We start from the raw sequence: 57,671 nt of genomic DNA, 5'->3' as shown, positions 1-57,671 counted from the left end.
TTCATTCCTTTCAAAACTATGTACATATGTTATCATACTAATGATTTGCTTATTTGTACAATACTTGAACCAAAAAATTTTCCACTTTTACAGTTTTTGTGTGCCTTATTAAAAATATACAAAAAACTAGAGGGAACATTCCCTCTAGTTTTACTAGAACGTCTTAGTGAAGACGCTTCTTTTTACTCTCTTTTAACTTCTTAGGCGTAACATCTTTACCTTCTTCGTCCACAACTTTAATCGTATGAAGGTGATTTGTCATAGATTGTCGGAAAACTTTTAAATATTCCTGACGTAGCTCTTGCTGTTCTTTCGCTTCAGATTCTGTCAGACCTTCAGCCTTTGCCTTTTTTGAAAGAGCATTAATACGAGCAAGTTTATCTTTTGATAGCATATAAAACCTATCTCCTTATAATCAATAATTAAAATTACCGAACCGTTCCGGCAACATGTAGTCATCTTACTAAATCTCTTTCGTTTTATCAAGAGATTGAGCACTCTCTTGGTATTCTTGATAGCGGCGATGTACCGTCGCTTTTGAAATATTATAGCCAAAACCTTTTAGCGTAACTGAAATTTCAGCAAAGGTTAAGCCGTTATGACGAAGGCGGACAATTTCTTCAATTGGCGCTTCTTTTTTTTCTCTTCCCGAGTTAACTCCTTGATTTTTTAAATTTTGCTGCGGACGATAACCGTTTTCTACAGCTCTTTTCATTCCTCTTTTAATTTTAGCATTATGTAATTTCCGCTGATGCTCTTCCACTAAGCTAATAATATCTAACACCATTGAATCAGATTCTGAAAGCTGAAGCTGGCCTTGATGACTAATCGTATAGATGGTAGCATTTTCTTTATGAAAAGCATGAAGCAGCGCAATTCGGGCATTTCCTCTGCCTAATCGTGTTTCATCTTGAATAAGCAACACAGATATTTTTTCTTCTTTCATTGTATGAAGAACATCCAAAATACCCTCTCTGTCTACTTCATATCCGCTTGCTTTTTCCATTACGACTTTTTTTACGTCTAGATGGTGAAGATCAGCAAGCTTTTTTAATTCTTCTTGCTGGCGCTGTAAAGATGTTTCTTGGGTTTTTTTATCCGTACTGACACGGCAATAAATAATGGCATCCACTTTTATCACGACCTTTTCGGCTTCTAACAATATTCAGGAACGACCGTTACACACTACTGTTCAATTGCCACTTGATTATGTAACTCTTTTTTTAAAACAGGAATATATAATTTATCTCCAGGAGATAAAGACTGGACAGTGTCTGAGTTTAAGTCATTGACGTCTTCAACCCATTTGACAAATTCATTGGTGGTCAAATGATGGTGATTATGATACTTGTTGGACAATTCCCAAAGCGTATCTCCTTTTGTGATAGTAACCGTTGAATATTTGTCTAAATCTACTTTATCCGCTCCTAAAACCAGCGTCAATACATATGTAAGTGCAGCGATAACTGCAAAAAAAATAGCGTAATGTTTCATAGAATGTAAGAATTGTTGCATATTATGATCCCCCTATCAGAATATATGTTCTTATTTTATTGAGAACATTTGTTTCTGTCAATGGAATTCTTCGAACTTATGTTTGTATATTGACACATCACGTGGTATAATTCACCTAAAGAATAGCTAAAATTGAGGTGAAAAATATGAAGCTATCAAAACGTCAACAAGACATACTAGATTTTATTAAGCATGAAGTAAAATTAAAAGGTTATCCGCCTTCTGTTCGTGAGATTGGGGAAGCGGTAGGATTAGCCTCTAGCTCCACTGTACACGGACATTTAGCTCGTTTAGAAAGCAAAGGGTTAATTCGCAGAGATCCGACAAAACCAAGAGCAATCGAAGTTCTTCAACTAGACGAAGTAAACATCCCTAAAAGCAATGTCATTAATGTTCCTGTTATCGGTAAAGTAACAGCGGGTCTGCCTATAACAGCCGTTGAAAATGTGGAAGAATATTTCCCTCTTCCAGATAAATTCGTTTCTCCAGATGATCATGTATTTATGCTTGAAATTATGGGAGAAAGTATGATTGAAGCAGGTATTCTAGATGGCGATATGGTAATCGTACGTCAGCAGCAAACAGCTAATAATGGAGATATTGTGGTCGCTATGACCGAAGACAACGAAGCAACGGTAAAACGTTTCTTTAAAGAAGAAAATTTCGTTCGTTTACAGCCTGAAAATTCAACGATGGCGCCTATTATTCTTCGCCACGTAACGATTTTAGGAAAAGTAACTGGTGTATATCGCACAATTCACTAATCAGACACTGTATGTAAAACCAACTAATCATGATGTTAGTTGGTTTTTTTACGTTTGTTTTCTAAAAAAATTGGCATATTATAAATGATACGTTGAATCATCGCAGGCAGGTAGAACGGTTTTTGTAAATCTTGTTTTACCTTTTTTACTTTCTACCTGCATTTCCTCGACTCTTACAAGGAAATACAACCGACTATAAGAAGGATGTAGTTTATGACCAATACACCAAGGAAAACAGAACCATTTCAAACCATTGTACCTACCAAAGCAATGAACATGTTTCTTTTTCCTTTTTCCTTTGACCGAAAAAATAAAGAGCAGCTTGTTCATGCACTAGAAGCAAATTTGTTTGAGTTTTTTTCCATTCAAAACAAACATGTAGAAAAAGAATACTACGGAGAACAGTATTACGTATCTCATGATAGCTTGGATCAATATTTTCTTCCTTACATTGAATGTATTCTATTCCCTGATTCCTGCGAAAAAGAAGGCTTGCTTCGATTTTCAAAAAAAATAGACCATACCGTTACGCTACAAACTTCCTCCACCACCGTGTCTAGCAACGTGCTGTCTGTGGATGTTTTTTTATGTCCTTTTGAAATTGGCGTCATGACCATTCGCACTGAGATGAGTCATAATCATTACACCTATGATGACATTTTAGAATTCATGAATCATTTTCGTGTATTAGAACCGAAGCTTGCTGAAGAGCATGGATCCACCATTACCTATGAACATCATCGCTATAGCAAAGTACAGGATTATATTTTTTCACAGCTTGCGCCATTTTTGAACGAACACATCAAAAAAGAAGCCACGCGTGAACAGCATGTAGGGAGCCTTCCTTATTTTATCGATGAACGGATGTTTGTATTAAGTTATGTAACGGTAAATCAAGAGCAAGAGATTAACTCCACAACTTTATTTCGTACTGGGCAGCTAAATAGCTATACGCCTGACGGGAAACCGTTTATCTCTGCACACAACCACGAGTATATTAAAACGTATAATACCAAACACGTGTACTCCAGATGGGCTCCTGAAACCTATTACGTTATAACAGACCATGTGTTTTCGTGTATTTCTAAATCGACAGACTCTAAAACGGATCAGCTTTTGATGAATCATCTATTTGGCCAGCATTATTATAATTTATTTTTGCATTTTTTCTATAAAATCGTGTTGCTAAAACTATCTTATGAGTATTCTCAGCTCACGTTTCATAAAAATTCAGAGGGCATTGAGCGACTAATCCGCTCTATTACCGTATTTTCAGGTAAATATTTATTTTTAGAAATTAGCTCTCGCACAGAAGGTCAAGAGTTTTCTGAGCTCTTTAAAAAAATCTTCCACATCAATTCTCTTTATCAAGAAGTCAAAGAAACCCTTGGTACTTTGTATCAAAATCAAGAGAAAATCGCGGCCAAGCGTCACAATTACTTATTATTAATTTTAACGATTTATACCGTTCTTTCCGGTATTTACGGAATGAATTTAGTTATTAGCAAGCTAAAGGGAAACATCAATTGGGATAGTATGAAGCAGTTTTCTATCTTTGAATATATCGCTTTAATAGTAGCTCTATCAGGAATTCTGATCAGCATTAGTCTCGGAGTGAGCTCCCTATGGAATTTATTAAAAGATCGATTTAAAACATAAAAGCTGTTCGCATACTTATGGATGCAAACAGCTTTTTCTATTACGAAATCTTTTTCCTACTCCGCTTACTCTTTTATCAAACGTTATGCCGCTGTTACAATTTCAGAACAATCTAACATTATACTCTATAAGAAAAATATATACAAAATAATAAAATATGGTATCATAGGATAGGAATTTTGTACCTTATCTATGAAATAATTTGCAGGAGGTAATATGCTTAACTCATTTTTATCCAAAAGCCTGATCTTTTTATGCGTCATTATTCTTACCTGGTCTCTATGGGGCAGTTATAGTGCGATGACAAATTCATTGGAATTAAAAGGCTTGGCTTTAAGTAATTCATTTATTATTGAAGGAATATTTATCACTTTCCTTGTCATTTTTCTAATAGCTATTGCAAGTAGATACATGAACAAAACTGTTTTTTTTATTTCACTGATTGTTTTGACCTTAGGTATTCGATTAGCATGGATGCTTTCTGTTCAAACGCCTGTAAAATCTGACTTTCTTGTCATGTTAGATGCCGCGCGTAATATAGCAAAAGGAAATTATGAATTTAATCAAAGCGTTTATTTTACTACATGGGTATATCAGCTAGGCTTTTCATTCTATGAATCTGTTATTATTCGCTGTTTTGGAGATAACATTTTTATATTAAAATTGTTAAATATTTTTTATTCCACTGGAACCGTTATTTTTATTTATTTAATTGGCGCTAAAGTATTTAACGAACTTGCTGGGAGAATGGCAGCTTTTCTGTATGCGTTCTACATTCCGAACATTCTCTATAGCTCAGTGTTGACTAATCAGCATTTAGCTACTTTTTTATTTTATGCAGCTTTTTACCTTATTATAAAAAGATTTGCTCATAACAAGTTTAGCTGGCTTTATATTGGCCTTTTATTGTCGTTAGGAAATTTAATGCGCCCTCTAGGACCCATTATTATCGTTGCTGTTTTCATTTATTTCATCTTGCAAATTCTTCGACCTTACATTAAAACGAAGGATGCTGCTGAGTTAAAAGCTTGGCGAAAGAAAATAGGAAAAAATCTCGTAGGCATACTGGCTACTTTTTTTATTGCAAATGCGCTGATCAACTATTCTTTTGTAGCTAGCGGTATTTCTAAATATCCTTTAAGTAACAGAGATCCTTTATGGAAATTCGTCATTGGCTTTAATTACGAAACAAGCGGTTCCTATTCTTCAGAGGATGCTAGTCGTTTTATGGGTATGCCAATTGGGGAAAAACGAGCTGAAGCAGAAAAAGAGGTAATTAAAGAGCGGGTAGCAGACAAAGATCAACTTTTAGATCTCCTTCACATTAAATTCCTAAATATGTGGGGAGGAACGGATGCATCTACATTTTGGAGCATTTCATTAACTCCTCAAGAAGATGTGCCTTTCAATAAAGAGAAATTAATTAGTGCTGCTCAAAGTTATGAAAGAATCATTTATGTTTCAACTACTATTCTTTCCATTATTGGCCTTATATGTTTATTCCTGAGGAAGCAGGATAAATATCCGTATACACTGTTTTTATTACTAATCATAGGATACGTTCTTATTCACTTGCTTATTGAAATTCAAACTCGCTATCGATTCTTTATTTTTCCAAGCTTTATGCTGCTTGAAGGGTTTGGTATTTCAGTGATTCTATCTTATTTAATAGTACGATTTACTAAAAATAAAACTCAGATAAAATGTGAAGAGATAAATTAAATGGAAAGGATTATGCAACCGTGATAAAATTCCTGAAATTCGGATTTGTAGGTATAATGAATACCCTGCTCACCATTATCAGTTACTTAGCACTCATTCATTTTGATATGAATTATATATTGGCTAACGTACTATCTTATTTCATTGGCGTCATAAACAGCTACTATTGGAACAAATCGTGGGTGTTTCAAGCAACTGTACATAAATGGATGTTAGCTCAATTTTTCATCGTAAACCTTATTACCTTAGCAATTAATACATCTTGCTTATTCCTTCTTGTACACTATACACCTGCTAATCCAATAATTGGACAACTGTTGTCTACTTGTATAGGAATGTTTATCAATTTTTTCCTCAATAAAATATGGACGTTTAAGCACACAAACAATCACTCGATAGGAGGTAAAGCATGAAAGAACTAATTTCAATCGTGGTACCTATGTATTTTGAAGAAGAAGTAGCTAATGAATGCTACAATCGCCTGCTTTCCGTCATGCATAAAAACCACATTAACTATGAATTCATTTTCGTCAATGACGGCAGCGCAGACCGAACAATTGAAATCTTGAAGGACGTAGCTGCTATGGATTCTAATGTAAAAGTTATTGATTTTGCTCGTAATTTTGGGCACCAAACTGCCGTAACAGCAGGCATTGATTATGCTCAAGGGGATGCTATCGTTATTATTGATGCAGACTTACAAGATCCGCCTGAAATGATTCCTGAATTAATTGCTAAATGGCAGCAAGGCTATGAAATTGTATACGCAAAGCGCAAGAAACGAAGCGGAGAGACCTTTTTTAAATTAACCACAGCTAAGTATTTTTATCGCTTTTTAAATTATATGTCCGATATTGAAATCCCGAAAGATACAGGAGATTTTCGTATTATCGACCGAAAAGTAGCGGATGTATTCAAAAAAATGACTGAACGCAATCGTTTTGTACGAGGAATGATGTCTTGGATTGGCTTCAGGCAAACATATGTAGAATATGAGCGCGATGAACGTTTTGCTGGTGAAACAAAATATCCTTTAAAAAAGATGATCAAGTTTGCTTCAGATGGAATTATTGGGTTTTCAACGAAGCCTTTGCGTTTAGTAATGGTTATTGGCTTATTATCGGTTTTTGTATCACTTTTAGTTTTAAGTTATTCGATTGTTGTTTGGCTGATAGGTAAAAACATTCAGCCTGGCTGGACTTCTATTATGGTAGCTATCACCTTCTTTAGCGGTATTCAGCTACTTGGTTTAGGTCTAGTCGGACAATACATCGCAAGAATTTACGATGAAAGTAAAAATAGACCTATTTACGTTGTACGTGAAACCATTAACTTCTCGAAAGCTTCAACAGATTCTCCGAACGTACGTGAAAAAGTATATAGCTAAAAAAGCAAGGAAGAAAACAGTTGTTTTCTTCCTTGCTTTTATTCTTTTTGAAGCTGTAAATCACTTGGCGCCCAGTCCGGAATTCCATCATCTTCATCAAATTCAATAATGACATCCGTTACTCCTTTTTCCTGTAAAATACGATTTTCCAGACGATCTTTAATGTCATCAGCTTCTGCCACTGTTAAAGAAGGATCAATTTCTACTTTTAATTCAACGTGAAGCTCTTCTCCTTCTTTCATCACCATTAATGTTTGAATATCACGCACTTGTACATCTTGCATGACAATCGCGCCAATTTTTATTTCCATTTCTTTATCTGCTTCACCAAGCGCTCCAGCAGCATTATCTAAAAATACTCGTCCTACCACAAAAAACATCATAAGCCCAATTAAAATAGAAGCAATTCCTTCAGCTTGGTGAAAAGGTGTAAACCGTGAAATGAAAACGGCTATTAACGCCAATACGCCTCCTCCAGTAGCTACCAGATCTTCCATAAAGACCAGCTTGGTTGCTGGCTTTGCTTTCCTTAAATGAACAAAGCTTTGGGTAAAAACATTGACCTCTGCAGTATTCATTCCGACATCGTGCAAAATTTCTTTCATTGCCTTAAATAGGACAAACATCTCAAGTAACACCGAGATGCCAAGTACTGCAATATTTAAAATAAAGCCTGAAGACTTCGTGGGATGAAGAATATGGTGATATCCTTCTTTAATCGTTTCAAACGCCATAATCCCTACTACAAGAACCGCTCCTAATAGAACAAGATTAACCAATCGGCCGAAACCGTTTGGAAATCGTTTGGTCGGGGCTTTTTTACTTAATGCCGAACCTATAAAGACAAAAAACTGATTAGCTGCATCGCCTAAGCTGTGCATCGTTTCAGCAAACATTGCTACATTCCCTGTTAAAGCGAAGGCAATACCTTTAATGATAGAGATAATGGTATTAACTACAGCGGCCATGATGGCCGATTTATTTCCCTTTCGCAACAATTTAATTAATTCACTCATACAATCCCTCCGTTTGCGCCTTTGATGAGATTCGATTACGTTTAGTGTATGTGAATTTAAAAATTAAAAACCTCCAACATACAAGTTGGAGGTTTTTAGTCATGTTTCATTATTTTTTAAAACGGTACGGTACAGTTGTAACAATTACATTTTTACGGTAAAGCAAATGTGCTTTTAACAACAGACTGGACTGATTGTGAAGGATATTTTGCCAGCTTTTTTTCGTAATGAATTGCGGAATAACGACCGTAATAGCCATATTATTTTCCCGAGCTTTTTCCTCAGCCATATCGATGAATCGAAACAGCGGCCGCACTAAGCTGCGGTATTGAGAATGAAACGTAACAATACGAATATCAGGCTGCCACTTCTCCCACTTCTCTTCCATTCTCTTTTCGCTTTCTCGATCAAAGGCCACATGCACTGCAATAACGGTATCGCCAATCGTTCTTGCATAATTTAATGAATTTTCTACTACCTTTGTCATTCCTGCTACAGGAACAATGACCACACTTCCTTCAAGCTTTCCAATCTTTTCTCCTTGCTTAATGCGAAGCTGCTCTCCTACCGCTTCATAATGCGTATGAATTCTATGGAAAATATAGACAATAACCGGTAAGAAAATGAGCACGGACCATACTTGTGAAAACTTCGTTGTAAACAAAATAATTAGCACCGTTAAGGTAATGAGGGCACCAATTAAGTTAATGGTTAGCTTCCCTTGCCAGCCGGCCGGCTTTTCTCTAAGCCATTTGACAATCATGCCTGTTTGAGAAAGCGTAAATGGAATAAACACCCCGACTGCATAAAGAGGAATTAATTGTTCAGTCGCTCCTTTAAAAGCTACAATTAAGACAATAGAAGCAATTCCAAGGGTCACAATTCCATTTGAATAGCCTAATCGATCGCCACGAATTTGAAACATTCTTGGCATGTATTTATCAGACGATAAGTTGACAGCCAGCAAAGGGAAAGCTGAAAAGCCCGTATTCGCCGCTAGCACTAGAATTAGAGCTGTTGTGCCTTGAATAAAATAATAAAATCCATTTCGTCCAAACACACTCGATGCAATTTGTGATACAACCGTTTCATCTGCTTTTGGAGAAATGCCAAGCCAATAAGCTAAAAACGTGATGCCAGAAAATAAAACGGCTAAAATACCGCCCATCAGCATTAATGTATGAACAGCATTTTTTGCACCTGGCTCTTTAAAGTTAGGCACTGCATTTGAAATAGCTTCTACACCTGTCAATGCGGAACAGCCTGATGAAAAAGCTTTTAATAATAAAAACAAACTAATACCTGGCACTACTGTACCGAGAGATGGATGCAGCTCAGGTGAAACTTGACCCGTCGCTATTTTAAATAAGCCTACCGCTATTAACAAAATAAGAGCAATAACAAATAAATAAACCGGATAAGCTAATACGGAAGCGGATTCTGTTACACCACGTAAATTTAAGACGGTAATAAAAATCACCAGCAAACACGCAATTACTACATTGTAATGATGCAGCGTGGGAAAAGCCGAAGTTAAAGCATCGGTTCCTGCTGAAACACTCACAGCAACTGTTAAAATATAATCCACCAACAATGATCCCCCAGCGATAAGCCCGGGATTTTCCCCTAAATTGGTTTTCGAAACAATATAAGCTCCTCCGCCTTGCGGATACGCATAAATAATTTGGCGATATGAAAGAATTAAAGCCGTCAGCAGAACCAATACCCCAAGCGCAATTGGAATCGAATACCAATAGGCAAGGACGCCGACTGTTGCAAGTACAATCAAAATTTGTTCTGTTCCATAAGCCACTGAAGATAAGGCATCTGACGATAAAATAGCCAGTGCTTTAAGCTTACTAAGTTTTTGGTCGCCTAACTCTTTTGTTTTAAGCGGCTTTCCAATCAATAATCTTTTGAGAACTGAATAGTTCACGTAATTTCCCTCCGATGATTGCTTAGCTACTATTTACTGTTCATTGCTAAACTCCGTTACAAGTTCATAAATAAGTGATATTATCCCTAAAAAGTACCTTTTTATGTTAAAAAAGCGCACAAAAAAAACACTAAGGGTTCTCAGCGTTTTTACACAGCTTAAACCTCCTCTCCAAAACGCTTATGGGGTTAGCTGTCGGATTCGGGCTATGAGAGTAGCCCTACCTTTTAAAAAAAGGATTCACCCCAAGTGACAATGCACAAATTTGGGTCCCCCACTTCTGACGAATTAAGCGATAACAGGTCAATATAATTTTCGGTTAAAGGGTATGATCGATAACATGTTTCTTTCATAACTATCCTTTGTTCTTAGATAATATACTCCCGTACAAATGGTTTGTAAAGCATTATTTTACGTAAACCATAAAATAGTGCTTAAGGCACTTTTAACAGAAAAACAAAAGGTCTTCTGCCCGCGTACAGAAGACTTTTTTGCTTTAACTTTTTGCTTTTAAAACGGCTGCTAGCTTGTTTTTCGTTTGAGGACCATAAATGCCATCCACATCATAAGGAAGATACACAAGCTGAAAACGTCTGACTGCATCTTTCGTTTGAACTCCATATATTCCGTCTACTGACCCTACTTTAAAATTAACTGCGTTTAATGCTTTTTGAAGCTGTTTCACGGCTTCTCCAGAATCACCTTGTTTTAAAATTCCATTTGGAAGTGGATATTGTTCCGAAGGTGGAGTTGGTGACGGTGTTGGAGATGGGTTTGGTGAAGTTCCTGAAGGAATAACAATTGTTTTTCCAACCTGTAGGGTTAAAGGATCAGAAAGCCCTTTATTTGCTTCTTGCAGCGCTTGTACTGTTATTCCGTACTTCTGTGCAATACTGTACAGCGTATCTCCTTGCTTGATCGTATACGTTTTTGTACCTGGTTCAGAAGGTGATGGATTTGGTGTCGGTGTCGGTGTCGGTGTTGGAGATGGTGATGGATTTGGAACTGCACGCCGAGGTAAATTTAAATATACGGCAATTCCTTTAGCATACGATTCACCCATACTTTTTAAAAAAGCTTCATTTTGAAGAAGTGCTGCATCGGCGCTCCTATCAATAAAAGCTATTTCAGTGAGTACTGCAGGCATATTTGTTAAGCGAAGCACCGCATAATTGGCTGATTTTCGTCCGCGATTCGGATGATTATACGACAGCAGCGTTGGCTGTACTTGACCGTGCACAATCGATTGAAACGTTTTACTGGCATTGCTAGCGCTTCTATAAACATAATCTTCGTATCCTGTTCCTCCACCGGCATTTACGTGAATAGACATAAACGCATCTGCGCCCCACGAATTAGCTTGAGAAGCTCGCTGAGATAACGATAAAAAAACATCTGTGGTACGAGTGGTTTTAATCGTAAAATCACTGTACATGCTATTTAAATAGCTTATTAAATATTGTTGAATTTTTAAAACTAAGTTTTTTTCATACAGTCCGTTCGCTCCAACTGCTCCTACATCTGCCCCACCATGTCCTGCATCAAGATAGATTTTTTTCATATTACTTGTCCCTCCTTATTGTTAACATATGCACGAGCGAAAAAAGTGCTACGTATACTAGCCTACCAGGTGAAAAATCACTAAAAAAAGACCCGCTGCCTAATGATAACGGGTTATTCTGCTTTATAGACAGAATACTGAATAAGGGTAGCTCTCAAGGAGTGACAGCTATATGCAGAGTGTTGATTTGTTGATTGAATGATAATAATTATCATTTTCATTTAAAGTATACACTATGAGGAAAGTTTTGTCTATTTTATTATTTAGATTTGGAGCTACTTAAAAAGCAGGATACCTATAACAATGAGAATAGTCCAAATTGGAATGCTTATTAATATGCCTATTACTAAACCCTTGAAAAAATTTCCTTCTTGCATTTTTATTCCATTCCTCTCCAACAGTATTTTCTAATGACACTACGACTGGCTGAAAATTCTCTGAAGTTATACTGAAGTGCAGAGTGAACACATAAACAATCTCTCTATCTGTTATACACTACTTTTACATATAGATTCAATGAGACAAAAAGCTTATCCTTTTTAATTCATATAACCAAATTCTTTCCTGTATATAACAAAACAACAAAAATCCTCCCGTAAATTTTACGACAGGCAGTTATACTTGTTTTATAAACAGCTTAGTTCGATATTTAATATGCGCAATGTTATTCATTTTGAAAAACAAAAAAGTCCGAGAGAACGTATAAACGATCTCTCGGACTTTTAGGAATTAATATTGGCTCATGTATTGGTCACGTTCCCAAGGATGAACTTGTGTACGGAACATATCCCATTCGATTTCTTTCGCTTCAACGAAGTGCTCTGCTAAGTGTTCACCTAATGCAGAAACCATAACTTCGTTTGATTGGAAGCTATCTAAAGCTTGAGCTAATGTTGCAGGTAAATCTACGATACCTTCTTCAACACGCTCTTCTTTTGTCATTACATAGATATTACGATCGATAGGTTTTGGAGCTTCAAGGTTGTTCTTGATTCCATCTAAACCAGCTTTTAATAGAACAGCCATTGCTAAATATGGATTAGCAGCTGGGTCTACGCTACGTACCTCAACACGAGTTCCAACGCCGCGAGAAGCTGGGATACGGATTAATGGGCTACGGTTGCGAGCAGACCATGCAACATAACAAGGAGCCTCATATCCAGGTACTAGACGCTTATAAGAGTTTACAGTAGGATTTGTTACTGCTGTAAAGCTGTGTGCATGCTTGATGATACCTGCGATAAATTGACGAGCAGTATCACTTAGCTCTAGATTACCGTTTTCATCATAAAATGCGTTTTGACCATCTTTAAATAATGAAACGTTACAGTGCATACCTGAACCATTCACACCAAATAATGGTTTTGGCATGAATGTAGCATGTAAGCCATGTTTACGTGCAATTGTTTTTACAACAAGTTTGAACGTTTGGATATCATCACAAGCTTTTAATGCAGCAGCATATTTGAAGTCAATCTCGTGTTGTCCAGGAGCTACCTCATGGTGAGATGCTTCAATTTCAAAGCCCATTTCTTCAAGCTCTAATACGATGTCACGACGGCAGTTTTCACCAAGGTCAGTTGGCGCTAAGTCGAAGTAGCCACCTTTATCATTTAATTCTAATGTAGGTTCGCCTTTTTCGTCTAATTTGAATAAGAAGAACTCTGGCTCAGGTCCAAGGTTAAAGTCAGTAAATCCTAACTCTTCCATCTCTTTTAACACACGTTTTAAGTTATTACGTGGATCGCCATCAAACGGAGTTCTATCTGCATTGTAGATGTCACAAATAAAGCGTGCTACTTTACCTTTTTCAGATGTCCAAGGGAAAATAACAAATGTATCAATGTCCGGGAATAGGTACATATCTGATTCTTCAATACGTACAAACCCTTCAATAGAAGAACCGTCAAACATCATTTTGTTGTCTAACGCTTTTTCTAGTTGACTTACTGGAATTTCAACGTTTTTAATTGTTCCTAAAATGTCAGTGAACTGAAGACGAATATACTTTACATTCTCTTCTTGAACTTTGCGGAAAATATCTTCTTTTGTGTACTTTGCCATCGTGTGATCCTCCCCTAAATCTCTATATAATATTTATAATCTATACCACTCACATACGAACGGCATAAATATTGATAACTTTATTAATGAAAGAACCTGGACATATCTCCTTGATTTAAAGTTGCTCGATTAAAACGGCCTGCTTGCATAAGTTCTGCACGAAGCATTTTTCGCAATTCATCGTCCGTTAATTCTGGCTTTGCTGTTGCTGCCACAACTTTTTCTTCTTGCTTATGCCCTTTTTGCTCCTTTTGAAGATGAAACAGCTGTTTTACACCTGCTAAGTTCACACCTTGTTCAATAAGATCACGGATTTCAAGCAGCTTATCAACATCGTTAAATGAGAATAATCGTCGATTTCCCTCTGTTCTTACTGGTGCAACTAATTCATGTTCTTCATAGTAGCGAATTTGGCGAGCCGACAACTCAGTTAACTGCATCACAATTCCAATTGGGAAAAGTGGCGTATTTCTTCGAATGTTGTCACTCATTTCAGTTCCTCCTTTGGATTAACTATTTACATTGTATGCTATGTTAGTTCACCTGTCAACCGAATGTTAGTAATTCTAACATAAATTTTTCTGAACATTTCTTCTATACAAATAAATAGCGCTTCGTTTATTTTTATAAGCCTATCTTTTCTTTCTTAGCGGGGAGAAAATAGTCTTTCTATCTTAGATTTTATAAAAGTTCTTTCGTCAGCATTTGATCTACTGCCATGCATATTGCTACTTTTACGTGAGCATATGTTAACCCGCCCTGCACGTAAGCAACATAAGGAGGCCTGATAGGTCCATCTGCCGTCAGCTCAAGGCTTGCTCCTTGTATAAACGTTCCAGCTGCCATAATCACATCATCTTCGTACCCTGGCATATAAGCAGGATAGGCCGTTACGTGTGAATTAATTGGCGAAGCAAATTGAATAGCCTGACAAAAAGAAACCATTTTATCGCGGTCATCGAACTGCACGGATTGAATTAAATCCGTTCGTTCACTGTTCCACTTCGGTTCACTTTGCATCCCTAGCTCTTCGAACATAGCGGATGAGAAAACCGCTCCTTTTAATGCTTGACCGACTACGTGCGGAGCCAAAAAGAAACCTTGATACATTTCTTGCAAGCTATACAGCGTCGCTCCAGCTTCTGCACCGATTCCAGGAGTTGTCATTCGGTATGAACAAGCTTCCACTAGGTCTTTTCGTCCTGCAATATAGCCGCCGATTTTAGCAAGACCTCCACCAGGGTTCTTAATGAGCGACCCCGCCATCAAATCTGCTCCTACATGCGTTGGCTCGATTGTTTCTACAAATTCACCATAGCAGTTATCGACAAATACTATAACGTCAGGCTTAATACTCTTTACAAAAGAAATCATTTCTTTTATTTGCGCGACTGTAAAAGAAGGGCGAATGCCGTAACCTTTTGAGCGCTGAATGCCTATCATCTTTGTGTGCTCATGAATAGACGCTTTCACTTCTTCAAAATCCACTTGACCTTGCGCTGTTAAATCTACTGATTTATAGCTAATATTATATTCTTTTAAAGAGCCTACGCCGCTTCCTCGTATACCAACAATTTCTTCAAGGGTGTCATAAGGCTTTCCAGTTATATATAATAGTTCATCTCCAGGACGCAGTACACCAAACAGCGATATACCAATTGCGTGCGTACCTGAAATAATTTGCGGACGCACCAGGCAAGCTTCTGTTCCAAAAACGTCCGCGTATACTTTCTCCAACGTATCGCGGCCTAGATCGTCATATCCATACCCCGTTGTCGGATTAAAATGTGAATCACTCACTCGATTTTGCTGAAAGCTTTGCAGCACCCGAAATTGATTTGCTTCAATGCGCTCGTCAATTTTCTCATGTACAGGCTTAATTTGTTTTTCTACTTTTGCAGCAAGTTCCCGAATGTGTGCCCCGTTTTTTAACTGATCAAACATCATTTCTTTGTTCCTCAACTTTCTTCAAGCGTTTGTAGCTTTTTGTAAAGGGGATGCTCTTTTGCAATATACCCTTTGCACTGATACTTCTCAGTTTCTTCATTAAATTTTAACGACTCAAGAATAGAGACCGTTTTGAGTTCAGCGAGCATTTTTCCTTCATAAGCCGGCAGCAGCACATGAAAAAACGCCATTTCTTTTTTCATTTCTTCTTGAATTCTTTCTCCAAGCTTCACTAAATCAGTAGCTTTAAAAGCGCTCATTGATAAAGATGTGGAAGCGGATGGGACAAATAGTTCATGCTGCATATCTTCTTTATTGTAAACTGTCAGCATCGGAATGTCCGTTACGTTCAGCTCTTCTAGTAAGCGATGCACTGTTTTTTCGTGGTTGTTGTAATCTGGATTAGAAGAATCTACCACGTGCAGAACAAGGTCAGCTTCGGTTACTTCTTCAAGTGTTGAACGGAACGCGGCTACTAACGTTGTTGGAAGATCTTGAATAAATCCAACCGTATCCGTTAAAAGAGCCGTTAGTCCTGACGGAAGCGTATACTGTCTTGTCGTTGGATCAAGAGTTGCAAACAGCTGATTTTCTTCAAAAATACCCGCCTCTGTTAAGCGGTTAAAGATCGTCGATTTACCAGCGTTCGTATAGCCCACAATTGCAATTTGATAGACATGGTTACGCTTACGTCTTTCTCGATAACGTTCGCGGTGACTTACCACTGTCTTTAACTGACGCTTAATTTCATCAATTTTACGGCGAATATGTCTGCGGTCACTTTCAAGTTTCGTTTCACCAGGACCTCTTGTTCCAATTCCGCCTCCAAGACGTGACAAAGCGGTACCTTGTCCTACTAACCTAGGCAGCAGATAATTTAATTGAGCCAGTTCCACCTGCATTTTTCCTTCTCGCGTTTGAGCACGCTGTGCGAAGATATCCAAAATCAGCTGCGTACGGTCAATAACACGCGCAGATAACCCTGCTGACAAATTGCGGATTTGACTCGGTGACAATTCATCATTAAATACAATTAAATCAGGCTCTAACTCTTCTTCAAGAGCCACAAGTTCTTCTACTTTCCCTTTTCCAATATAAGTAGCTGGATGAATGCGATCGCGCTTTTGCGTTAACCTTACCAGCACTTCGCCTTTTGCAGTCTCAGTTAAAGATGCTAGCTCATCCATTGAATATTCAAAACGTTCGTCATCGTCATGAAGCTGACATCCGACTAAAATTACGCGTTCAAGTTCAGTATTCATTTCTGCTGTCAAAGATTTTCCCTTCCCTTACTATTAAATTGACAAATCATTCATATCATATCAAAAAAATGTCCATTTCTCCATCTTTGCAAAAGAGACAGAATACATTGTCTTTTACTAGTTTAACACCCTTTTTAAAATCTATAAAACGATGATTAAAAAAACATTGAAATATCACGAAATTCTGTATACAATTTGAATTGGTTTACTTATCGAAATTTGAATCAGGCTGCCTGATTTTAAAATAATAGTCGCTACTTGGTGAAAACAGAATAAAGGGGATAGCATCATGACTTGGGACGTACTTAGCATTATTGGAACGATTGCCTTTGCAATCAGCGGAGCTTTCATTGCCATGGAAGAGGAGTATGATATTTTAGGCGTTTACATACTGGGAATCGTAACGGCTTTTGGCGGAGGAGCCATTCGAAACCTGCTTATTGGTGTACCGGTGTCTGCCCTTTGGGAACAAGGACTCTTTTTTCAGATTGCTTTATTATCTATCACTGCCACTTTTTTATTTCCAAACAATATCTTAAAACATTGGAAGCGATGGGGAAACTTTTCGGACGCCATTGGCCTTGCAGCATTCGCGATTCAAGGAGCGCTTTATGCCACTCATATGAACCATCCGCTTAGCGCGGTTATTGTAGCTGCGGTCTTAACAGGAAGCGGCGGGGGAATTATCCGAGATTTATTAGCACGCCGAAAGCCTACTGTTCTTAAAGATGAAATTTATGCGGTATGGGCGATTATCGCAGGATTTAGCGTAGGGCTGCATATTACAAATACGCCTGTAGAACTTTATACGTTATTTATCTTACTTGTAGGTCTTCGGATGTGTTCATATATTTACAAATGGCGCCTGCCGATCAAAACGATTCGACAACCAAATATGTAGAAAAAAAGCCTTTCGTAACGAAAGGCTTTTTTTACAGCTGAATATCGCTTGACGTTAAAGTTAGAAGCTCGTTGCGCTCAAAGCTTTCTTCTTCTAAAAGCCTCATGGATTGAGTACGTATGGAACGTTCGATAATGTTTCGCACATATCTACCGTTACTAAAATCCCTAGGCGTCTGATTGTACTTCACGTCCATAAAATGATCTTTTAGCTTTTTATAGGCCTCTGTACTAAACTGATACTGCCTGTCATTCATCATGTGACCGGCAATGTCCATCAGTTCATTGACATCATAATCCGGAAAATCAAAAATAAACGGAAACCTAGAGCGCAGCCCTGGATTAAGACTTAAGAAATTTTCCATTTCTCTTGGATAACCAGCTAAAATCAATACAAACTTATCATTTGAATCTTCCATATGTTTAACCAATGTATCAATCGCTTCTTTTCCAAAATCTTTTTCTCCTCCTCTTGCAAGAGAATAAGCCTCATCAATAAATAAAATACCTCCAAGCGCTTTTTTTACAAGATCTCTCGTTTTCTGAGCGGTATGACCAATGTATTCTCCAACTAAATCTGCCCGCTCTGCTTCAATTAAATGTCCTTTAGACAAGATGTTCATATTCAAAAATAATTTACCTAGCAGGCGGGCTACCGTCGTTTTCCCTGTTCCTGGATTTCCTTTAAACATCATATGCAGCGCCTGCTTTCCCGCTTTTAAGCCCTGTTCCTCTCTTTTTTTGTTAATATATAACCACGCATATATTTCTTTTATCATTTTTTTCAATTCTTCCATTCCAACCAGTCCGCTCATTTCTCGTTCAATTTCCCGAAGCGGCTCATGATTTATGACAGCTTTTTTGGCAGGACGCGGAATTGATGTCGTATACGATTTTTCCTTTTTTGTTTCATTATTTAAAATGATATTAATTTGCCCATTATTTTTAAGAGTTATCGGCTGTTCCACCATGTTCACCTCTCGTTTCATCCCACTTCTCTGTATCGCATAGCTGCATGCGATGAACGATACGAAGACAATGATCCCTTATTACCGAAGAAATAATCGTCTATTATAAGGTTTATGTTCAATGAGTAAAAACAATGTTAAGAAACTTTTCTAAGCCTTTATTTACATAAAAAAAGCATCCGAATATGCGGATGCTTCTCTTTAATCTCTATTCAAGTTCTACTGTAATATTTTTATTTGGTACAAATGTTGAAATCGCATGTTTATAAATCAGCTGCTGTTTTCCTTCAGATTCAATTAACACAGTAAAATTATCAAATCCTTTAATTAGTCCTCTTAATTGAAAACCATTTAAAAGAAATACTGTCACATAGATATTTTCTTTACGTAATTGATTTAAAAATTGATCTTGAATATTAACTGATTGTTTCATTATTCGGCCTCCTCGTTTCTCTATCTGTTTACTTAATTCGCTTCTTTCTTCAGCTTTCCTGCAATATATGTAAAAATTTCAGCAAACTTTTCGGGAAATTTGTCAACTTCCATCTCTATCCATTTTACAGGCATTTTATTTCGAAACCAAGTTAACTGACGCTTTGCATATCTGCGTGAATTTTGTTTCAACTGTTCAACGGCTTCTTCGAGCGTACAGCGTCCCTCAAAATAAGCATAAAGCTCTTTGTAGCCGATAGCTTGAATTGATTGTACATCATGCAGACCACTTTCGTACAATGATTTGACTTCCTCAAGCAGTCCAGCCTGCATCATCATATCGACTCGGTGATTAATTCTCTCATATAATACGTCTCTATCCATTGTAAGTCCAATAATGGTTACATCGTATAATAACTCTTGCGACTGTTCTTTTGTATAGTCACTGAATTTTTTGCCGGTTACTTCATAAACTTCAAGCGCTCGAATTACACGGCGATGGTTATTTTTATGAATAGCAGCCGCACTGTCTGGGTCAATTTCTTTGAGCTTTTCATGCAGGGGATCGATGCCATGAGCTTCAATAAATACTTCCATTCGTTCACGAACTTTTTCATCACTAGGAGTTTCTGTGAACTGATAATCATAAATAACGGATTGAATATAAAGACCCGTCCCTCCAACAATCATCGGCATTTTTCCTCTAGCATGAATATCATCGATTTGTTTTCTTACAATCTCTTGAAATTCTGCCACAGAAAACGATTCATCCGGCTCCTTAATATCGATCAGGTAATGGGGAACCCCCTGCATCTCTTCTTCTGACACCTTTGCTGTTCCGATATCCATCCCTTTATAAATTTGCATCGAATCACCTGAAATAATTTCTCCGTCTAACTGTTTGGCAAGTTCAATGCTTAATTTTGTTTTACCAACCGCAGTTGGTCCAATAATGACAATAAGTTTTAGTTTCTCTCCCGTCATAACAACACTACTTTCATCTATAGGCATTCACATCATTCCATTTTATCCAAATGGTGATGATTTATTCAACAAAACGGCTAGCTGCAGCTAGCCGCATTGCCTACATCACTCGCTTAAACATTTTTTCCATTTCATACGTCGAATGATGAATAATAATTGGTCGTCCGTGCGGACACGTAAATGGATCCGTAGTTTTTCTCAACGTTTCAAGTAAAGCAAAAATCTCATCGTTTCGCAAATGATGATTCGCTTTAATCGATCCTTTACAGCTCATCATAATAGCCGCTTCTTCTCGTAACTTTTCGATATTGACTCGTTTCATGGTAAAGATTTGCTGAATCATTTCTTCAATGGTTTCCTGTTCCTCTCCTTTTGGAAACCACTGCGGATGCGAACGAACTATATAGGAGTTTTGTCCAAACGGTTCTAAGAAGACTCCTACTTCAGCAAGCATGTCTTTGTATTCTTCTAAAATCAAAGCTTCATTTCCCGAGAACTCTAGCGTAAGCGGCATAAGCAGTTCTTGAACTTCTGAATCTACTTCTCCGAGCTTTCGCTTAAAATATTCGTACTTAATTCTCTCCTGCGCCGCGTGCTGATCAATAATAAATAATCCTTTTTCATTTTGTGCCAAAATATACGTTCCGTGCATTTGACCAATTGGGTACATCGCAGGAACACGCGGTTCTGGCTGATCTTCGGCTGAATGGTTCGGTTCTGGAATAGGAGCGTTTTCTTCCACCGATTCTTCATAGTGTTCTATTTCTCGAAACGTTGGTTGGAGTTCTTCATCTTGACGTATGACCTCTGTTTTAACAGGCGGCATAATCTCGTCTACACGAGCCGGAGCCTCCTTAAAACTAGGCTCGCGAACCGTATTAGAGGGCTGATAGCCAGACGTTTTAGACTGATGATCAAATGTAAAGGTCTGCTGCTCAGTTGGCTGAACAGCAGATTTTGACTTAGTTGGTACTACAGCATCCGGAATTAACTGCTGCTTTTTAAAAGCAGCTTTTACTCCTTGTTCAATAAGCTCAAACAGCTCCGCTTCTTTACTTAAGCGCACTTCTAGTTTCGCTGGATGAACATTCACGTCCACTAACAAAGGGTCCATTGTAATGGTTAAAAACACGATTGGAAAACGGCCGATAGGTAAAAGGGTATGATAGCCCTGCTGTACCGCTTTTAACAGCCCGTAGTTTTTAACAAACCGACCGTTAATAATGGTGGACATATAGTTACGAGAAGCTCTTGTAATTTCAGGAAGAGCGACGTAACCATTCACTTCATAATCAAGTGACTGAACGTTAATCGGAATCATTTTTTTGGCTACTGCCATTCCATAAATAGCGGCAAGCACTTGGCGCACATCTCCGCTTCCGTTCGTATACAGAAGCTGTCTTCCTTGATGCATCAGCCGAATTGAAACTTCAGGATGAGACATAGCAAGGCGATTGACGACATCCGTTACGTTACCAAGCTCCGTGTTTACCGTCTTCATATATTTCAAACGTGCAGGTGTGTTGAAAAATAAGTTTTCAATAACAAGTTCGGTGCCTTTTCGGCTTGACGTTAATTCGTGATGAACGATTTCTCCGCCTCTAAGTTTAAGATGAGTGCCGGCTTCTTCTCCCGTACTCGTTTTGAGTTCAAGCATTGAAACTGAAGCAATACTTGGCAAAGCTTCACCGCGAAATCCTAACGTTCGAATTCGAAATAAATCTTGTTCTGTTTTGATTTTACTTGTCGCATGTCTTTTAAAAGCGGTCAAGCAGTCTTCAGAAGCAATGCCGTCTCCATTATCCAATATACGAATTTTTGAAAGCCCAGCTTCTTCTAGCTCAATTTCAATAACTGTACTGTTTGCATCAATAGCATTTTCGACTAGTTCTTTCACCACCGAAGCAGGTCGTTCAACAACCTCTCCGGCAGCAATTTTATTTGAAAGTTCGTCTGAAAGCTGCACAATTTTACCCACAGACTCACTCCTCTCAATCTATTTCTTCTTTAATGATTTTTGCAGTTCATACATCGCATTCATTGCGTCTAAAGGCGTCATTTCTAAAATATCCAGCTCTTTTAAACGATCTATAATTGCTTTTTCCCGTTTCGAAAGCGCAGGCTTTTCTTTTTTCTCTTCTATTTCAAAGAACGAAAGCTGATTGGCTTCATCTGCTTTTTTATTATCTGCACGTTCTTCTTGAACCAAAGAAGCACCTTCTTGTGGAACTTGTTGTGTCATCTCTTCTCTTTTTGGAGCCTGACGTACAGGTTCACGCTCAGAAGATTGTTCTAAGTCGTGTAAGATGACGCGAGCTCGCTCTAGAAGCGGATCTGGAAGTTCTGCTAGTTCCGCTACGTGAATACCATAACTTTTATCTGCAGCACCATCTTTGATTTTGTGTAAAAAGACGACTTTCCCATTTTTTTCAACCGCGCTTACATGAACATTTTTAAGCGCAGGAAGCGACTCATCGAGTACGGTTAATTCATGATAATGAGTAGAAAATAGGGTCTTACAGCCAATATGTTCATGAACGTATTCAATAATTGCTTGAGCAAGAGCCATTCCGTCGTACGTAGACGTGCCGCGTCCAATTTCATCTAATAGAATTAGACTCGACTGAGTGGCATTTGTCACTGCATTTTTCGTTTCTAGCATCTCGACCATAAATGTACTTTGACCTGAAATTAAGTCATCGGCTGCTCCGATACGTGTAAATACTTGATCAAAAATCGGCAGAACCGCTTCGTCTGCTGGCACAAAACAGCCAATTTGAGCTAATATCGCCGTTAAAGCGACCTGGCGCATGTACGTACTTTTACCAGACATATTGGGTCCTGTAATCAGCAAAATTGAACTATCATCCGTCATTTGACAGTCGTTTGGCACATATTCCTGCGAATTCATTACTTTTTCTACCACTGGATGGCGTCCATTTTGAATCGAAATATCTTCACTTGAAAAAATAGGCTTCGTGTAATGACGTTCTTCACTGATTTTTGCAAAGCACTGCAGTACATCAAGCTCACTTACTTTTTTAGCGAGTTCTTGCAGCCTTGGGATATATGCTTTTACTTCCTCACGGATTTGTAAAAACAATTCATATTCCAGCTCTACAATTTTCTCTTCCGCTTCTAAAATCAGCGCTTCTTTTTCTTTCAGTTCAGGCGTAATAAAACGTTCTGCATTGGTTAACGTCTGTTTTCGTTCATACATTCCTTCAGGCAAAAGATGCAGATTTGCCCGCGTTACTTCTATATAATAGCCGAATACGCGATTATAACCAATTTTCAGTGAGCGAATCCCTGTTTTCTCACGCTCTTGCTGTTCAAGTGACGCAATCCACGTTTTTCCGTTTCGGCTTGCATCTCGGTATTGGTCAAGCTGTTCATGATAGCCGTCATTAATAATGTCTCCTTCTTTAATTGACAAAGGAGGGTGCTCTTTTAATCCTCTTTCAAGAAGATTAGCTAATCGCTCACAAGGATCAATGTCTTCAACAAGCTTTGTCGCATAAGGATGATTCAAACGATTCACAACCTCTTGAATATGAGGTACATTTTGCAATGATTTTTTTAATTGAATTAAATCACGAGCATTTACATTACCAAAAGCGACTCGACCAGCTAAGCGTTCTAAATCATATACGTCTTTTAGCAACTCACGCAGTTCTTCTCGTTCAAAAAACTGTTTCATTAAGACATCTACCATATTCAAACGATTATCAATATCCGCTTGTTTTAAAAGCGGACGGTCAATCCAATTTTTTAATAAACGGCCGCCCATTGCCGTAACGGTCTGGTCTAATAACCATAGAAGCGAGCCTTTCTTTCCTTTTGAACGAATCGTTTCGGTTAACTCTAAGTTTCGCTTAGAGAACAAATCAATTTTCATATATTCATTGATTTGATAAAACTGCACGGGCTGTAAGTGTTCAAGCGAACGCTTCTGCGTGCGAGTTAAATACTGAAGAATACGCGCAAACGTTGTGATAAGCTTTTGCTGCTGAAGCGACTCTACTAAATAATCTAGTCCTTCTACTTGCTCTGTACTATTCTCATAAGAAATGGTAATCGTCATGCGCTCTTTTAGTGTTTGTAATAAGTCAGCAGGAAACTCAGGGCTTACAACGACTTCTTTTGCTTCTTTTGCATAAATCTCTGAGACTATATCGTGAAACGAACTAACAAGCGTTACGCTGTTTTCTCCTGTAGACAAATCAGAAAGAGCAAGACCAAACGTTTGATCCTCGAACGCAGTAACAGAACAAATATAGTTATTTTCCTTTTCATGCAGTCCGCGTTCGTTCATCAGTGTTCCGGGTGAAATCACCTGCACCACTTCCCGCTTTACAACACCTTTTGCATGCTTAGGGTCTTCTACTTGCTCACAAATAGCTACTTTAAATCCCTTTTCAATTAAACGCTCGATATACGTAGGAGCAGAGTGATACGGAACCCCGCACATCGGAATTCTCTCTTGTCCTCCTCCGTCTCGGCTTGTTAATGTTATTTCAAGTTCTTGAGAAGCTGTCGTAGCATCTTCAAAGAACATTTCATAAAAATCACCTAATCTAAAAAACAAAAAGGCATCTTGATACTCTGCCTTAATTCTCAAATATTGCTGTATCATTGGCGTATACGCTGCCATACTATTCCTCCATACCACATCTAGTTGTGCGTTTTTGCTACACGTATTATAACATAAGTCTTTCTTAAACTTAATTTATTCAAATAGAACAATCTTCAATTTCTTTTCATAAAACAAATAAAAAAGCTTCGGACGAAGGAAGAAGCTTGTCCGAAGCTTTTCATTATTTACTGCTGTTCAAATGACTATGCTTACGTCCGTATAAGAAGTAAACCACTAGCCCTAATACAAGCCAAATTACGAAACTAATCCATGTTAACTTTGGAAGCTGAAGTGCTAAGTATAAACAGAACACAAAAGCTAAAATTGGAATCACCGGCACGAACGGTACACGGAAACCAGTCGATTCTGAAGTTTGTTTTGATTTACGTAAATATAAAATTCCAATTGATACGGTCATGAAAGCAAAAAGAGTACCGATGTTTGTTAACTCAGCTAATCTTCCTAATGGTACTAAACCAGAGAAGATGGATACTAGTAAACATGTAATCCACGTATTTACTACCGGCGTTTGTTTTTTCTCACTGATTTTTGAAAAAGGCTTTGGCAATAGACCATCTCGACTGATCGCATAAAATAAACGAGTTTGTCCATACATCATAACGAGTAATACCGTTGTAATACCAACAATTGCGCCTAACGAAATAAATCCTGCTACCCAGTCTTGGTTAATGTAGCTTAAAGCAAACGCTACAGGGTTTTTAACATTTAATTCTGTATAAGGTACGATTCCTGTTAAGATAAGCGATACGACGATATAAAGGACTGTACAAATCGCAAGAGATGCGATAATTCCGATTGGCATATCCCGCTGAGGCTTGCGTACTTCCTCGGCCGCTGTTGCTACAGCATCAAACCCAATGTAGGCGAAGAATACAGTTGCTGCTCCAGTCGCTACTCCCGAGAAACCAAACGGCATAAACGGCGTCCAGTTTTCTGGTTTAACATAGCTAACTCCTACCCCGATAAACAGAAGTACAACAGCCAGTTTAATAATAACCATGATAGCATTAAAACGTGAAGATTTTTTTACTCCTTGCGTTAAAAGTAATGTGATTAAAAATACGATCATAATTGCTGGAATATCAATATAAGTGCCGTTTGCAGGATTATATGCACTTGTTAAAGCTTTTGGAAAATGTATGCCAAACCCTGCTAATAATCCTTGGAAATACCCGGACCATCCGCTGGCTACAGCAGAAGAAGCAAGACCGTATTCCAAGATAAGATCCCACCCTAAAATCCAAGCGATTAATTCACCAAATGTTGCATAACTGTAAGTGTATGCACTTCCTGAAACGGGAACTGTTGAGGCAAACTCTGCATAACAAAGAGCTGCAAACACACACGCAAGTCCTGACATAATGAAAGATATAACTAAAGCTGGACCGGCATGTTCAGCGGCGGCTACGCCCGTTAATACAAAAATTCCGGTTCCGATAATGGCTCCAATCCCTAACATTGTTAAATCGAAAGCGCCTAAATCCTTTTTTAATTTAACACCTTTAGAGTTGGTTTCACTAATTAACTTTTGAATTGATTTTTTACGAAATAAGCTCATAGTAAACCCCCAAAAATACTTATCTGATATAACTAAATTTTCTGAAAATTAATGCATTATTTTCTTTAGATTTACTATACACTGCGCATTCGACAAAAAGCAATATATTTTTTTATTTTTATAAGAATTTTCTTAAAATAGTAAAAATAAAAAAACTAGGAAGAACTTCTTCCTAGTTACTCATCGTCCCCTAATATAAAATCAGGATCCAAATCTTCAAATTCATCGTCATCTACGTCTAAATCAAACTCGTCTTCATCATCGCAGCCTTTCGGATTTACTGCAACACAAACCTTTGTTTCACCAATCACTTCCGCCAACAATTCTCTCTCTACTTGAACAATCGTTTTATTGCCATTTGGTGAAATTGTGCACTCTAGGCAATTTGGCTGCTGCAGCACGCGAACAATTACTTCGTAATCGTCTCCAATCGAATCTTCATCTTTATAGCGCAGCTTAATATTATCTTTGTATGATACGGTTTCCGTCCAAACTTCGGTTTTTGTATTATTATTGTACGAATACCAAATATTAATATCATATCTGCCGTCAACTTCTACATTGCTGCCGCTTTTCTTTGCTTTGTACTCATGGTTAATCACCCAGCACCCTAAGATGCTTGTTGGTCGATTTTTCGGTGCAAGCGTATGAGACGATTGTGTAAACTTGCGACCTTTACCTACGACTGCTTTTGTAATAATTTCTCTATAGTGTTGTGACATGTGAGCATACCCTCCTCAAACTATCTTCATTTCATCCTATGCAGGCTCATTCACTTGTTTGCACATTATTTTTAAGAAACTAGGTTTAAGGCATAAAAAACCTATGTTCCATTGTATGCAAGGATATAGAAAAACGTGACAATTATTAGAGAGAAAATCTGCCCAATTTTTATGCCACGGAATGCACAAAAAAATGCCTCAGCAAATTGCTGAGGCATTTTTTCTTTATGAGCAGCTAGATCCAGGGCTGTTTCGCACCTGTGAACCTGTTTCACCGCGCAGTAAGTCACCATCTGTTGACACAATAATTTCATCCGTTACTGTGTTTGAAATAGTGTTAGCAACAAGTTGAAGCAAATCATTCACGTTTATTTGAGACTCTTGAAACTGCTGAATAATCGGCAGTTCATCCAACTCTTCCTGTAAACGATCGATTTTTGCCTCCACTTGTTTTAACGCTTCTGTTTTACCATAATGTTGGAAATTAACAGCTTGTTTTTGCAAACTTTTAATGCTTGCAATGGTTTCACGCACTTTTTGATTTTCGTTAAGCTGAGCTTCGGCACGCTTGAAGAAATCTACTTCTTCCGTTTCAGCAATCATTTTTGCCAGCTCTTGAGCACGTTTAATTACGTCACTCTTGTTATACTGCGCCATATTACTTCACCTCTGCTGTTTCTTCTAGCATTTCCCCGTTTAATGTCCATGTTTTGGCTTTTGTAACTTTTACTTTTACAAGTTGCCCAATCACTGACTTAGGTGCTTTGAAGTTTACAAGCTTACTTTTTTCCGTGTAGCCTGCTAATACTTCCGGATTATTTTTACTTTCACCTTCTACTAATACTTCGACAACTTTACCTTCATATTCCTTCAATTTCTTTGCAGAAATTTCATTTACAAGAGCATTTAAGCGCTGAAGACGCTCTTTTTTCACTTCCATTGGTACGTTGTCTTGCATCTTAGCAGCTGGCGTACCTTCACGAGGTGAATAAATAAATGTATAAGCACTATCGAATTCAACCTCACGATATAGCGACATTGTTTCTTCAAACTGCTCATCCGTTTCATTTGGGAAACCAACAATAATATCAGTTGTTAAGGATGCTGTTGGAATGGCTTCTTTAATTTTACGAACAAGCTCTAAATAATGTTCACGAGAATATTTTCGTGCCATAATTTTTAAGATATCGCTGCTTCCTGATTGAACAGGCAAGTGAATGTGGTCGACAAGATTTCCGCCTTTAGCAAGAACTTCAATTAAACGGTCATCAAAGTCACGAGGATGACTTGTTGTAAAACGGATACGAGCAACGTCAATTTTACGGATTTCGTCCATTAAGTCGCCTAGGCCGTACGTTATGTCTTCAAAATCTTTTCCGTATGCATTAACGTTTTGACCTAAAAGCGTAATTTCTTTGTAGCCTTGAGCAGCTAAGTGACGTACTTCTTGGATAATGTCTTCTGGACGGCGGCTTCGTTCTTTTCCTCGCGTATACGGAACGATACAGTACGTACAGAACTTGTCACAGCCGTACATGATGTTAACCCATGCTTTGACGCTGCCTTTACGTGCTCTTGGAAGGTTTTCAATAACGTCCCCTTCTTTAGACCATACTTCAATCACCATTTCTTTTGCTAAGTATGCTTCGTTTAAAATGTGAGGCAAACGGTGAATGTTGTGTGTACCAAAAATCATATCCACGTGCTGATGTTTTTGTAAAATTTTATTTACAACTGACTCTTCTTGAGACATACACCCGCAGACGCCGATTAATAGCTCAGGGCGCTCGCGCTTTAAGGCCTTCAAGTGTCCTAATTCACCAAACACTTTATTCTCCGCATTTTCACGGATCGCACACGTATTCAATAAAATAACATGAGCATCTTCAACAGAGTCAGTTGGCTCGTAGCCAAGGCCTAGAAAAATACCAGCCATTACTTCTGTATCGTGCTCATTCATTTGACAGCCGTACGTACGGATATAAAACTTACGTCCCTGTCCCATTCCATGAAACTGTTCATCGATTGCAAAATCATTGTGATAGGAAACTTCTTCTTTTCCTCGTTTTTTCGCATCTTTTAAAGAAGGTGGCATGTATACTGTTTGAAAATATTTGCTGTAATCCTTTTCGGATTTTTTGTCCGCTGGATTAACTTGGTTGCTTTCTAAACGTTGTTTTTCGTTCATAAAAAAATCTCCTTTCACCATGACAATTGTCACGTTTCACCTGTAAATCGCAAAAAAATGTGACAGCCTTATGCTTATGCATAAAACTCATCACATTAACATAGTATATAACTTTCAAGTAGCGAACACAATCATATACCTATTTTCTATACCTGTTTCGTTAAAATTCCATTCGGCTTCCGAAACATTTCTTAAATCATAAGAAGAGATTGATACATAACTAAATTATTCTATTTTAGAGACGAACAAACGGGATAAAAGAGCTCATAGAAATTCGCTTATTACACCGCTGTTGATTTCTGTGCAAAACTTCGCTTCCGCTTCCGCTCCCGCAGGTTCTCACCTATTTCGCTTTTCTCGCAGGAGCCTTCTCCTAGCTCTCCAATTAACAGCTAGAAACCACTCCCTACATGAAACCTACGTTCGCTATCACTATGAAAAAATCCGAACGAGTTGGATTCTCCATCAAGAATCTCAGTTCACCGTTCGGATCTTCTCTCTACTAAACTGCTTTTATTGCAGCCTCTTTTACATAAATTCAGCTACTAGCTCATCAAACTTTTCCTCAGTCATACCTAAGTCTGCTTTTGACAGCGGCTCTTCACTATAACCGTGAACAAGCTGCTGATACGACGGCTGATGCACATTTTGATAAATAAGTCCTGTTACTAAGCCGTTATGCTCCATTAACGTCTGCATAGCTTGCATACGATTGTTTGCATCATAACCTTCAATTGTGCTAAGACTAGTTAGGTTTTCTTTAAACCAATCATACGTGTTCACTTTGTTATACGTTACGCACGGGCTAAATACGTTAATTAAAGAAAAACCTTTATGCTGGATGCCTTGTTCAATCAAGCTTGTTAACTCTTTTAAATTCGTTGAAAAGCTTTGAGCCACAAACGTTGCTCCAGAAGTTAACGCAAGCTCCATGACAGATAAAGACGACTCAATTGATCCTTGAGGCGTACTTTTTGTCTTGAATCCTACTTCACTACGAGGAGATGTTTGTCCTTTTGTTAAACCATAGATTTGGTTATCCATTACGATATACGTCACATCGATGTTTCGGCGAATCGCGTGTACCGTGTGTCCCATACCGATAGCAAACCCATCTCCATCGCCGCCAGATGCGATAACGGTTAAGTCACGATTAGCCATTTTTACACCTTGAGCGATTGGAAGCGCACGTCCGTGAATACCGTGAAAACCATATGAATTAATATAACCAGAGATACGTCCAGAACATCCAATACCTGAAATAACAGCAAGCTCATGAGGTTCTAAACCTACGTTAGCAGATGCGCGTTGAATGGCTGCTTGTACGGAGAAATCTCCACACCCCGGACACCAGTTAGGTTTTACACTGTTACGAAAATCTTTAAACGTTGCCATTTAACACAAACATCTCCTTACTTTTTGCGTATACTTCTTGCGGAAGAAATGGATTTCCATCATACTTCAATACGCTTTGAATTTTATCATGACTTGCAATATTCATTTTTAAAATATTAGCAAGCTGTCCAGTAGCATTGTTTTCAACGACAACTACTTTTTTAGCTCCTTGCACGTAAGGAAGCAGTTCGTCAGTTGGGAAAGGATGAATTAAACGAATGTGAGCGTGATTTACTTTTATACCGTCCTGTTCCAAACGTTCCATTGCCTCTTCAATAACTCCACGCGTCGAATTAAATCCAACAAATAAAATATCAGACTCTTTTTCATGAGAGTGAACATGAATTGGCGTATTAAAACGAATTCCTTTTGTTTTACGAAGACGCTTATTCATTTGATCATCGCGGTTCACCGGAGATTCAGATGGCTTTCCTGTCTCATCATGTTCTACTCCCGTTACGTGATGAATTCCATGCTTCATTCCTGGAATGACGCGTGGTGATACACCGTCTTCTGTTACGCGGTAGCGCTTGTAGTACTGTTTTTCTTCCAGCTCTTCTAGCTCTCCTTGGTGAAGCTTACCGCGGCGGATTTCAACGCGGTTATAGTCAAGCGGTTCTACTGATTGCTTCCCAAGTGAAAGCTGTAAATCCGTTAGCATAATAACTGGACACTGATATTCTTCTGCTAAGTTAAACGCTTCAATCGTATCGTAGAATGCTTCTTCAACCGTACTTGGCGCCATGACGATCTTCGGAATTTCACCGTGCGTACCGTAAATCATAGCCATTAAATCAGACTGTTCTTGCTTAGTTGGAAGCCCTGTACTAGGACCGCCGCGCTGCGTATCGATAATCACAACAGGCTGCTCAGTGATGCCCGCTAATCCAATCGACTCCATCATTAAGGATAAACCTGGTCCAGCTGATGCTGTCAGCGCGCGTACGCCTGCATAGTTAGCTCCGATAGCCATCGTACATGCTGCGATTTCATCTTCTGTTTGAATAACGGTTCCACCGAATTGAGGAAGCTTTTTAATTAAGTATTCCATGATTTCTGAAGCAGGGGTAATTGGATATGCTGGCATAAAACGAGCCCCACCGGCTAAAGCACCTAGCGCAATGGCATCGTTTCCAATCATAAACATACGTTTTTTACCATCCGCTGGATCTAGTTTCATTGTTTCTAATTGTTCGCCTAGCTGTTCACGAATGTAATCTGCACCTTTTTTAATAGCTTCCATGTTTTTTTGTACAACTTTTTGGCCCTTTTTACCGAAGATTTCAAGTACTACTTCTTCAAATACTTCTGTGTCAATATGAAGCACAGCACTTGAAGCGCCTACAGCAACCATGTTCTTCATTAGCGACGTTCCTAATTCCGTTGCAATTTCCGTAAACGGAACAGCATATAGCGTAGCAGTTGTACATGTTTCGGGCAGACTTGGGTTGAATTTCGCATCTGCAATTACAACGCCTCCTACGCGCAGCTCATGGACGTTTACATCGATTGTTTCCTGATCGAACGCAACTAAAATATCCAAATCATCTGACACAGATCGAACTTGAGTTGTACTCACTCGAATCTTATTATTTGTATGTCCACCTTTGATACGAGAAGAAAAATGACGATAGCCGTATAAGTAATAACCTAATCGATTTAAAGCGGTTGAAAAAATTTCTCCCGTACTTTCGATTCCCTCACCCTGCTGTCCGCCAACTTTCCATGAAAGTTGCTGTACCATAAATCAACGCCACTCCTTTAATTGCTCATAATATAGAAATCTATTTTATTGATAAAAACTGAAAAAAGTAAATTAGCAAACGATTTCATTTGCTTCTGCATTTCACCAACCAAAATCATCTGCAAAACTCCCACAGCACCTTGCCGCTGTGCAGGATACGTTTCTGCTTGAACAGCTCCATAATCCGTTTTCAATTTTATTCCGATTGCCAGAAAAATGCAACCCTTTCCATTGAATTCTCAATCGTTTTAATTATATTTATATTTAATGAATAAGATGAAGTTTTTTAATGATCTTTTCTGCCTTCACATGAGGCATTAGTATATAAATAACTTCTATAAAAAAGAGCTTTTCCAAGAAGAAAAAGCTCTTTTTTTATTAGCTGCATACACGATCAGCAAAGTTTTGAAACAGAAAACGTTTTACCTGCTCCTCAGTGTAATGCTTAAGGAGTTCTTCGATTAAATTCGTATACTGTTCATATCTTCCGAGACGATGAACCGTTTTGTCAATGCCGTCAAAGTCAGAGCCAAAACCAACGGAGTATTCGCCTCCTCTTTCACACATGTAATCAAGATGACGGATCACATCCTCTATTTGCGCTTTGGCAGAACTCGTTAAAAATTCAGGCACAAACGTAATGCCAATCACGCCGTTTCGCTTTATTAAAGCATGAATTTGATCGTCTCTTAAATTCCGCGGGTGAGAACACAATACGTGTGAATTGGAATGAGTAGCCACTACATATTGTGCTAGCTCAATCACATCCCAAAAACCTCTTACCGATAAATGAGATACATCCGTCCACACTTTATGTTCATTATTCAATTCAACAACATCTCTTCCAAAAGAAGATAACCCTGCGCCTCGAGGTTCTAAAATACCGTCACACACGGCATTGCTATAATTCCATGTCAAACCTACTGAACGTACACCCAGTAAAAAAAGCGTCTTTAAGCGAACTAAACTTGTATCAATGGCATCGCACCCTTCAAGCGTCAGCATTGCTCCTATTTCACCTTTTTTCAAGCTATCTATATCGCGTTTTGAACGAACCCATTTCACACCGGGAAGCGACAAAATATGACTCTGAAACAGCTGTATCATTTCTAACGCAACATCAAAGCGCTGAGCTGCCGGAACCGCTTCTGGAATATAAATAGCGAATAGCTGAACTTTCCCATTTGCTTTTTTTATTCCTTCTAACGTCACATGCAGCGCTGAATCATATGTAAAAGATAAACGTTTATTTAACCAGAGCTTCATCAATACATCACAATGAGCATCAAATATCACAACCCACACCCCTTTAACTCTATACAAAAAGGACCTGTTTGGCTTCTATGCTTTACAGGTCCGTGGTTTTTATAATTATCGCGGCTCTACAATTAATTTAATGGCTGTTCGCTCTTCTCCATCAATTTGAATATCTGTAAAAGCTGGGATGCAGATTAAATCAACCCCACTTGGTGCAACGAACCCTCTTGCGATTGCTACAGCTTTTACTGCTTGGTTAAGCGCCCCGGCCCCAATGGCTTGAATTTCTGCTGCGCCGCGTTCGCGCAGCACGCCTGCTAAGGCACCAGCAACTGAATTTGGATTAGACTTTGCTGAAACTTTTAATATTTCCATATCTAGCTCCTCCTTATTCTTTACAATGTATGATGAGAGATCATTAGACCAATGACTTAATTGATTTCAATGTTACTATATTCACGATATGTCAAACGTATTCCTGCTTGTTTTTCCTAAATATTCAAAAACTTATATTTCTACACCTTTCTTTTTTCTTTTTACGTTTTTGACAAAATAAAAAAGCCAACGTATCGTCTTTCGACACATTGACTTTTTCCCTTTATTCAAAAAACGGATGGTCTTCGTTAATTAAAATTCGCTCTGTTTTTGTTGCTTTCCCCGTCTTTTGATCAATATCGATAACGATTCCACTAAGCTGCGTTCTTCCTTCTTTTGGCACTTCAAATCGAACAGGAAGAGACGTTAAAAAACGCTTAATAACAGCTTCGCGCTCCATCCCTAAAATGCCGTCATATGGTCCCGTCATTCCTACATCAGAGATGTAGGCTGTTCCTTTTGGCAATATACGATTGTCAGCTGTTTGAACATGCGTATGAGTGCCGACAACAGCGCTGACACGACCGTCCACATACCAGCTAATCGCTTGCTTTTCACTTGTTGTTTCAGCATGAAAATCAATAAAAATGAGCGGAGTGCGCTGACGTGCTTCTTCAATCATTTCATCCGCTTTTTGAAATGGACAATCAAGCGGAGCCATAAACGTGCGCCCTTGTAAATTAATCACGGCTACCTCAAGCTGATTGTACGTAAAATACGTAATTCCCTTGCCGGGTGTACCTTCAGGAAAATTAGCTGGACGAACAAGATTTTTTGCATCGTCAATAAAATCAAAAATTTCACGTTTGTCCCACGCGTGGTTACCAAGGGTAATAATATTAGCCCCTGCTTGCAAGAACTGACGATAAATCTTTTCAGTAATGCCTTTTCCTGAAGCTGCATTTTCTCCATTCACAATTGTAAGTCCCGGAGAGTATTTTCTTTTTAATCTTGGTAAATATTCTTCAACCATTTCACGGCCTGGAGAACCAACTACGTCTCCAATAAATAAAATTCTCATGTAAAAGCTCCTATACTTCATTCTTAATCTGCATCTTCATCTCTACGAAAAAAAATAAAGTGGCGAAACGCCACTTCATTTTTATTTTGCATACTCTACTGCTCTTGTTTCACGAATAACGGTTACTTTGATATGGCCAGGATAATCCAGCTCATCTTCAATTCGTTTTCGGATATCTCGAGCAAGTCGATGCGCTTCTAGATCACCAATCGTATCTGGTTTCACCATAATACGAACTTCACGCCCTGCTTGAATCGCAAATGATTTTTCAACGCCTTCATAAGACTCTGAAATTTCTTCTAACTTTTCAAGACGACGAATGTAGTTTTCTAATGTCTCACTACGAGCACCTGGTCTTGCAGCAGATAATGCATCCGCTGCTGCAACTAGTACAGCAATGATTGATGTTGGTTCTGTATCTCCATGGTGAGAAGCAATCGCGTTAATAACAACCGGATGTTCTTTATACTTTGTAGCTAATTCAACACCGATTTCTACGTGACTTCCTTCTACCTCATGATCAATTGCTTTACCAATATCATGTAACAATCCTGCTCGTTTGGCTAACGTTTCATCTTCACCTAATTCAGCAGCCATAAGTCCTGATAAATGCGCTACTTCCATTGAATGTTTCAGCACATTTTGACCATAGCTTGTTCTGAATTTTAAGCGACCAAGAATTTTCATCAAGTCTGGGTGCAACCCGTGAACACCGACTTCAAACGTCGTTTGTTCACCAACTTCACGAATATATTCGTCCACTTCACGGCGAGATTTTTCAACCATTTCTTCAATACGCGCGGGATGGATACGACCATCTTGAACGAGTTTATCAAGTGCAATTCTTGCTGTCTCACGACGAATTGGGTCAAATCCTGATAAAATAACTGCTTCTGGCGTATCATCAATAATAAGATCAATTCCTGTCAAAGTTTCAAGCGTACGGATGTTTCGACCTTCTCGACCGATAATTCGGCCTTTCATTTCGTCATTTGGCAAGTTAACAACTGAGACAGTCGTTTCAGCAACATGATCTGCTGCGCAACGCTGAATAGCAAGTGAAAGAATTTCTTTCGCCTTTTTATCGGCGTCTTCTTTTGCACGGTTTTCTGTTTCTTTTACCATTATTGCAATGTCGTGGGAAAGTTCATTTTCAACACGATCTAAAATAATCGCTCTTGCATCTTCTCTTGTTAAGCTTGAAATGCGCTCTAGCTCTGTTTGCTGTGCACGTACTACTTCTTCAACTTTGCTTTCCATCTCTTCAATATGCTGTTGTTTAACAGTAAGAGAATCATCTTTCTTTTCAAGTAACGCTTCACGTTTATCAAGTGATTCGTCTTTACGATCAAGATTTTCCTCTTTTTGCATTAATCGATTTTCTTGTTTTTGAAGTTCTGCTCGACGATCACGAATATCTTGTTCTGCCTCTGTACGAAGCTGATGGATTTCATCCTTCGCTTCTAGTAAAGCTTCTTTTTTCAAAGCTTCCGCCTCGCGGGTTCCTTCATCAATAATTTGTTCTGCACTAGACTTTGCTCCCGCAATTTTAGCTTCAGCAATCGATTTACAAACAAAAAAGCCAACAACTGCACCGACGATTAGGCCAAGCAAAGCGAAGATGATTGTATTAGTATCCATCATTTCACCTCCCCTTGCTATAAACTTGTAAGTTTTAAATTTCATGTCGGCATGTACATCGTATTCACCTTTCAATATACACACAAAGGCTTTTAAACGCTAAAATGTTTTAAAAAGGGAAAATATACATCTTAATTGTAAATCTGTGCATTTTTATTGTCAAGCCTGCCTCTACAGTATATATTGAAATTTCGTATGTTACTTTTCTAGCATTAACAATTTTTACAAAAAAAAGACCCCTTCTTTGAAATAGAGGAGTCTTTTTTTATCTCGCAGCAAATTAAATATTTAAATCGCCTTGATCGTCATCCTCAGGAGCTGGCTCTCCATCTTGGTCTAAACCATGATGTTCACGCACTTGTCCCGCAATTTCCTGACGAATATCAGTATTTTCTTTTAAGAATTGTTTTGCATTTTCACGACCTTGACCTAGACGCTCGTCATTATATGAATACCAAGATCCACTTTTTTGAACAATATCTAGTTCAGAAGCGATATCCAAAATTTCACCCTCTTTTGAAATACCTTCTCCGTACATAATATCTACTTCAGCAGCACGGAAAGGCGGAGCTACTTTGTTTTTCACAACTTTAATTCTTGTTTTGTTACCTACAATATCGTTTCCTTGCTTTAACTGCTCTGCACGACGCACTTCTAGACGCACTGAAGAATAGAATTTAAGCGCACGTCCACCAGGAGTTGTTTCAGGATTACCAAACATAACGCCGACTTTTTCACGAATTTGGTTAATAAAGATAGCGATTGTTTTAGACTTATTGATAGCTCCAGATAGTTTACGCAATGCTTGAGACATTAAACGAGCTTGTAGACCCACGTGAGAGTCTCCCATTTCTCCTTCAATTTCCGCTTTTGGCACTAATGCTGCTACTGAGTCAACAACGATAATATCTACTGCACCGCTTCGAACTAAAGCTTCAGCGATTTCTAAAGCTTGTTCTCCCGTATCAGGCTGAGATAATAATAGCTCATCAATATTCACACCTAATTTTTGAGCATATACAGGATCTAACGCGTGCTCCGCATCGATAAATGCAGCCTGTCCGCCCTGCTGTTGAACTTCTGCAATCGCATGAAGAGCAACTGTTGTTTTACCTGAGCTTTCTGGACCATATACTTCAACTACACGTCCACGTGGATATCCACCTACACCTAAGGCTATATCTAACGCTAATGAACCACTTGGAATTGTAGAAATTCTTTTTTCCGTTTGTTCACCTAATTTCATAATTGAACCTTTACCAAATTGCTTTTCAATTTGTTTTAAAGCCATATCAAGGGCTGCTTGACGATCGTTCACTCAATTTCCTCCTCTATCTCTTTGAAATCATCTATAAACTGCAAACTTACTACGATGTAGTAGCAATGTCGAATTAACAACTTTCTATAACTTACTATACTAGTTTTTGAGTCGTTTGACAAGCAAAAAGCGAATAAATGTTCGTTTGTTATTTTATAAAAAAAAGGCTGTTTTGGAAAAACCAAACAGCCTTTTTTCTTTATTTCTTTATCATCTTTAATACGTAATGACAGCCATAATTAACCGTTCGTGAACGAATCCCCTGGCGGCTTCCAGATAGCTGCAGGCTGTAAACTTGAGGAGCTTGATCTTTATAGGCTACCCCTATATATACTGTTCCTACAGGATGTCCTTCTTGTTTGGAGGGTCCAGCTACACCTGTAAACCCGATGCCAATATCCGTTTTGCATAACTGTTGAATACGCTGAGCCATTTCAGCCGCGCACTGCTCGCTAACGGCTCCGTACTGATTCAGCGTGTGTTCGCTCACTCCGAGAATATTTTGCTTGATTTCATAATGATAGGCGACCAGGCTGCCTTTTACAGCTTCTCCAGCACCTGAAACAGATGTTAAACGTTCGCTGAATAAACCGCCGGTTAAACTTTCGGCTGAAGCAATCGTTAATCCTTGTGCCGTTAATTCTTTTACCAATTCATTATGTAAAGAAGTTGCTTCGTATCCATATAAATACTCGCCTACGCGCTCTGAAATGGTTTTTTCCACTTCGTCTAACATGCGCTGTGCTTCAGCAGCATCAGCGTGCTTAGCAGTTAAGCGAAGCGTCACTTCTCCATCTCCTGCTAGCGGCGCGATCGTCGGGTTGGTTTGCGCATCAAGCAAATCTTCAATTTCCGTCTCAAGCTGTGATTCCCCTATTCCGAAAAAGCGAAGAACGCGTGATTCAATACTTTCTTTTAATTCAAGCTTTTGAGCTAAAAATTCTTGACCATACGATTCATACATTGGATAAAGCTCTTTTGGAGGCCCGGGGAATAACATATAGTGTTTTCCCTCTACCGTAAGCCCCATACCTGGAGCCATTCCGTAATCGTTAGGGAGCACTGCCGAACCTTCTAGCACAATTGCCTGTTTTTTATTGTTAGGTGTCATGATACGATTTGACTGTTTGAAATAGGCTTCAATGCTTTCAAGTGCTTCTGCATTTGTTGTCAGCTCTACTCCTAGCACACTCGCAATTGTTTCTTTTGTTAAGTCATCTTTTGTAGGACCAAGCCCGCCTGTGAAAATAATTAACTCTGCACGCGTTTGAGCTGCAGCAATCACTTCTTTTAAGCGCTGTGCATTATCTCCTACTACCGTATGATAGTAAACATTAATTCCAAGTTCGGCTAATTTTTTCGATAAATACTGAGCGTTTGTATTGGCAATTTGTCCAAGCAGCAGCTCAGAGCCGACTCCAATAATTTCAGCGTTCATCATATCATCTCCATCTTACTTATTTTGAATTAACAAAAGCCTGTTTGTTTTTAGCAAAGTAGTCCCAGCCTGAAATAACCGTAAAAATCACTGAGATCCAAAGCATTACGCTAGCAAATGGAATGGAAACCCATTCAAAAGGCAAGTTATACAACAGAATAGCTGAAATAGCTAAAATTTGAGTCCATGTTTTAATTTTACCTAACATATTTGCTGCTACAACTTCCCCTTCCCCTGCTAGTACAAGTCTTAAACCTGTGATAGCAAATTCACGGCTAATAATGATGATAGCAGCCCATCCTGCACCTGCAATTAAATCTAAGTCAACAATAGCTACAAGCGCAGCTGAAACCAATAGCTTGTCTGCTAGTGGATCTAAAAATTTGCCCAAGTTCGTGACTAAATCGTACTTTCGAGCATAGTATCCGTCTATCCAGTCTGTTGTAGATGCAATAATAAATAATGCTGCCCCTAATAGATGAGCGATCGGAATCTCTTTTCCTGCCGCCTCTACTGTGCCAAATGGTAGCGGCACCAACATAAAAATGAGGAATACGGGAATTAGAAAAATCCGCGAAATGGTAATCTTGTTTGGTAAATTCACTTCTTCTGCCTCCAATTACTGTTACAAACTGAAAGCGTGCAAACGAAGTTGTTTGCACGGCTTTAGTTTTATTATAGCGTGAATGAGTGATTAATTCACATATTATCTTTATTTACACCCTGATCACTTTTTAAAACAGGGTGTTTACTGTGCTTCTGCCGGCTGATATTGAATCGTTACAACTTGTCGAACTTGCTTGGATGAATCAAACGGCAAGTCAACCGCTTTTCCATTTACTTTTAACTCTACCCCAGGTGAATAACCGATGTTGACACGAGCTTCAGTTTCTTTCGTCAAATCAAATTCTTTTGTTTCACCTTTTTTTAGAATGGAGCTAAAGAAAGCATTTCCTTTTCCATTTTTCACATCTAACCAAGTATCTGCTTGAGTGGATGTTACTTCTAGATTAAATGCATCTGTACCGGAAAGAGCATACGTAGCACTTCTGCCTGTTTTTTGAACTTCCTTGTATTCTTGTTTACCGCTGTCTTTCTTTTCTTTTTCAGCTTTTTCTTTCTCAGCTTTTTCTTTTGCGGCTTTTTCTTTTTCAGCTTTTTCTTTTTCTTGTTCTTTCTTATCAGCAGCACTTTGTTCATCTTCTGAGTTGCTATTGTCATTTTTTGCAGTAGTTTCATTCGTTTCTTCCTGCGTATTAGACTGCTGAACTTCGCTGTTTGGAGCTTCTTGGTTAGCCTGCTCCTTGTTTTTATCCGAGACGATATTTTGAGCGATTACCCAAATAATAATCCCAACAACTACAACTCCCGCCACCACTAGAACAGTTGGAAGGTAGTCATATACTTTTGAAACTCCTTTTGTATGCTGAGGAATTTCTTTGCGGCTGCGAACGCGCGAAAGCTGCTGCGGCATGTCTTCTGTTTGAGTTGAAGGAATGTCTGATTTGTATTCTTCAAAAATAGCATCTGTGTCCAACCCAATTGCTTCGCAGTATTGCTTAATAAACGCTCGTACGTAGAATTTCCCGGGCATAACCTCATAATTGCCTTCTTCAATGCCAAGTAAATAGCGTTTTTGAATTTTCGTTAGTTTTTGTAAATCCTCTAACGACAATCCTTTGCTTTCTCGTTCTTGTCTTAACCTTTGTCCTAACTCTGTCAATGCTAACACCTACCAATTATGCTAAAAATCAAACATCGATAATCCACCGTCTTGAAACATTTGAGGACCTTCCATTATTTCATATGTAATTTTCTCATTGGGGTCGTTTCTTATTTCAATAATGTAGGCAAAATCATCTAACGAATACTCGGTATTTTGTACAAATACATCCGGATGCTCCACAATTTTTGTCGCGGGTACATTCATTATTTCTCGTACAAGCTGCCAGTGCTTTTCATTCGCTCGTTTTGTCGATACAATCCCGTCAATAATAAAAATATTATCGGCGTTGTATTCGTCAGCAATAAGCTGACTGCGAATCGTTTGTTTTAAGAGTGTAGAAGACACAAAAAGCCACCTTTTGTTCGCACATACGCTAGCTGCTACAATGGATTCGGTTTTGCCTACTCGCGGCATACCTCGAATGCCGATAAGCTTATGACCGTCTTGTTTAAACAGTTCCGCCATAAAATCTACGAGCAAACCTAATTCATCTCTTACGAAACGGAACGTCTTTTTATCATCTGCGTCCCGCTGAATATAGCGACCGTGACGCACTGCTAACTTATCACGCAATTTAGGCGGTCTCATTTTTGTCACAATGATATTATCCATTGTTTTCAAAATAGATTCAAGCCTGTCTATTTGCTCATGTGAATCACAGCGCAGCAATAATCCACGGCGAATATCATCCACTCCATTAATTGTGACAATATTAATTGACAACATTCCAAGAAGCGATGAAATATCACCTAAAAGACCCGGACGATTTTTTTGTATTTGATATTCTAAATACCACTCAATTTTCTCCATCAAACCCCTCCCATTTCTTGGCTGGCCTTCGAGAGGTGCCCCCTTTTTTTCACCTAGTTTAACTATAAATGATTTCCATTATATTATAAACCCTAAAGACAAGTAGTTCTACATTTGTTATGTATGTAAGCGCTTATTTATTTGTACTATTTATTTCTAAGAAAAAAGGAGCTCTCACACACGGTGAATTAGCTCCTTTTTAGAAACGATAACTTATTTTACTGATCCGTTATTTTGAACTAATTTCACCATGCTGCTCGCAATCGCATGCTGCTCTTCTTTAGAAGCAACGCTCCAAAGGTCTGCTAAAATTCGCTCTTGATCATTTTTTGCATCAACTTGGTTTGCTAAATATCCACCAATTTGATAAGCAAGATCATGAATAACTTCTTCTTGCATTCCTTCGTTTTGCGCATGATGTAAACGGTCGCCTAAAAAATCTTTCCAGCTATCCCAGTTTTCTAATACTGACATGAGTAGCCCTCCTTAAGGTTTATTCATATCATAGTTTGTACCTTGTTTTTGATTTTATGCACACTTTATATGTACCAGCCGCCATTAACCGATAATATTTGTCCCGTTATGTAGGAAGCTCGTGAAGATATTAAATATGAAACCGCCTCTGCCACTTCTTTTGGATATCCTATTCTTCCTAAAGGGATCTCTTCAGCCAGCTCTTTGACCTCTTCTTTTGAATAGCTGGCCATCATATCCGTTTCAATCGCTCCGGGCGCAACTCCATTTACTCGAACCCCACTTAGTGCAACCTCTTTTGCCAAAGCTTTTACAAATGTATTTTGTGCACCTTTTACCATTGAATAAAGGACTTCAAATGAAGCTCCCGTAAGTCCCCAAATGGAAGAAATCATGATGATTTGTCCGCTTTTAGCACTAATCATTTTAGGTAATAAAGCTTTGGTAATAACAAAGGGAGCCGTGATGTGAAGATAGATCATTTCTTCAGTTTCTTTTGCCGGAGTATCTGTCATTAACCCGCTAACGCTTCGTCCGCTGTTATGAATAATAACTTCTACGGGAACAATAATTTCCTCTAAAAACTTCTCCACTCCCTCTTTACATGATAAATCCGCTTGTACCGTAAACACCGTTTTTACCTTTTCAGCAAGCTCATGTGCAAGCGCCTCTATTCTGTCTCTTCGTTGATGGTAATGCAAAATAAGCGAATATCCATCCTCAGCCAATTGCTTAGCAATCGCTGTGCCAATTCCTCCGCTTGCACCTGTCACAAGGGCAAATTTCTCCATAACCTTCTCTCCTTTACATGCAAAAAAGCTGATGAACATCAGCTTTTTTGGCAACAATCATCTTTATTTAGGTACTACTTCACAAACCGTAAAGTTCTTTTCATCAATAATCTCGTTTAGCACATCTTTTATTTCGTTCACCTTCAGTTTTTCCAGCGTTTCAACAATATCAAATAAATTCATATCATTAAATGCATAGCGTGTAAACTGATTAGCGATAAACTCAGGTGAGTTTAATGAACGTAAAAATCCGCCGATTTTCTTTTTACGGATACGCTCAAGCTCCTCTTCTGTTAGTGATTTTGTTTTCATTTCAAGTAAAATTTGTTTAACTCGATCATACAGCTGCTCCGGTTGGTCCGTATCTCCTCCGATAAGAGCAAAACCAAATCCTCTTTCCTCCGTATAATCATAAGCAAATGTTTCATCAATGAGCCCGTCTGCATATAACTCCTCATAGTACGAAGAGCTTTTTCCAAATGCGTAATCTAAAATAATATTCATTGCTAACTCATATTTAAGCATTTCTCCACCTGAACGCTGCGGATTTTTCGCTTTTAGACCCACCATACATTTAGAAGACTGCACCGGCATTTTTAGTACTTGTTTTTCTTGATCCACCGTTTCAGGCTCTTCGTCAAAATGACGCTGTATGTCAGAGATTTCTTTATAATCTTTTTTCTGCTGATTGTCTCGAACTTGCTTCATTACTTTTTCCGCATCAACAGGACCTACAATGAACAACAGCATGTTGCTTGGATGGTAGAACGTTTCATAGCATGTATACAGCAAATCTTTATTAATATGTGAAATCGATTCGATCGTGCCGGCAATATCAATTTTAACAGGGTGGTTTTTATACATATTTTGAATGGTGCCAAAATACAAGCGCCAGTCCGGATTGTCGTCATACATTGTAATTTCTTGACCGATAATGCCTTTTTCTTTTTCGACCGTTTTTTCTGAAAAGTACGGCTCTTGTACAAAGTCCACTAATGTTTCAAGGTTTTCTTCAAAATTTGACGTACAGCTGAATAAGTAAGCTGTGCGGGTAAAAGAAGTAAATGCATTGGCCGAAGCGCCTTGTTTACTAAACTGCTGAAAGACATCCCCGTCTTCTTTTTCAAATAATTTATGCTCTAAAAAGTGTGCGATTCCGTCCGGAACTTTTGTCATTTCATTTTCATTTAGTGGTACGAATTGATTGTCAATCGATCCGTAGTTCGTTGTAAAGGTAGCAAACGTTTTGTTAAACTCCGGCTTTGGCAAAATATATACCTGCAGCCCGTTATCCATTTTTTCATGATACAGCTGTTCCTGAAGCTGCGAAAATTCAATTTTCTCCATTTTCTTCACCGCCCGTTCCTGTTAAGAAATAAATTGTATCCATTTCAATTTTCTCAGCCACTTTAATAATTTCCTGCTTAGATACCGCATCAATATGCTTTAAGTATTCGTCAATTGAAATGTCTTTGCCTGTTAATTCATTATGATACATAACCTCTACTAGTCCTCGTGGAGTATCCACCGTTTCAAGCAGCTGATTGTGAATGACGGCTTTTGTTTGAGCGATTTCGCCGTCTGTGAACGACCCTTGCTTCATCTCCTGCATTTGTTCTTTAATAATGGTCACGGCTTGGTCGTAATTTTTAGCATCAATACCCGACATGACCATCAGTAATCCCTTATGACTTTCTACCCTTGAAGCGGCATAATAGGCTAAGCTTGCTTTTTCACGCACATTGATAAATAGCTTAGAATGTGAGAAACCTCCGAATATACCGTTAAATACTTGCAGAGCAAAATACTGTCTATCTCCGTATACAACATTTGTGCGGTAGCCAATATTTAATTTCCCTTGTTTTACTTCTTGTTTTTCCACTACTTCATTTACTTTTGAGATATCTTTAGACGTAATAGAATCTTCAATGTCTTTTTGCTCGCGCTTTGGTAACGTAAATGTTTCTTTTACTGTTTGTAAAACCTCTTCGACTTGCAAATCTCCAATAGCATAAAGGTGAATGGCATCTTCTTTTAACACCTGCTGATAATAGGCGTACAAACTTTCACCTGTAATTTCTTCCACGTCGTCAATTTGACCGTTTACATGTAAAGAGTAAGGTTCTTCTTTACACATTTCTTCGACTAGTCTTAAATTAGCATAGCGCATTTTATCATCAAATACGGCTTGAATTCTCTGACGAAGCGAACGCTTTTCTTTTGTCATAATATCCTTTAAAAAAGAGTCCCCTTCAACTGCTGGCTTTAATAAAATATCGCCAAGAAGCGCTAACGCTTTTTGCAAAAGCGGAGTTGAATCTTTCAAATATTTTTCATTCGCTATATCAATGCGAATCGTAATATCGTGGTTATCACCTTTTTTTGTTAAGTCTACTTGTAAAGTAGCACCATAAAGCTCATCTAAATATGTACGAAGCTTTGTCGTAGACGGCAGCGACTCGGTAGCGCTTTGAAGCACATAAGGTAAAAGGGCACGCATTGTCACCGTTTTCTTATCTAAAGGGGCATTTAGTTTTAAAATGAACGTGTTTGTTTTGTACTTAGCTGTTTGAATGGTATGAACAGTCAATCCTTCTAGTTCATGTTTTTGTTCAGTCAATAATTTCATATATAAACCTCCTTTTAAATTTTGATGTATTAACTAGACAATACTTCTATTTTGAATCTTTAACGCTAATTTTAGTCTTATAACCACTATATCGAATTCAAGGAAACATTTTCAAGTAACTTGCCGCGCGCTTCCTCATTTCTTTTCATATTCTTTCTCTCAATGAAAAAAAGGCGGAGAAAAGAATATGATTCCTTTGTCTCCACCTTCTATATTTATCCAACTTTAGTCATTGTTAGACCTCGTATAGAGGATTTATTAGCGGCGGCCTTTTTCATAAGGAACGCCCAGCGCTTTAGGAGCCTCAGCACGTCCTACAAAACCAGTGAGTGCTAAGATTGTTAATACGTACGGTGCAATGGTTAAAAGGACGGATGGGATATCTTGAATAACCGGAATCTGAGCTCCCGTGATACTCAAAGACTGTGCTAATCCGAAAAACATGGCTGCACCTAAAGCACCAATAGGATGCCATTTTCCAAAAATCATAGCTGCAATAGCAAGGAACCCTTGTCCAGCAATCGTTCCCGCTGCAAAGTTTGTAGCGATAGACGTAGCATACACCGCTCCGCCGATTCCAGCGAACATGCCGGAAATCATAACGCCAACGTAACGCATTCTTACAACTTTGATCCCCATCGTGTCTGCTGCCATTGGGTGTTCACCAACTGAACGAAGACGAAGACCAAACGGCGTTTTATAAATGATGTACCATACAGCAAAAGCTAGCGCAATTGCAATGTAAGACGTAATAGGAACATTCGAAAACAGAATTTTGCCGATTACTGGAATGTCTGATAGACCTGGAATACTTACTTTATCGATACGGAATTGGATAAAATCTGTTTGTCCTTTCCCAAAAATCTTTTTGATTAAAAAGATTGAAAGACCCGCAGCTAGAAAATTCAGCGCTACACCACTTACAGTTTGATCTGCTTTTAATGTAATACTTGCAACAGCATGAATCAGCGAAAACACAGCGCAAACAACAGCCGCAATTACTATCGCTACCCACGGGGCCCAAGCACCTAATGAATCCTGAAGTAAAAGGGTTGAAACAATACCTGTGAACGCGCCAAACATCATCAGCCCTTCTAATCCGATGTTAACGACCCCGGAACGTTCACTAAATATCCCTCCAAGCGCGGTAAAGATAAGCGGTGCAGCTGAATAAAGCGCCGCTGGAATAATAATGGCTAACACCTCTAAGAAGTTCATTTTGCTCCCCCCTTGCCTGCACGGCCAAGCACCCAGCGAATTAAATAACTAGATGCAACAAAAAAGATAATAAGCGCAATGACAATTTGAATTAATTCAGACGGTACCCCTGTCATAAAGTTCATTTGAGGAGCCGCCGTTTGCAATCCTCCGAAAAAGAATGAAGCTAATAAAATTCCAATTGCGCTGTTAGCTCCTAAAAGGGCTACGGCGATACCGTCAAACCCCGTACCCGTAAACGCAGTGAATGTGCCCATATACTGAAATGTTCCAAGCCCTTCCATTGCCCCGGCAAGCCCGGCAAAAGCGCCTGAAATCGCCATGGATAATACAATGTTTCGGCCTACATTCATTCCTGCATACTGTGAAGCATGTTGATTAAAACCAACAGCTCTTAGCTCGAAGCCCTTAGCTGTTTTATTCAAAATAAACCACATTACGACGGCTGCAGCGATGGTAACAAGAATGCCGTAATGAAGGCGGGAGTTATTGGTTAACTGTACTAAAAAGCTTGATGCTAAAGATGCCGATTCTTTAATATCATACGATTTTTCATTACCCGCATATAAATACGTACGGATTAAGCTGCTCGTTGTATAAAGGGCAATATAGTTCATCATTATGGAAACAATTACTTCATGAACATGAAAATTTGCTTTTAAAAATCCTGGAATAAACGCCCAAACTGCTCCAGCTGCAGCTGCTGCTAATACAGCTAAAGGAATATGAATGACCGCTGGTAAATCAAACGCATACCCAACCCATACTGAAGCCAACCAGCCAACTAAAAGCTGTCCTTCTACTCCAATGTTAAAGAGACCAGTTTTATAAGCAAACGCAACCGCGATACCAGCCAGAGCAAGAGGAGTCATGGCACGAATCGTTTCTCCAATGGCTTTTGGCGTTCCAAACATCCCGTCAAAAAGAGATTGATAGCCAAGCATTGGATCATAGCCGCCTAGTAGCATAATAACCGCTCCGGCAATGAGTCCTAATATGGCCGATACAACAGGGATCAAAATCATCATTACACGTTCATTTTTCACAAGTTTATTCATGCTGTTCCACCCGCTTTCTCACGCGTACCGCCTGCCATTAATAAGCCTAACTCTTGTTCATTCGTTTCTTTTGGATCTACAATGTCGACTATTTTCCCTTCATAAATAACCGCAATGCGATCGCTTAAATTTATTACTTCATCGAGTTCTAGTGAAACGAGCAGCACTGCTCGTCCTTTATCTCGTTCTTCAATCAGCTTTTTATGAATAAATTCAATGGCTCCTACGTCCAGCCCCCTCGTTGGCTGAGCCGCAATTAATAGTTCCGGACTGCGGTCTACTTCACGGGCAATAATGGCTTTTTGCTGATTTCCGCCCGATAGCGATCGCGCTTGTGTAAATTCACTAGGCGTTCGCACATCATATTCTGCAATTAGTTCTTTTGCCTTTTTATACATCTCTTTATAATTTAAAATACCTGATTTAGACATCGGCTTTTGATAATACGTTTGAAGACCAATATTTTCACCTATTGTATAATCTAATACCAGTCCGTGCTTATGACGATCCTGCGGAATATGTCCTATTCCTGACTCCGTAATTTTACGAGTGGATAACGTAGACAATTCTTGATTTTTTAATGTGATCGAGCCCGACTTTATTTTTCTCAGACCCGTAATTGCCTCAATCAGCTCTGTTTGACCATTACCATCTACACCCGCGATGCCTACAATTTCGCCTGCCCGAACGCTTAGATCAAGTGAACTTACAGCCTCTACTCCTCGGCTGTCTTCTACTACTAATTCTTTTATTGTTAACACAGCTTCTTTTGGAGTCGCTGTTTTCTTTTCAGTTTTAAAATGCACTTCTCTTCCTACCATTAAAGCAGCAAGTTCATCAGGGTTGGTCTCTTGCACATTTACCGTGCCAACCCCGACGCCTTTTCGGATAATTGTACAGCGGTCACACACTGACATAATTTCTTTTAATTTATGCGTAATTAAAATAATCGACTTTCCTTCTTGAATTAACTTTTTCATAATTTGAATTAATTCCGTAATTTCCTGAGGTGTTAAGGCGGCAGTAGGTTCATCAAAAATAAGAATGTCAGCTCCTCTGTAAAGCGTCTTTAAAATTTCCACTCGCTGCTGCATGCCAACTGAGATATCTTGAATCTTCGCATATGGATCTACCGATAATCCATATTGATTTGAAAGCTCTTGAATATCTTGAGCTGCTTTTTTAATATTAATTTTTCCCGTTCGCGTCGGTTCGTTTCCAAGAATAATATTTTCTGTTACTGTAAAGTTTTGAACGAGCATAAAATGCTGATGAACCATCCCAATTCCTAAGTCATTCGCTACGTTAGGGTCTGTGATGTTGACTTCTTGGCCGTTTACACGAATCTGCCCTTTTTCAGGCTGATAAAGTCCAAATAAAACGTTCATCAGCGTTGACTTACCCGCACCATTTTCTCCTAACAAAGCATGAATTTCTCCCTTTTTCACTTGGAGTGTAATATTGTCATTAGCGACAATACCGGGAAACTCTTTGCGAATATCTAGCATTTCAATAACATATTCCACTGCTTTCACTCCCTATTCCTGCCTGCTACAGGATTCTGTCTTCCGTTTTTTGGCTATGAAAAAGGCTAGTTTTCACTAGCCTTTTATACTCATATAATCATTGCTTAACAGACGTCAGCTTATTTTTTAAGCGTTTTTTCAAACTCTTTAAATTCTTTATCCGTTTGAGGCACTGTAATGTCACCGTCTAGAATTTTTTGCTTATACTCATCAACTGCTTTTAGCGCATCTTTGCTTACATTATCTTGTGATGGAGCAATTCCTACTCCGTCTTCTTTTAAGCCAAACACAACTTCTTTACCACCTGGGAATTTGTCGTCCATTGCTTTTTTAGCAACATCTTCTACAGCCAAGTCAACGCGTTTAACCATCGAAGTTAATGTTACGTTTTCAGGCATACCTTCTTCATGCTGATCGCGGTCAACTCCAATTACCCAAACTTTTTTGTCTTTCCCGCCTTTTGAACGGTTTTTAGCTTCTGTAAATACGCCGTTTCCAGTACCGCCAGCCGCTTGATAAATAATATCAGCGCCTTTACTGTAAATCGTAGAAGCAATAGCCGAACCTTTTTCTGGAGAGTTAAAACTTTCTGCGTATTGAGAGATAACTTCAGCATCTGGGTTTACAGATTTAACACCTGCTTTAAATCCGTTTTCAAACTTCTTGATTAATGGAGATTCAACGCCTCCGATAAAGCCGATTTTGTTCGTTTTTGTTTGTTTAGCTGCCACTACCCCTACTAAGAAGGAGCCTTGCTCTTCTTTAAATAGAATGCTTGCCACGTTATCTAAGTTCTCTGACTTTAGCGTATCGTCTACTAATGCAAAGTTAGCATCAGGGTACTGCTTTGCTGCTTTTTTAATATCTTCTTTTAATAAAAAGCCAATTCCATACGTCAAGTTATAGCCACTCTCAGCAAATTTAGAAAGATTGCTCTCGTATTCAGATGCTTTTGTAGACTGCAAATATTTATATCCAGTCCCTTCATCAAGTCCGTTATCTTTCCCGAACTTTGTCAGACCTTCCCAAGCAGATTGGTTAAACGATTTATCATCTACCCCGCCCGTATCTGTTACCATTCCCACTTTAAAATCTGCCGCTTTTTTATCTCCGCCGCTCTTGCCTGCGTCGTCTGAGCCACACGCGCTTAAAAGTGTTCCTGCCGCTAATACTAGTGATAATGCAAGTCCCGTTTTACGTTTTAACATGTTTTAACCCCCTGAATAGTTTTAAAAGTATAAAGCCAATTTTCTATTTCGTCCTTGTGACCTACATTTGACACCTCCTTAAAAGGACAATGTTAAACAGTTGTAAATTTTCTGACATTTAAACACAAAAAAACTAGACGCGTTTACGCAGTACTTGGAAACTGAATTGATCTGCTTTAAAATAATTGATGGAATATAAAATGGGTTCATCATGCTGGTCATAATGCATTTGTTTCAGTACAAGCAAAGCGGTTTCTGGTTCGCATTGTAAAATAGGAGAAACTTTTTCATGATAGCCTAGAGGCTCAATGTTTGCCACGGCGTATGAAATGTGTTTTCCTGCTTGTTTTTCAAGAATTTCTAGCAATGACTCTTGTCTATATTCAAAATTTTCAGGCAATATTTTTTGAGGAACCTTGTCCATGCAATATACCACCGGCTCTCCGTTTGCCGTTCTCACCCGTTCAACAAATAAAATTTGTTCATCTTCCCCGCAAGCAAAACGTGTTAAATCATTTTCAGACAACTCTTGTATTTGAGAAGATAAGAAGATTGTTCCAGCCTTCATACCGGCTTGTTCAATCATATGTGTTATACTATTTAATTGCTCAATCCCTGACAAAAAAGTAGGCTTCGTGTTGACAAATGTTCCCACGCCGTGTCTGCGAACAATAATATTCTCTTCTTCTAATATGCGAAGTGCCTCACGTAGCGTTGCGCGGCTAACCCCTAGCTGCTTTGATAAATCAAACTCTGAAGGGAGTCTTTCCTTTTCTTTAAAAATTCCTTTTTCTATATTTTGTTTAATTTTATCAATCACTTGTAGATACAAGTGCCGATTATCCGCACGTATAGACATCACTCTTCCTCCATATTAAAAAGTCATCAGACCTCTGATGTTCGACTACTTAATCGAAAATAATATATCATTTTTCGACAGATAAATAAATAGGTTATATTAATTTTTTATTAAAATTTTTATTATTTTTTTAAAAAAATGAATTTTTGTTATTCTTTAATGTCAGCATACCTAACAACCTGCTTTTCTTCTAATATTAGATAAAAACCAAACATTTTAGTCATTAAATTTTTTAACATTCGTTTTTATTTCATTTATTTAGCATGACATATTTTTGTATGATACTATTCTTCCTCTCTTTCGTTTCATAAAAAAGATGACTTGCACATATGCAAGTCATCTTTTTTATGAAACTTATTAAGATCCAACATCCTCATTTTGCTGAGAAATCAGGACGGAACGCGGCTTACTTCCTTCATAAGGTCCCACCACTCCACGCTCTTCCATTGCATCGATCAAGCGTGCAGCCCGGTTATAGCCAATTCGAAAGCGTCGCTGCAGCATAGAAACAGAAGCTGTTTGCATTTCTGCTACAAGCTGTACCGCTTCGTCATATAGCTCATCTGCAAAATCATCAACTTGTTCAGGAGCATCGGTTGGAATCATTTCTTCTTGATACTGCGCTTTTTGCTGTGCAATTACAAAATCAACAATCTCTTCTACTTCTTCATCTGATAAAAAGGCACCTTGCACACGCACAGGTTTTGAAGCTCCAACAGGCATGAACAGCATATCTCCTCTTCCTAGAAGCTTCTCAGCTCCTCCCATATCTAAGATTGTACGAGAGTCAGTTTGTGAAGATACACTAAAAGCAATTCGGGAAGGAATATTTGCTTTAATAACCCCAGTAATAACATCTACTGATGGTCGCTGCGTAGCAATAATCAAATGAATGCCGGCAGCACGAGCCATTTGAGCAAGACGTGTGATCGAATCTTCGACGTCAGACGAAGCAACCATCATCAAGTCAGCCAACTCATCGACAATCACCACAATATAAGGAAGAGTCGGCTGTTTTGCATCGGCGTCTCCGTCATCATTCATACGTTTTACTAAATCGTTATATCCTTCAATGTTTCTCGTTCCGCTGTGTGAAAACAGCTCATAACGTCGCTCCATTTCATTTACAACTTTCTTTAAGGCTTGAGAAGCTTTTTTCGGATCAGTTACAACAGGAGCCAATAAATGCGGAATACCATTATACATATTGAGCTCAACCATTTTAGGGTCAATCATCATTAATTTTACTTCATGAGGCTTTGTCCTCATTAAAATACTAATAATAATACCGTTGATACAAACACTTTTTCCGCTTCCTGTTGCCCCTGCTACAAGCATATGAGGCATTTTATTAAGCTCTGCTAGCACAGCTTCGCCTGAAATATCTCTTCCTAAACCAACTAATAGCTTTTTATCAGGTCGGTTATTTTCAGTTGCTTCAAGTACTTCTCTAAGTGAAACCATCGCTACTTCTTCGTTCGGTACTTCAATTCCTACCGCTGATTTCCCGGGAATTGGAGCTTCAATCCGAATATCTTTGGCAGCTAATGCAAGTGCTAGATCATCACTTAAATTGACAATCTTACTTACTTTTACTCCTACATCAGGATATACTTCATATTTTGTAACAGCTGGTCCAAGGTGAACTTTTGCCACTTTTGCTTTTACGCCGAAACTTTGAAACGTTTTTTCAAGTTTTTCGGCATTTTTATAAATGTTTTTATGCTCTTTTGCCTGGTTGCTTTTCTTTGGCATCGTCAATAGCTTGATAGGAGGAAGCTCATACTCTTTATTTTCCGTTTCAGTAAATGTAATCATAGGAGCTTTTTCTTCTTCCTGTTCCTTTTGCGGCCTTGGCTGTTGCGGTGCAGTAGCTACAGGCTTCGATTCCATAACCGGCGGCACCGGAGCTATAGGAGCAGCAGGAGGTTGACTAGACTCTTCCTCTCCGTAGTCAAAGTGTTCAATAATTGGAGGCGAAGGTGCTTCTACTTCTATTTCCATGCTTTCTTCAGGTTCTTGAACAGCTTTTTCTTGGCGTCTCTTTTTTGTTGTTTTAGGGGCTTTTTTCTTTTTATGTTTCCACGTCTGAATATCTTGCCAGCCTTCTTTTAACTCCGTTGTTAAAAAATTCACTAGAGGTGACAGAAGTTTTAATACCGTTTCGTGAAGCGAACGTCCGGTAATAAGCAGTACCCCAATCACAATAAGCAAGGCAGCGATAAGTTCTGTTCCTAAGCTATCAAATAGATAGTAGAACATGGCAAACATAATAGCTCCTATCATCCCTCCGCCTAAATCGCTGTGATTTGATTGACCCGTTGCTTCGAGCATATACAAATCCCATGTGTTCATAATGACAGACGGATCTGTAAACGTTCCGTTTTTTGATAAATTTTCAAATAACGTAACATGACTAAACAGTAAAATAGATAAAATAATGAGATATGTACCGATAAGCTGCCGCGTCACTAAAGGAGGCATTTCCCTTTTCCAAATAATATAAACAGATAGAATAGCCATTCCGATTAAACACAGCATATACCATTCGCCAATAAATAAGCGGACCACTAGTACAAGGGCCTGTCCTACAGCACCAAGTCCTGCCATGGCAATTAACGTTAATGCTAATAAAAATAAGCCAATAAGCTCAAAGCGCAATATACGTTTCCATTCATCCTTTTTTATTTGACCTCTTCGTTTTTTCTTTGCCATTTTTCCACTCCAATCAACGTCCAACACTCTATGTTGATTTTGTTTCTTTTATCAGTTGAATAAAAAAGCAGCCAATACAGCGGCTGCCTTCTTCGTCATATTCATTATACCATATTCACCATAATTATACTGAAATCCTTACGACAAAATTTGACCAGGATAATAATTTTCATTCAAATAATCTTGAGGATTCGTGCTTAAAATCCTCACAATTTGCTGTTGCTTTTGTTCATTTTCTTCCACAATAACCGGAATCCCATTATGATTAATAAGCTTTGGCTGAGATTGTTCTTGATGATAAGACTGCTGAAAGATCAGTTCTTGCGGCATCATTGTATACAAAATCATTGCAGTAGCTGCTCCTCATTCTGACGTCCTTGCTCAATCAGTTCATTCAATTTTTTGATCGCTTGAGCAACTCCGCCTACTTCGTTAATTAACCCGTATGAAACAGCATCTCCGCCAACTACATTTGTCCCGATATCGCGCGTCAAGTTCCCTTTTGAAAACATAAGTTCTTTAAACTTTTCTTCTGAAATATGAGAATGTTCTCTCACAAAGTTAATCACGCGCTCTTGCATTTTATCTAAGTATTCAAATGTTTGCGGTACACCAATAACAAGACCCGTTAAGCGAATAGGATGAATGGTCATGGTCGCTGTACCGGCAATATACGAATAATCAGTTGAAACCGCAATTGGAACACCGATTGAATGTCCGCCTCCTAACACAATCGACACAGAAGGCTTGGATAACGAAGCGATCATTTCAGCAATTGCAAGCCCCGCTTCTACATCTCCACCTACAGTATTCAAGATAATAAGCAATCCTTCAATTTTTGGATTTTGTTCGATCGCCACAATTTGCGGGATGACATGCTCATATTTTGTCGTTTTGTTTTGAGGAGGCAGCTGCATGTGCCCTTCGATTTGTCCTACAATCGTTAAACAGTGAATATTAGAATCTTGGGGAAGCTGAGCCACGTTGGTCTGTCCTAGTTGTTGAATTTTATCTAATATTCCGCCCTTGCTTTCTTCATTTTTATTAGGCTGCTGAGGCGCTTCATCAGAATGTAATCTTTCGTTATTTTCAAACATATTCTAGCTCCTTTCACTTATTGATAGTAGTAGTATGAACTTCTCATAGTTATTACATCCGCATCAGCTGCAAATAAAAAGCCTTCCCACCGGGAAGGCTTCACATTAGATTTCCATGATAATCGGTAAAATCATCGGTTTACGACGGGTTTTTTCATATAAAAATTGATTTAAACTTTCTCTCATTTTTAATTTTAATGAAGACCACTCGATCACTTTGTCTTCCATACACTTTTCTAAAATTTGCTGAACAATCTTCGTTGCTTCTTCTAAAAGCTTTTCTGATTCTCTTACATAGACGAATCCGCGCGAGATGATTTCAGGCCCCGCTACTACCGTTTTTTGGCGTTTATTAATCGTAACTACTACCGTTAAGATTCCGTCCTGTGACAGCAGCCTGCGGTCTCTCAGAACGATATTTCCAATATCACCGACGCCTAGTCCATCAATGAGCGTATTTCCTGCTTGAATAGAACCGCTAGGGTACATACGAGCATCTTTAAACTCAACTCGCTCACCTTTTTCAAGCAAACAAATATGATCTTCTGATATTCCTAATTGACCGGCCAGCTTTGCATAAGCTTTTTGTTTTCGATACTCTCCATTCACAGGCATGACATATTTCGGCTTTGTTAAGTTAATCATAAATTTTAATTCTTCTTGACTGCCGTGTCCGGAAGCCTGCACTTTCTTCTGAGCAAACACTACGCTTGCTCCTAAACGAAAGATGACGTCAATTGTTTTTGAAAAGGTCGTTTCGTGCCCCGCCACAGGTGTAGCAGCCAGCAGGACCGTATCATCTTGTTTGATTTGAATAAATTTATGGGACTGTTTAGCCATTCGAGTAAGACCTAAAATCGGCTCTCCGTGATGACCTGTTGTTAAAATAACCGTTTCATGTTCTGGAAGATCTTTTAGCTTTTGCACAGGAACAATTAAATCCTCAGGCAGCTGCAAATGTCCAAGTTTTGCTGCAATATCAATGATTTTCAGCATATTTTTTTCCATAACGATCAGGTTACGGCCGTACTGATATGCGGCATGAATGACTTGCTGAATACGGTGCAGATTGGAACTGTATGCAGCAACAATGATTCGACCTTTGCTTTTATAAAAAGCGTCGGTAATATTTTGTCCAATGACGGCTTCGGAAACTGTATAGCCTGGCTTATCCGCATTTGTGCTGTCTGAAAGCAAACACAGGACGCCTTGTTCCCCAATGGCAGCCATTTTTCCAATATCAGCGCTTTGAATGCTGACTGAATTTTGATCAAATTTAAAATCACCTGTATATACAATCGCACCTTGATTTGTTTGTAAACAAATACCGACTGAATCTTGGATGCTGTGCTGCGTTCTGAAAAATGAAATATCTACTCCTTCAAACGATAAAACCGTTGACGAAGTGATAGGATGTAAAGCTTCATATTTTTTAATTCCATATTCTTTTAACTTTTCTTTGATAAGTGCTAGCGTTAATTCTGTACCATATACAGGCACATCCAATTTTTGAAGTATAAAGGGAATAGCGCCAATTTGTTCTTCGTGTCCATGAGTAACAAATATGCCTTTTACGTTCTGCTGATTTTCTACTAAATATGTAATGTCCGGAATGACAATATCAATTCCTAACATTTCCCCTCCCGGAAACTTCGATCCTGCATCTAACACATATATGTTTTCATTGATTTCCATCACATACATGTTTTTTCCAAGTTCTCCGACTCCACCCAAGGCTGAAATTTTAATATTTTCTGTCTTTTCTAGTACCATAAGCTCCTCCTACTTACTTTCACCCGTACAATTTCATTTGCTTACATTATAACTGAAGTAAGAATTGGAATACAAGAAATTTCATTCGTCTATTTCCGTCATCTGCTCTTCTATTATCTTATAAAAAAAAACGTCTCTTCATCGACTCGTATATACGGTCAATGAAGAGACGTTTAAAAAACATACTTATAGCTTATAGCGTATTTAATGTGCTGACTAACGTTTGGCGTTCTTCTTCCGTTAACGGAACTAAAGGTAATCGTACCGATCCTACGTCTAATCCTTTTAACTGTAAAGCCGTTTTAACAGGCGTTGGACTTGGAGCTGCAAAAAGAGATTTCATAACAGGCACAATA

General features: G+C 38.6%; 51 protein-coding genes and 1 riboswitch (1 of these 52 only partly in view). Of the genes, 6 read left to right on the top strand and 45 right to left on the bottom strand.

Annotated features, from left to right (window positions below):
* Positions 1–163: 163 nt before the first annotated feature.
* The 3 genes from AC0C45_RS04185 to yneA all read right to left on the bottom strand — a co-directional run bounded on the left by AC0C45_RS04185 (position 164) and on the right by yneA (position 1,515).
* A complete protein-coding gene (locus AC0C45_RS04185) occupies positions 164–394 on the bottom strand; it encodes a DUF896 domain-containing protein (RefSeq protein ID WP_013058775.1) in 231 nt (76 codons plus the stop codon).
* Positions 395–463: 69 nt separating this feature from the next.
* Positions 464–1,132 carry a YneB family resolvase-like protein gene (locus AC0C45_RS04180; protein ID WP_034649300.1) on the bottom strand — a complete coding sequence of 223 codons (669 nt, stop codon included), beginning with the start codon at positions 1,130–1,132 and terminating at the stop codon, positions 464–466.
* A gap of 53 nt (positions 1,133–1,185) precedes the next feature.
* The gene (gene yneA, locus AC0C45_RS04175; RefSeq protein ID WP_034649298.1) at positions 1,186–1,515 is read right to left on the bottom strand and encodes a cell division suppressor protein YneA; all 330 of its coding nucleotides are present in this window, start codon (positions 1,513–1,515) and stop codon (positions 1,186–1,188) included.
* 146 nt (positions 1,516–1,661) lie between these two features.
* On the opposite strand from yneA, the gene lexA reads away from it, so the two are divergent.
* The 5 genes from lexA (at position 1,662) to AC0C45_RS04150 (ending at position 7,047) form a co-directional block, all read left to right on the top strand.
* Positions 1,662–2,279, top strand: coding sequence for a transcriptional repressor LexA (gene lexA, locus AC0C45_RS04170; RefSeq protein ID WP_013058778.1), 618 nt, complete (start codon positions 1,662–1,664; stop codon positions 2,277–2,279).
* Between the two features lie 213 nt (positions 2,280–2,492).
* On the top strand, positions 2,493–3,938 hold the full coding sequence (locus AC0C45_RS04165; RefSeq protein ID WP_034649295.1) for a magnesium transporter CorA family protein: 1,446 nt from the start codon (positions 2,493–2,495) through the stop codon (positions 3,936–3,938).
* Between the two features lie 216 nt (positions 3,939–4,154).
* Positions 4,155–5,660, top strand: coding sequence for a glycosyltransferase family 39 protein (locus AC0C45_RS04160; RefSeq protein ID WP_171776667.1), 1,506 nt, complete (start codon positions 4,155–4,157; stop codon positions 5,658–5,660).
* 20 nt (positions 5,661–5,680) lie between these two features.
* Positions 5,681–6,073: a GtrA family protein gene (locus AC0C45_RS04155; RefSeq protein ID WP_042452636.1), complete on the top strand. Its 393-nt coding sequence runs from the start codon at positions 5,681–5,683 to the stop codon at positions 6,071–6,073.
* Entirely contained in the window at positions 6,070–7,047 is a 978-nt protein-coding gene (locus AC0C45_RS04150) for a glycosyltransferase family 2 protein (RefSeq protein ID WP_472927913.1), read from the top strand. The genes AC0C45_RS04155 and AC0C45_RS04150 overlap by 4 nt, the downstream gene beginning before the upstream one ends.
* 38 nt (positions 7,048–7,085) lie before the next feature.
* Here the strand turns inward: AC0C45_RS04150 and AC0C45_RS04145 are convergent, their stop codons facing one another.
* The 7 genes from AC0C45_RS04145 to hflX all read right to left on the bottom strand — a co-directional run bounded on the left by AC0C45_RS04145 (position 7,086) and on the right by hflX (position 16,845).
* Complete coding sequence (locus AC0C45_RS04145; protein WP_016765348.1) at positions 7,086–8,063, bottom strand: cation diffusion facilitator family transporter; 978 nt, start codon at positions 8,061–8,063, stop codon at positions 7,086–7,088.
* Between the two features lie 109 nt (positions 8,064–8,172).
* Complete coding sequence (locus AC0C45_RS04140) at positions 8,173–9,999, bottom strand: APC family permease (RefSeq protein WP_013084729.1); 1,827 nt, start codon at positions 9,997–9,999, stop codon at positions 8,173–8,175.
* A 162-nt stretch (positions 10,000–10,161) separates the two neighbouring features.
* Positions 10,162–10,304, bottom strand: a riboswitch (cyclic di-AMP (ydaO/yuaA leader).
* Between the two features lie 191 nt (positions 10,305–10,495).
* Positions 10,496–11,560, bottom strand: a complete 1,065-nt coding sequence (locus AC0C45_RS04135) for an N-acetylmuramoyl-L-alanine amidase (RefSeq protein ID WP_171776666.1) — start codon at positions 11,558–11,560, stop codon at positions 10,496–10,498.
* Positions 11,561–12,289: 729 nt separating this feature from the next.
* Positions 12,290–13,624: a type I glutamate--ammonia ligase gene (gene glnA, locus AC0C45_RS04130; RefSeq protein WP_013084732.1), complete on the bottom strand. Its 1,335-nt coding sequence runs from the start codon at positions 13,622–13,624 to the stop codon at positions 12,290–12,292.
* 83 nt (positions 13,625–13,707) lie between these two features.
* Entirely contained in the window at positions 13,708–14,115 is a 408-nt protein-coding gene (locus AC0C45_RS04125; RefSeq protein ID WP_013058786.1) for a MerR family transcriptional regulator, read from the bottom strand.
* A gap of 190 nt (positions 14,116–14,305) precedes the next feature.
* The gene (locus tag AC0C45_RS04120; RefSeq protein WP_034649286.1) at positions 14,306–15,568 is read right to left on the bottom strand and encodes a methionine gamma-lyase family protein; all 1,263 of its coding nucleotides are present in this window, start codon (positions 15,566–15,568) and stop codon (positions 14,306–14,308) included.
* A gap of 14 nt (positions 15,569–15,582) precedes the next feature.
* Positions 15,583–16,845 carry a GTPase HflX gene (gene hflX / locus AC0C45_RS04115; protein WP_016765352.1) on the bottom strand — a complete coding sequence of 421 codons (1,263 nt, stop codon included), beginning with the start codon at positions 16,843–16,845 and terminating at the stop codon, positions 15,583–15,585.
* Between the two features lie 277 nt (positions 16,846–17,122).
* Here hflX and AC0C45_RS04110 point away from each other — a divergent pair, with 277 nt between their 5' ends.
* The gene (locus AC0C45_RS04110; protein ID WP_013058789.1) at positions 17,123–17,734 is read left to right on the top strand and encodes a trimeric intracellular cation channel family protein; all 612 of its coding nucleotides are present in this window, start codon (positions 17,123–17,125) and stop codon (positions 17,732–17,734) included.
* Between the two features lie 31 nt (positions 17,735–17,765).
* On the opposite strand, the gene spoVK is transcribed toward AC0C45_RS04110, so the two are convergent.
* The 35 genes from spoVK to dapA all read right to left on the bottom strand — a co-directional run.
* A complete protein-coding gene (gene spoVK / locus AC0C45_RS04105) occupies positions 17,766–18,704 on the bottom strand; it encodes a stage V sporulation protein K (RefSeq protein ID WP_223546698.1) in 939 nt (312 codons plus the stop codon).
* Positions 18,705–18,909: 205 nt separating this feature from the next.
* Positions 18,910–19,134, bottom strand: coding sequence for an RNA chaperone Hfq (hfq, locus tag AC0C45_RS04100; protein WP_013058791.1), 225 nt, complete (start codon positions 19,132–19,134; stop codon positions 18,910–18,912).
* 32 nt (positions 19,135–19,166) lie between these two features.
* On the bottom strand, positions 19,167–20,117 hold the full coding sequence (miaA, locus tag AC0C45_RS04095) for a tRNA (adenosine(37)-N6)-dimethylallyltransferase MiaA (protein ID WP_237894161.1): 951 nt from the start codon (positions 20,115–20,117) through the stop codon (positions 19,167–19,169).
* Between the two features lie 100 nt (positions 20,118–20,217).
* Positions 20,218–22,095 carry a DNA mismatch repair endonuclease MutL gene (mutL, locus tag AC0C45_RS04090; protein WP_016765355.1) on the bottom strand — a complete coding sequence of 626 codons (1,878 nt, stop codon included), beginning with the start codon at positions 22,093–22,095 and terminating at the stop codon, positions 20,218–20,220.
* Between the two features lie 18 nt (positions 22,096–22,113).
* A complete protein-coding gene (gene mutS, locus AC0C45_RS04085) occupies positions 22,114–24,771 on the bottom strand; it encodes a DNA mismatch repair protein MutS (protein ID WP_237892889.1) in 2,658 nt (885 codons plus the stop codon).
* A gap of 163 nt (positions 24,772–24,934) precedes the next feature.
* A complete protein-coding gene (locus tag AC0C45_RS04080; RefSeq protein WP_472927911.1) occupies positions 24,935–26,332 on the bottom strand; it encodes an amino acid permease in 1,398 nt (465 codons plus the stop codon).
* A 176-nt stretch (positions 26,333–26,508) separates the two neighbouring features.
* Positions 26,509–27,054 (bottom strand): outer spore coat protein CotE, encoded by a 546-nt coding sequence (locus tag AC0C45_RS04075; protein ID WP_013058796.1) that lies wholly within the window; start codon positions 27,052–27,054, stop codon positions 26,509–26,511.
* Between the two features lie 225 nt (positions 27,055–27,279).
* A complete protein-coding gene (locus AC0C45_RS04070) occupies positions 27,280–27,711 on the bottom strand; it encodes a YlbF/YmcA family competence regulator (RefSeq protein WP_013058797.1) in 432 nt (143 codons plus the stop codon).
* 1 nt (position 27,712) lies between these two features.
* Positions 27,713–29,242 carry a tRNA (N6-isopentenyl adenosine(37)-C2)-methylthiotransferase MiaB gene (gene miaB / locus AC0C45_RS04065; protein WP_026106682.1) on the bottom strand — a complete coding sequence of 510 codons (1,530 nt, stop codon included), beginning with the start codon at positions 29,240–29,242 and terminating at the stop codon, positions 27,713–27,715.
* Positions 29,243–29,770: 528 nt separating this feature from the next.
* The gene (locus AC0C45_RS04060; RefSeq protein ID WP_047930761.1) at positions 29,771–30,637 is read right to left on the bottom strand and encodes a 2-oxoacid:ferredoxin oxidoreductase subunit beta; all 867 of its coding nucleotides are present in this window, start codon (positions 30,635–30,637) and stop codon (positions 29,771–29,773) included.
* On the bottom strand, positions 30,624–32,381 hold the full coding sequence (locus tag AC0C45_RS04055) for a 2-oxoacid:acceptor oxidoreductase subunit alpha (RefSeq protein WP_047930762.1): 1,758 nt from the start codon (positions 32,379–32,381) through the stop codon (positions 30,624–30,626). Before AC0C45_RS04055 ends, AC0C45_RS04060 begins: the two co-directional genes overlap by 14 nt.
* Positions 32,382–32,398: 17 nt before the next feature.
* Entirely contained in the window at positions 32,399–32,575 is a 177-nt protein-coding gene (locus AC0C45_RS04050) for a hypothetical protein (RefSeq protein WP_160309919.1), read from the bottom strand.
* A gap of 184 nt (positions 32,576–32,759) precedes the next feature.
* A complete protein-coding gene (locus AC0C45_RS04045; protein WP_472927910.1) occupies positions 32,760–33,677 on the bottom strand; it encodes a dipeptidase in 918 nt (305 codons plus the stop codon).
* Positions 33,678–33,752: 75 nt separating this feature from the next.
* Complete coding sequence (gene spoVS, locus AC0C45_RS04040; protein WP_003181955.1) at positions 33,753–34,013, bottom strand: stage V sporulation protein SpoVS; 261 nt, start codon at positions 34,011–34,013, stop codon at positions 33,753–33,755.
* A gap of 223 nt (positions 34,014–34,236) precedes the next feature.
* Positions 34,237–35,034: a TIGR00282 family metallophosphoesterase gene (locus AC0C45_RS04035; protein ID WP_028410858.1), complete on the bottom strand. Its 798-nt coding sequence runs from the start codon at positions 35,032–35,034 to the stop codon at positions 34,237–34,239.
* An 81-nt stretch (positions 35,035–35,115) separates the two neighbouring features.
* Positions 35,116–36,675 carry a ribonuclease Y gene (gene rny, locus AC0C45_RS04030; RefSeq protein ID WP_013058803.1) on the bottom strand — a complete coding sequence of 520 codons (1,560 nt, stop codon included), beginning with the start codon at positions 36,673–36,675 and terminating at the stop codon, positions 35,116–35,118.
* Positions 36,676–36,955: 280 nt separating this feature from the next.
* The gene (recA, locus tag AC0C45_RS04025; protein WP_013058804.1) at positions 36,956–37,993 is read right to left on the bottom strand and encodes a recombinase RecA; all 1,038 of its coding nucleotides are present in this window, start codon (positions 37,991–37,993) and stop codon (positions 36,956–36,958) included.
* Positions 37,994–38,192: 199 nt separating this feature from the next.
* On the bottom strand, positions 38,193–39,434 hold the full coding sequence (locus AC0C45_RS04020) for a competence/damage-inducible protein A (protein ID WP_047930763.1): 1,242 nt from the start codon (positions 39,432–39,434) through the stop codon (positions 38,193–38,195).
* A 16-nt stretch (positions 39,435–39,450) separates the two neighbouring features.
* On the bottom strand, positions 39,451–40,035 hold the full coding sequence (gene pgsA / locus AC0C45_RS04015; RefSeq protein WP_034649266.1) for a CDP-diacylglycerol--glycerol-3-phosphate 3-phosphatidyltransferase: 585 nt from the start codon (positions 40,033–40,035) through the stop codon (positions 39,451–39,453).
* A 144-nt stretch (positions 40,036–40,179) separates the two neighbouring features.
* A complete protein-coding gene (locus AC0C45_RS04010; protein ID WP_047930764.1) occupies positions 40,180–41,154 on the bottom strand; it encodes a helix-turn-helix domain-containing protein in 975 nt (324 codons plus the stop codon).
* A 21-nt stretch (positions 41,155–41,175) separates the two neighbouring features.
* Positions 41,176–41,967, bottom strand: coding sequence for a DUF3388 domain-containing protein (locus AC0C45_RS04005; protein WP_034649265.1), 792 nt, complete (start codon positions 41,965–41,967; stop codon positions 41,176–41,178).
* Between the two features lie 213 nt (positions 41,968–42,180).
* Entirely contained in the window at positions 42,181–42,441 is a 261-nt protein-coding gene (locus AC0C45_RS04000; RefSeq protein ID WP_013058809.1) for a DUF3243 domain-containing protein, read from the bottom strand.
* Between the two features lie 65 nt (positions 42,442–42,506).
* A complete protein-coding gene (gene ymfI / locus AC0C45_RS03995) occupies positions 42,507–43,232 on the bottom strand; it encodes an elongation factor P 5-aminopentanone reductase (protein ID WP_013084748.1) in 726 nt (241 codons plus the stop codon).
* Between the two features lie 63 nt (positions 43,233–43,295).
* On the bottom strand, positions 43,296–44,579 hold the full coding sequence (gene yfmH, locus AC0C45_RS03990; protein WP_025750276.1) for an EF-P 5-aminopentanol modification-associated protein YfmH: 1,284 nt from the start codon (positions 44,577–44,579) through the stop codon (positions 43,296–43,298).
* Entirely contained in the window at positions 44,566–45,861 is a 1,296-nt protein-coding gene (gene yfmF / locus AC0C45_RS03985) for an EF-P 5-aminopentanol modification-associated protein YfmF (RefSeq protein ID WP_013058812.1), read from the bottom strand. Before yfmF ends, yfmH begins: the two co-directional genes overlap by 14 nt.
* 258 nt (positions 45,862–46,119) lie before the next feature.
* The gene (locus AC0C45_RS03980; protein ID WP_013084750.1) at positions 46,120–47,079 is read right to left on the bottom strand and encodes an ABC transporter permease; all 960 of its coding nucleotides are present in this window, start codon (positions 47,077–47,079) and stop codon (positions 46,120–46,122) included.
* Positions 47,076–48,137 (bottom strand): ABC transporter permease, encoded by a 1,062-nt coding sequence (locus tag AC0C45_RS03975; RefSeq protein ID WP_472927908.1) that lies wholly within the window; start codon positions 48,135–48,137, stop codon positions 47,076–47,078. Before AC0C45_RS03975 ends, AC0C45_RS03980 begins: the two co-directional genes overlap by 4 nt.
* Positions 48,134–49,663, bottom strand: a complete 1,530-nt coding sequence (locus AC0C45_RS03970) for an ABC transporter ATP-binding protein (RefSeq protein WP_034649261.1) — start codon at positions 49,661–49,663, stop codon at positions 48,134–48,136. Before AC0C45_RS03970 ends, AC0C45_RS03975 begins: the two co-directional genes overlap by 4 nt.
* A 119-nt stretch (positions 49,664–49,782) precedes the next feature.
* Positions 49,783–50,871 (bottom strand): BMP family lipoprotein, encoded by a 1,089-nt coding sequence (locus AC0C45_RS03965; protein WP_013058816.1) that lies wholly within the window; start codon positions 50,869–50,871, stop codon positions 49,783–49,785.
* A 133-nt stretch (positions 50,872–51,004) separates the two neighbouring features.
* Positions 51,005–51,730, bottom strand: coding sequence for a GntR family transcriptional regulator (locus AC0C45_RS03960; protein WP_013084753.1), 726 nt, complete (start codon positions 51,728–51,730; stop codon positions 51,005–51,007).
* Between the two features lie 357 nt (positions 51,731–52,087).
* Positions 52,088–54,445 carry an FtsK/SpoIIIE family DNA translocase gene (locus AC0C45_RS03955; RefSeq protein ID WP_034649255.1) on the bottom strand — a complete coding sequence of 786 codons (2,358 nt, stop codon included), beginning with the start codon at positions 54,443–54,445 and terminating at the stop codon, positions 52,088–52,090.
* Positions 54,446–54,583: 138 nt separating this feature from the next.
* A complete protein-coding gene (locus tag AC0C45_RS03950) occupies positions 54,584–54,793 on the bottom strand; it encodes a YlzJ-like family protein (protein ID WP_013058819.1) in 210 nt (69 codons plus the stop codon).
* Positions 54,790–55,542, bottom strand: a complete 753-nt coding sequence (locus AC0C45_RS03945; RefSeq protein WP_013058820.1) for a ClpP family protease — start codon at positions 55,540–55,542, stop codon at positions 54,790–54,792. The genes AC0C45_RS03950 and AC0C45_RS03945 overlap by 4 nt, the downstream gene beginning before the upstream one ends.
* A 105-nt stretch (positions 55,543–55,647) precedes the next feature.
* Positions 55,648–57,315, bottom strand: a complete 1,668-nt coding sequence (locus tag AC0C45_RS03940) for a ribonuclease J (RefSeq protein ID WP_257061309.1) — start codon at positions 57,313–57,315, stop codon at positions 55,648–55,650.
* Between the two features lie 193 nt (positions 57,316–57,508).
* A protein-coding gene (gene dapA / locus AC0C45_RS03935; RefSeq protein ID WP_013084756.1) for a 4-hydroxy-tetrahydrodipicolinate synthase crosses the window boundary here: on the bottom strand, positions 57,509–57,671 show its 3' portion. Its footprint extends 710 nt past the window's final position; the window shows 163 of its 873 coding nt (coding positions 711–873); its start codon lies off the right edge, out of view; its stop codon occupies positions 57,509–57,511.

It is taken from the genome of Priestia sp. VA7 (genome assembly GCF_055710015.1).
The sequence above is the reverse complement of the archived record's forward strand: the minus strand, read 5'-3'. Positions and strand labels throughout refer to the sequence as shown.

Bases quoted from the DNA above. Each gene is read 5' to 3' on its own strand.
- AC0C45_RS04185 (WP_013058775.1), bottom strand. From the start codon at position 394: ATGCTATCAAAAGATAAACTTGCTCGTATTAATGCTCTTTCAAAAAAG.
- yneA (WP_034649298.1), bottom strand. From the start codon at position 1,515: ATGCAACAATTCTTACATTCTATGAAACATTACGCTATTTTTTTTGCA.
- lexA (WP_013058778.1), top strand. From the start codon at position 1,662: ATGAAGCTATCAAAACGTCAACAAGACATACTAGATTTTATTAAGCAT.
- AC0C45_RS04165 (WP_034649295.1), top strand. From the start codon at position 2,493: ATGACCAATACACCAAGGAAAACAGAACCATTTCAAACCATTGTACCT.
- AC0C45_RS04160 (WP_171776667.1), top strand. From the start codon at position 4,155: ATGCTTAACTCATTTTTATCCAAAAGCCTGATCTTTTTATGCGTCATT.
- AC0C45_RS04150 (WP_472927913.1), top strand. From the start codon at position 6,070: ATGAAAGAACTAATTTCAATCGTGGTACCTATGTATTTTGAAGAAGAA.
- AC0C45_RS04145 (WP_016765348.1), bottom strand. From the start codon at position 8,063: ATGAGTGAATTAATTAAATTGTTGCGAAAGGGAAATAAATCGGCCATC.
- AC0C45_RS04135 (WP_171776666.1), bottom strand. From the start codon at position 11,560: ATGAAAAAAATCTATCTTGATGCAGGACATGGTGGGGCAGATGTAGGA.
- glnA (WP_013084732.1), bottom strand. From the start codon at position 13,624: ATGGCAAAGTACACAAAAGAAGATATTTTCCGCAAAGTTCAAGAAGAG.
- AC0C45_RS04125 (WP_013058786.1), bottom strand. From the start codon at position 14,115: ATGAGTGACAACATTCGAAGAAATACGCCACTTTTCCCAATTGGAATT.
- AC0C45_RS04120 (WP_034649286.1), bottom strand. From the start codon at position 15,568: ATGTTTGATCAGTTAAAAAACGGGGCACACATTCGGGAACTTGCTGCA.
- AC0C45_RS04110 (WP_013058789.1), top strand. From the start codon at position 17,123: ATGACTTGGGACGTACTTAGCATTATTGGAACGATTGCCTTTGCAATC.
- spoVK (WP_223546698.1), bottom strand. From the start codon at position 18,704: ATGGTGGAACAGCCGATAACTCTTAAAAATAATGGGCAAATTAATATC.
- hfq (WP_013058791.1), bottom strand. From the start codon at position 19,134: ATGAAACAATCAGTTAATATTCAAGATCAATTTTTAAATCAATTACGT.
- miaA (WP_237894161.1), bottom strand. From the start codon at position 20,117: ATGACGGGAGAGAAACTAAAACTTATTGTCATTATTGGACCAACTGCG.
- mutS (WP_237892889.1), bottom strand. From the start codon at position 24,771: ATGGCAGCGTATACGCCAATGATACAGCAATATTTGAGAATTAAGGCA.
- AC0C45_RS04080 (WP_472927911.1), bottom strand. From the start codon at position 26,332: ATGAGCTTATTTCGTAAAAAATCAATTCAAAAGTTAATTAGTGAAACC.
- AC0C45_RS04075 (WP_013058796.1), bottom strand. From the start codon at position 27,054: ATGTCACAACACTATAGAGAAATTATTACAAAAGCAGTCGTAGGTAAA.
- AC0C45_RS04070 (WP_013058797.1), bottom strand. From the start codon at position 27,711: ATGGCGCAGTATAACAAGAGTGACGTAATTAAACGTGCTCAAGAGCTG.
- miaB (WP_026106682.1), bottom strand. From the start codon at position 29,242: ATGAACGAAAAACAACGTTTAGAAAGCAACCAAGTTAATCCAGCGGAC.
- AC0C45_RS04060 (WP_047930761.1), bottom strand. From the start codon at position 30,637: ATGGCAACGTTTAAAGATTTTCGTAACAGTGTAAAACCTAACTGGTGT.
- AC0C45_RS04055 (WP_047930762.1), bottom strand. From the start codon at position 32,381: ATGGTACAGCAACTTTCATGGAAAGTTGGCGGACAGCAGGGTGAGGGA.
- spoVS (WP_003181955.1), bottom strand. From the start codon at position 34,013: ATGGAAATATTAAAAGTTTCAGCAAAGTCTAATCCAAATTCAGTTGCT.
- AC0C45_RS04035 (WP_028410858.1), bottom strand. From the start codon at position 35,034: ATGAGAATTTTATTTATTGGAGACGTAGTTGGTTCTCCAGGCCGTGAA.
- rny (WP_013058803.1), bottom strand. From the start codon at position 36,675: ATGGATACTAATACAATCATCTTCGCTTTGCTTGGCCTAATCGTCGGT.
- AC0C45_RS04020 (WP_047930763.1), bottom strand. From the start codon at position 39,434: ATGATGAACGCTGAAATTATTGGAGTCGGCTCTGAGCTGCTGCTTGGA.
- AC0C45_RS04005 (WP_034649265.1), bottom strand. From the start codon at position 41,967: ATGGAGAAAATTGAGTGGTATTTAGAATATCAAATACAAAAAAATCGT.
- AC0C45_RS04000 (WP_013058809.1), bottom strand. From the start codon at position 42,441: ATGTCAGTATTAGAAAACTGGGATAGCTGGAAAGATTTTTTAGGCGAC.
- ymfI (WP_013084748.1), bottom strand. From the start codon at position 43,232: ATGGAGAAATTTGCCCTTGTGACAGGTGCAAGCGGAGGAATTGGCACA.
- yfmH (WP_025750276.1), bottom strand. From the start codon at position 44,579: ATGGAGAAAATTGAATTTTCGCAGCTTCAGGAACAGCTGTATCATGAA.
- yfmF (WP_013058812.1), bottom strand. From the start codon at position 45,861: ATGAAATTATTGACTGAACAAAAACATGAACTAGAAGGATTGACTGTT.
- AC0C45_RS03980 (WP_013084750.1), bottom strand. From the start codon at position 47,079: ATGAACTTCTTAGAGGTGTTAGCCATTATTATTCCAGCGGCGCTTTAT.
- AC0C45_RS03975 (WP_472927908.1), bottom strand. From the start codon at position 48,137: ATGAATAAACTTGTGAAAAATGAACGTGTAATGATGATTTTGATCCCT.
- AC0C45_RS03965 (WP_013058816.1), bottom strand. From the start codon at position 50,871: ATGTTAAAACGTAAAACGGGACTTGCATTATCACTAGTATTAGCGGCA.
- AC0C45_RS03960 (WP_013084753.1), bottom strand. From the start codon at position 51,730: ATGTCTATACGTGCGGATAATCGGCACTTGTATCTACAAGTGATTGAT.
- AC0C45_RS03955 (WP_034649255.1), bottom strand. From the start codon at position 54,445: ATGGCAAAGAAAAAACGAAGAGGTCAAATAAAAAAGGATGAATGGAAA.
- AC0C45_RS03950 (WP_013058819.1), bottom strand. From the start codon at position 54,793: ATGATTTTGTATACAATGATGCCGCAAGAACTGATCTTTCAGCAGTCT.
- AC0C45_RS03945 (WP_013058820.1), bottom strand. From the start codon at position 55,542: ATGTTTGAAAATAACGAAAGATTACATTCTGATGAAGCGCCTCAGCAG.
- AC0C45_RS03940 (WP_257061309.1), bottom strand. From the start codon at position 57,315: ATGGTACTAGAAAAGACAGAAAATATTAAAATTTCAGCCTTGGGTGGA.